General features: G+C 73.2%; 49 protein-coding genes (2 of these 49 cut by a window edge). 23 read left to right on the forward strand and 26 right to left on the reverse strand.

Going from position 1 to position 57,497, the window contains the following annotated elements:
* The 3 genes in view from GA0074704_RS21365 to GA0074704_RS21375 are tightly spaced (at most 1 nt apart) and all read right to left on the reverse strand, a layout consistent with a single transcriptional unit that may run on beyond the window.
* Positions 1-346, reverse strand: the 5' portion of a protein-coding gene (locus GA0074704_RS21365) for an SRPBCC family protein (protein ID WP_088972148.1). The gene continues 89 nt to the left of window position 1, outside the view; 346 of the gene's 435 nt are visible here — the first part of the coding sequence; it begins with the start codon at positions 344-346; the stop codon falls past the left edge of the window.
* Entirely contained in the window at positions 339-650 is a 312-nt protein-coding gene (locus GA0074704_RS21370) for an ArsR/SmtB family transcription factor (RefSeq protein WP_088972149.1), read from the reverse strand. The genes GA0074704_RS21365 and GA0074704_RS21370 overlap by 8 nt, the downstream gene beginning before the upstream one ends.
* Before the next feature lies 1 nt (position 651).
* On the reverse strand, positions 652-1,026 hold the full coding sequence (locus GA0074704_RS21375) for a glyoxalase superfamily protein (protein ID WP_088972150.1): 375 nt from the start codon (positions 1,024-1,026) through the stop codon (positions 652-654).
* Between the two features lie 98 nt (positions 1,027-1,124).
* Between GA0074704_RS21375 and GA0074704_RS21380 the strand changes: the two genes are divergently transcribed.
* Complete coding sequence (locus GA0074704_RS21380; RefSeq protein ID WP_088972151.1) at positions 1,125-2,489, forward strand: acyltransferase family protein; 1,365 nt, start codon at positions 1,125-1,127, stop codon at positions 2,487-2,489.
* On the opposite strand, the gene GA0074704_RS21385 is transcribed toward GA0074704_RS21380, so the two are convergent.
* The 3 genes from GA0074704_RS21385 to GA0074704_RS21395 all read right to left on the reverse strand — a co-directional run bounded on the left by GA0074704_RS21385 (position 2,461) and on the right by GA0074704_RS21395 (position 6,504).
* Positions 2,461-3,951, reverse strand: coding sequence for a CoA-acylating methylmalonate-semialdehyde dehydrogenase (locus tag GA0074704_RS21385; protein ID WP_088972152.1), 1,491 nt, complete (start codon positions 3,949-3,951; stop codon positions 2,461-2,463). The two genes, GA0074704_RS21380 and GA0074704_RS21385, sit on opposite strands and share 29 nt — an antisense overlap.
* Positions 3,948-5,243 carry an aspartate aminotransferase family protein gene (locus GA0074704_RS21390; protein ID WP_088972153.1) on the reverse strand — a complete coding sequence of 432 codons (1,296 nt, stop codon included), beginning with the start codon at positions 5,241-5,243 and terminating at the stop codon, positions 3,948-3,950. Before GA0074704_RS21390 ends, GA0074704_RS21385 begins: the two co-directional genes overlap by 4 nt.
* A gap of 151 nt (positions 5,244-5,394) precedes the next feature.
* A complete protein-coding gene (locus GA0074704_RS21395; protein ID WP_088972154.1) occupies positions 5,395-6,504 on the reverse strand; it encodes a serine hydrolase domain-containing protein in 1,110 nt (369 codons plus the stop codon).
* Between the two features lie 149 nt (positions 6,505-6,653).
* On the opposite strand from GA0074704_RS21395, the gene GA0074704_RS21400 reads away from it, so the two are divergent.
* Positions 6,654-7,661, forward strand: coding sequence for a hypothetical protein (locus GA0074704_RS21400; protein WP_231926625.1), 1,008 nt, complete (start codon positions 6,654-6,656; stop codon positions 7,659-7,661).
* A 30-nt stretch (positions 7,662-7,691) separates the two neighbouring features.
* On the opposite strand, the gene GA0074704_RS21405 is transcribed toward GA0074704_RS21400, so the two are convergent.
* Positions 7,692-8,357: a Tat pathway signal sequence domain protein gene (locus tag GA0074704_RS21405; RefSeq protein ID WP_088972155.1), complete on the reverse strand. Its 666-nt coding sequence runs from the start codon at positions 8,355-8,357 to the stop codon at positions 7,692-7,694.
* A 395-nt stretch (positions 8,358-8,752) separates the two neighbouring features.
* Between GA0074704_RS21405 and GA0074704_RS21410 the strand changes: the two genes are divergently transcribed.
* The 5 genes from GA0074704_RS21410 to GA0074704_RS29700 all read left to right on the forward strand — a co-directional run bounded on the left by GA0074704_RS21410 (position 8,753) and on the right by GA0074704_RS29700 (position 12,291).
* Entirely contained in the window at positions 8,753-9,577 is an 825-nt protein-coding gene (locus tag GA0074704_RS21410) for a TetR/AcrR family transcriptional regulator (RefSeq protein ID WP_088972156.1), read from the forward strand.
* Positions 9,578-9,777: 200 nt separating this feature from the next.
* Positions 9,778-10,407 (forward strand): DUF6230 family protein, encoded by a 630-nt coding sequence (locus GA0074704_RS21415; RefSeq protein WP_088972157.1) that lies wholly within the window; start codon positions 9,778-9,780, stop codon positions 10,405-10,407.
* Between the two features lies 1 nt (position 10,408).
* Complete coding sequence (locus GA0074704_RS21420; protein WP_231926627.1) at positions 10,409-10,903, forward strand: DUF6114 domain-containing protein; 495 nt, start codon at positions 10,409-10,411, stop codon at positions 10,901-10,903.
* 225 nt (positions 10,904-11,128) lie between these two features.
* Positions 11,129-12,037, forward strand: coding sequence for a hypothetical protein (locus GA0074704_RS21425; RefSeq protein ID WP_088972158.1), 909 nt, complete (start codon positions 11,129-11,131; stop codon positions 12,035-12,037).
* Between the two features lie 119 nt (positions 12,038-12,156).
* Complete coding sequence (locus tag GA0074704_RS29700) at positions 12,157-12,291, forward strand: hypothetical protein (protein ID WP_269458905.1); 135 nt, start codon at positions 12,157-12,159, stop codon at positions 12,289-12,291.
* A 46-nt stretch (positions 12,292-12,337) separates the two neighbouring features.
* On the opposite strand, the gene murD is transcribed toward GA0074704_RS29700, so the two are convergent.
* Complete coding sequence (gene murD, locus GA0074704_RS21430; protein WP_088972159.1) at positions 12,338-13,684, reverse strand: UDP-N-acetylmuramoyl-L-alanine--D-glutamate ligase; 1,347 nt, start codon at positions 13,682-13,684, stop codon at positions 12,338-12,340.
* Positions 13,685-13,771: 87 nt separating this feature from the next.
* Here murD and GA0074704_RS21435 point away from each other — a divergent pair, with 87 nt between their 5' ends.
* On the forward strand, positions 13,772-15,121 hold the full coding sequence (locus tag GA0074704_RS21435; RefSeq protein WP_088972160.1) for a hypothetical protein: 1,350 nt from the start codon (positions 13,772-13,774) through the stop codon (positions 15,119-15,121).
* A gap of 114 nt (positions 15,122-15,235) precedes the next feature.
* Here the strand turns inward: GA0074704_RS21435 and GA0074704_RS21440 are convergent, their stop codons facing one another.
* Both GA0074704_RS21440 and GA0074704_RS21445 read right to left on the reverse strand, forming a co-directional pair.
* On the reverse strand, positions 15,236-16,975 hold the full coding sequence (locus GA0074704_RS21440) for a PucR family transcriptional regulator (RefSeq protein WP_446686031.1): 1,740 nt from the start codon (positions 16,973-16,975) through the stop codon (positions 15,236-15,238).
* 131 nt (positions 16,976-17,106) lie between these two features.
* A complete protein-coding gene (locus tag GA0074704_RS21445; protein ID WP_231926629.1) occupies positions 17,107-17,982 on the reverse strand; it encodes a TrmH family RNA methyltransferase in 876 nt (291 codons plus the stop codon).
* A gap of 51 nt (positions 17,983-18,033) precedes the next feature.
* On the opposite strand from GA0074704_RS21445, the gene GA0074704_RS21450 reads away from it, so the two are divergent.
* Both GA0074704_RS21450 and GA0074704_RS21455 read left to right on the forward strand, forming a co-directional pair.
* The gene (locus GA0074704_RS21450; protein ID WP_088972162.1) at positions 18,034-18,636 is read left to right on the forward strand and encodes a dTMP kinase; all 603 of its coding nucleotides are present in this window, start codon (positions 18,034-18,036) and stop codon (positions 18,634-18,636) included.
* 41 nt (positions 18,637-18,677) lie between these two features.
* Positions 18,678-19,094: a GNAT family N-acetyltransferase gene (locus tag GA0074704_RS21455; RefSeq protein WP_088972163.1), complete on the forward strand. Its 417-nt coding sequence runs from the start codon at positions 18,678-18,680 to the stop codon at positions 19,092-19,094.
* A gap of 43 nt (positions 19,095-19,137) precedes the next feature.
* Here GA0074704_RS21455 and GA0074704_RS21460 read toward each other — a convergent pair whose 3' ends face one another.
* The 4 genes from GA0074704_RS21460 to GA0074704_RS21475 all read right to left on the reverse strand — a co-directional run bounded on the left by GA0074704_RS21460 (position 19,138) and on the right by GA0074704_RS21475 (position 24,070).
* Entirely contained in the window at positions 19,138-21,318 is a 2,181-nt protein-coding gene (locus tag GA0074704_RS21460) for a transglycosylase domain-containing protein (protein WP_088972164.1), read from the reverse strand.
* Between the two features lie 208 nt (positions 21,319-21,526).
* Positions 21,527-22,327: a hypothetical protein gene (locus GA0074704_RS21465; protein WP_088972165.1), complete on the reverse strand. Its 801-nt coding sequence runs from the start codon at positions 22,325-22,327 to the stop codon at positions 21,527-21,529.
* Positions 22,328-22,484: 157 nt separating this feature from the next.
* Complete coding sequence (locus GA0074704_RS21470; RefSeq protein WP_088972166.1) at positions 22,485-23,591, reverse strand: SPFH domain-containing protein; 1,107 nt, start codon at positions 23,589-23,591, stop codon at positions 22,485-22,487.
* Between the two features lie 5 nt (positions 23,592-23,596).
* Entirely contained in the window at positions 23,597-24,070 is a 474-nt protein-coding gene (locus tag GA0074704_RS21475; protein ID WP_088972167.1) for an NfeD family protein, read from the reverse strand.
* An 85-nt stretch (positions 24,071-24,155) separates the two neighbouring features.
* On the opposite strand from GA0074704_RS21475, the gene GA0074704_RS21480 reads away from it, so the two are divergent.
* Positions 24,156-25,469, forward strand: a complete 1,314-nt coding sequence (locus GA0074704_RS21480) for a serine hydrolase domain-containing protein (protein ID WP_088972168.1) — start codon at positions 24,156-24,158, stop codon at positions 25,467-25,469.
* 287 nt (positions 25,470-25,756) lie between these two features.
* On the opposite strand, the gene GA0074704_RS21485 is transcribed toward GA0074704_RS21480, so the two are convergent.
* Positions 25,757-26,569 (reverse strand): DUF3097 domain-containing protein, encoded by an 813-nt coding sequence (locus GA0074704_RS21485; RefSeq protein ID WP_088972169.1) that lies wholly within the window; start codon positions 26,567-26,569, stop codon positions 25,757-25,759.
* A gap of 192 nt (positions 26,570-26,761) precedes the next feature.
* Here GA0074704_RS21485 and GA0074704_RS21490 point away from each other — a divergent pair, with 192 nt between their 5' ends.
* Positions 26,762-27,556, forward strand: coding sequence for a hypothetical protein (locus GA0074704_RS21490; RefSeq protein ID WP_088972170.1), 795 nt, complete (start codon positions 26,762-26,764; stop codon positions 27,554-27,556).
* A gap of 18 nt (positions 27,557-27,574) precedes the next feature.
* Here the strand turns inward: GA0074704_RS21490 and GA0074704_RS21495 are convergent, their stop codons facing one another.
* The 4 genes from GA0074704_RS21495 to fabG form a co-directional block, all read right to left on the reverse strand.
* A complete protein-coding gene (locus GA0074704_RS21495; protein WP_088972171.1) occupies positions 27,575-28,354 on the reverse strand; it encodes an HAD-IIA family hydrolase in 780 nt (259 codons plus the stop codon).
* A 36-nt stretch (positions 28,355-28,390) separates the two neighbouring features.
* A complete protein-coding gene (locus tag GA0074704_RS21500) occupies positions 28,391-29,422 on the reverse strand; it encodes a ferrochelatase (RefSeq protein WP_088973865.1) in 1,032 nt (343 codons plus the stop codon).
* 94 nt (positions 29,423-29,516) lie between these two features.
* The gene (gene fabI, locus GA0074704_RS21505; RefSeq protein ID WP_088972172.1) at positions 29,517-30,284 is read right to left on the reverse strand and encodes an enoyl-ACP reductase FabI; all 768 of its coding nucleotides are present in this window, start codon (positions 30,282-30,284) and stop codon (positions 29,517-29,519) included.
* Positions 30,285-30,307: 23 nt separating this feature from the next.
* The gene (gene fabG, locus GA0074704_RS21510; RefSeq protein WP_088972173.1) at positions 30,308-31,012 is read right to left on the reverse strand and encodes a 3-oxoacyl-ACP reductase FabG; all 705 of its coding nucleotides are present in this window, start codon (positions 31,010-31,012) and stop codon (positions 30,308-30,310) included.
* A 495-nt stretch (positions 31,013-31,507) separates the two neighbouring features.
* Between fabG and GA0074704_RS29705 the strand changes: the two genes are divergently transcribed.
* Positions 31,508-31,636 (forward strand): hypothetical protein, encoded by a 129-nt coding sequence (locus GA0074704_RS29705; RefSeq protein ID WP_269458906.1) that lies wholly within the window; start codon positions 31,508-31,510, stop codon positions 31,634-31,636.
* An 88-nt stretch (positions 31,637-31,724) separates the two neighbouring features.
* Here GA0074704_RS29705 and GA0074704_RS21520 read toward each other — a convergent pair whose 3' ends face one another.
* The 3 genes from GA0074704_RS21520 to GA0074704_RS21530 are packed head-to-tail and all read right to left on the reverse strand — an operon-like array spanning position 31,725 to position 34,725.
* Complete coding sequence (locus GA0074704_RS21520; RefSeq protein WP_088972175.1) at positions 31,725-32,675, reverse strand: VWA domain-containing protein; 951 nt, start codon at positions 32,673-32,675, stop codon at positions 31,725-31,727.
* Entirely contained in the window at positions 32,672-33,643 is a 972-nt protein-coding gene (locus GA0074704_RS21525) for a DUF58 domain-containing protein (protein ID WP_377470700.1), read from the reverse strand. The genes GA0074704_RS21520 and GA0074704_RS21525 overlap by 4 nt, the downstream gene beginning before the upstream one ends.
* Positions 33,622-34,725: an AAA family ATPase gene (locus tag GA0074704_RS21530; RefSeq protein ID WP_088972176.1), complete on the reverse strand. Its 1,104-nt coding sequence runs from the start codon at positions 34,723-34,725 to the stop codon at positions 33,622-33,624. The genes GA0074704_RS21525 and GA0074704_RS21530 overlap by 22 nt, the downstream gene beginning before the upstream one ends.
* 237 nt (positions 34,726-34,962) lie before the next feature.
* Here GA0074704_RS21530 and GA0074704_RS21535 point away from each other — a divergent pair, with 237 nt between their 5' ends.
* From GA0074704_RS21535 to GA0074704_RS21545, 3 genes are read left to right on the forward strand one after another with little or no spacing between them, the layout of a single operon-like run.
* On the forward strand, positions 34,963-35,193 hold the full coding sequence (locus GA0074704_RS21535) for a hypothetical protein (protein WP_088972177.1): 231 nt from the start codon (positions 34,963-34,965) through the stop codon (positions 35,191-35,193).
* Between the two features lie 22 nt (positions 35,194-35,215).
* Complete coding sequence (locus GA0074704_RS21540; protein ID WP_088972178.1) at positions 35,216-35,737, forward strand: PH domain-containing protein; 522 nt, start codon at positions 35,216-35,218, stop codon at positions 35,735-35,737.
* 55 nt (positions 35,738-35,792) lie between these two features.
* Entirely contained in the window at positions 35,793-37,232 is a 1,440-nt protein-coding gene (locus GA0074704_RS21545) for a PH domain-containing protein (protein ID WP_088972179.1), read from the forward strand.
* Positions 37,233-37,272: 40 nt separating this feature from the next.
* On the opposite strand, the gene GA0074704_RS21550 is transcribed toward GA0074704_RS21545, so the two are convergent.
* Complete coding sequence (locus tag GA0074704_RS21550; RefSeq protein WP_088972180.1) at positions 37,273-38,289, reverse strand: phosphatase PAP2 family protein; 1,017 nt, start codon at positions 38,287-38,289, stop codon at positions 37,273-37,275.
* A 104-nt stretch (positions 38,290-38,393) separates the two neighbouring features.
* Here GA0074704_RS21550 and GA0074704_RS21555 point away from each other — a divergent pair, with 104 nt between their 5' ends.
* Complete coding sequence (locus tag GA0074704_RS21555) at positions 38,394-38,798, forward strand: thioesterase family protein (protein ID WP_088972181.1); 405 nt, start codon at positions 38,394-38,396, stop codon at positions 38,796-38,798.
* Complete coding sequence (locus GA0074704_RS21560; protein WP_088972182.1) at positions 38,795-39,625, forward strand: MBL fold metallo-hydrolase; 831 nt, start codon at positions 38,795-38,797, stop codon at positions 39,623-39,625. Before GA0074704_RS21555 ends, GA0074704_RS21560 begins: the two co-directional genes overlap by 4 nt.
* 110 nt (positions 39,626-39,735) lie before the next feature.
* Here GA0074704_RS21560 and GA0074704_RS21565 read toward each other — a convergent pair whose 3' ends face one another.
* Positions 39,736-40,665, reverse strand: coding sequence for a carbohydrate kinase family protein (locus GA0074704_RS21565; protein ID WP_088972183.1), 930 nt, complete (start codon positions 40,663-40,665; stop codon positions 39,736-39,738).
* Positions 40,666-41,016: 351 nt separating this feature from the next.
* Between GA0074704_RS21565 and GA0074704_RS21570 the strand changes: the two genes are divergently transcribed.
* A complete protein-coding gene (locus tag GA0074704_RS21570) occupies positions 41,017-42,150 on the forward strand; it encodes a lytic polysaccharide monooxygenase auxiliary activity family 9 protein (RefSeq protein ID WP_088972184.1) in 1,134 nt (377 codons plus the stop codon).
* A 43-nt stretch (positions 42,151-42,193) separates the two neighbouring features.
* On the opposite strand, the gene asnB is transcribed toward GA0074704_RS21570, so the two are convergent.
* Positions 42,194-44,155, reverse strand: coding sequence for an asparagine synthase (glutamine-hydrolyzing) (gene asnB / locus GA0074704_RS21575; RefSeq protein ID WP_088972185.1), 1,962 nt, complete (start codon positions 44,153-44,155; stop codon positions 42,194-42,196).
* 110 nt (positions 44,156-44,265) lie between these two features.
* Here asnB and GA0074704_RS21580 point away from each other — a divergent pair, with 110 nt between their 5' ends.
* The 4 genes from GA0074704_RS21580 (at position 44,266) to GA0074704_RS21595 (ending at position 52,119) form a co-directional block, all read left to right on the forward strand.
* Complete coding sequence (locus GA0074704_RS21580; RefSeq protein ID WP_088972186.1) at positions 44,266-45,747, forward strand: aminopeptidase P family protein; 1,482 nt, start codon at positions 44,266-44,268, stop codon at positions 45,745-45,747.
* Between the two features lie 302 nt (positions 45,748-46,049).
* Positions 46,050-47,825 carry a hypothetical protein gene (locus tag GA0074704_RS21585; protein WP_231926633.1) on the forward strand — a complete coding sequence of 592 codons (1,776 nt, stop codon included), beginning with the start codon at positions 46,050-46,052 and terminating at the stop codon, positions 47,823-47,825.
* A 326-nt stretch (positions 47,826-48,151) separates the two neighbouring features.
* Positions 48,152-50,287 carry a hypothetical protein gene (locus GA0074704_RS21590; RefSeq protein ID WP_157743761.1) on the forward strand — a complete coding sequence of 712 codons (2,136 nt, stop codon included), beginning with the start codon at positions 48,152-48,154 and terminating at the stop codon, positions 50,285-50,287.
* A gap of 245 nt (positions 50,288-50,532) precedes the next feature.
* Entirely contained in the window at positions 50,533-52,119 is a 1,587-nt protein-coding gene (locus GA0074704_RS21595) for a hypothetical protein (protein WP_157743762.1), read from the forward strand.
* 129 nt (positions 52,120-52,248) lie between these two features.
* Here the strand turns inward: GA0074704_RS21595 and pulA are convergent, their stop codons facing one another.
* On the reverse strand, positions 52,249-57,497 hold the 3' portion of the coding sequence (pulA, locus tag GA0074704_RS21600) for a pullulanase-type alpha-1,6-glucosidase (protein ID WP_088972190.1). 250 nt of this gene lie beyond the right edge of the window; the window shows 5,249 of its 5,499 coding nt (coding positions 251-5,499); the start codon falls outside the window, past its right edge; the stop codon is at positions 52,249-52,251.

Raw genomic sequence — 57,497 nt, forward strand, 5'->3', positions numbered from 1 at the left:
GGAGGGGGTCGTCGGGGTCGAAGCCGGAGTGGACCAGGAACAGCCGGGTGCCGTGGCCCTCGGGCACCAGGGTCCACGCGACCTCGGTGTCCAGCGTCCCGCCGCGCCAGGACCAGCGCAGCCGGCGCGGCGGGTCGAGTTCCAGCACCTCGCACCGGATCACGCCGTCGAAGCCCTGGTCGGGGCGGGGCGCGGCCCGGAAGGTGAACCGGTGCCCGGGCACCGGCGCGAAGTCGTTCGGCATCAACCAGCGCGCGAGCAGATCAGAATCGGTCAACGCCCGCCATACCTTCGTCGGTGGGTGCGGGAGGAAACCGTCGACCTCGACGGTGGTGGGCTCAGTCATCCGGCATCTCGTCCAGCACGGCACGCAGGCCGGTCATCCGCTCCCGCCAGAACCGCTCGTACGGGGTGAGCCAGTCGGCGAGCTCGCGCAGCGGCTCCGGACGCAGCGCGTAGAGCCGCTGCCGGCCGACCGGCCGCTCGGTGACCAGCCCGGCGTCCTTGAGCACCCGTAGATGCTCAGACAGACTGGGGCGGCGCATCTCGAAGTGGTCGGCGAGCCGCTGCACCGGCTGCTCGCCCCGGTCCCGCAGCAGTCGCAGCACCTCCCGGCGGGTGGGGCTGGCCAGCGCGGCGAAGACGTCCACCTCAGACCCGGGTGGACTGGAGGACGATGCCGTTGCCGTCCGGGTCGGTGAAGGTGGCGTACCGACCCCAGGGCGCCACCTGGATGCCGCCGTCGGCGAAGGCGACGCCCCGCCCCCGCAACCGGGCCACGTCGCCGTCGAGGTCGTCGGTCTCCAGCACCAGGCCGCGCAGCGATCCGGGCGGCATGGTCGGGAACCAGGTGACCAGCGTCAGCGCGGTGGGGGCGTCCTTCGGAGCGACCTGGATCCAGCGGCCGTCCGGGCCCATCGGGTTGTCGAAGACCAGGTCGAAGCCGAGCACGTCGACGTAGAAGTCGCGGGCCCGGTCGGGGTCGGTGACGGGTACGGAGACGAGCTTCACGTGGGTCACGGTCATGACGCCCAGGATAGGTAGGAGATTTCCTACCGGTCAAGCGGTCGGCGGCATCCACGGACCGGCCCGTCCGGAGCGCCGAGCTGGCCTAGCCTTGGTCCATGCGCCGCCTCCGGCAGCTCGCCGAGCGCACGCCGGCCGGGCGGGAGCGCTACGCCGACCTGCTCCGCGCGCTCGCCATCACCATGGTCGTGATCGGTCACTGGGGCATCACCGTCATCACGTACGACGCCGCCGGCCGGCCCACCGGGCACTCCGCGCTGGGCGACCTGCCCTGGGCCTGGCCGCTGACCTGGGTGGCCCAGGTGATGCCGGTCTTCTTCCTGGTCGGAGGCTTCGCCAACGCCGCCTCGCTGGCCGCCCACCGGCGCCGGCAGCCCGGCCCCGGCGCGGCCACCGGCTGGCTGGTCGACCGCAGCGCCCGGCTGGTCCGGCCGACCACCGCCCTGCTGGTGGTGCTCGCCGGGGGAGCCGCGGTGGCCTCGCTGGGCGGGGCGGACCCCGCGCAGGTACGCGAGGTGGTCTGGTTCGCCACCATCCCGCTCTGGTTTCTCGTGGCGTACCTGGTGGTGGTCCCGCTGACCCCACCGATGTACGCGTTGCACCGCCGCTTCGGGCTGGCCGTGCCGGCGGTGCTGGTCGCTCTGGTGGCGCTGGGCGACCTGGGCCGGCTGCTCGGGCCGGCCGGGCTGGCGGGCGGCAACTACCTGTTCGGCTGGCTGGCCGTGCACCAGGTCGGCTTCGCCTGGTACGACGCCCGCGACCCCGAACTGCCCCGGCGCCGACGACTGCCGCTGACCCGACGGGCCGGCGCGGTCCTGCTCACCGCCGGGCTGGTCGCGTTGGTGCTGCTGACCGTCGTCGGGCCGTACCCGGTGGTGATGCTGAACGTGCCGGGCGAGCGGCTGGACAACGCGGCCCCGCCCAGCGTGGCCCTGCTGGCAGCGTTCACCGCCCAGCTGGGGTTGATCCTGCTGCTGCGCGGGCCGGCGCAGCGGTGGCTGCGGCGCGGCGGCCCGTGGCAGGCGGTGATCGCGGTCAACGCGGTGGTGCTGACCGTCTTCCTGTGGCACCTCACCGCCGCGATCCTGCTGATCGGGCTGCTGGACGCCCTCGGCGTGCTGCCCACCCCGGCCGTCGGCACGGCGGCCTGGTGGGCCTGGCGGGTGCCCTGGCTGCTCGCCCTGGCCGTGGTGCTCTCCGCCCTGGTCGCCGTCTTCGGCCCGATCGAGGCCCGCACCCGCCGCGGCGCCCGCTCGCGGGCCCGGCCCGACGGACCGGTGGCGGTGCGGACCGGGCTCGCCGTGGCCGGGTACGCGGGGGTGGTCGCCGGGCTGCTGCTGAACAGCCTCACCCGCAAGTCGCACCCCGAGCCGTTGGGGCTGCCCGCCCCGGCGCTGGTGGCGTACCTGGCCGGGGCGGGACTGCTGCGGCTGCTCAGGTCTGGGTGGGGAAGCCGAGGTTGACCCCACCGTGGCGGGGATCGAGCCAGCGGCTGGTGACCACCTTTCCGCGGGTGTAGAACCGCACCCCGTCGTCGCCGTGCGCGTGCAGGTCGCCGAAGAGGGACGCCTTCCACCCGCCGAACGAGTAGTACGCCATCGGCACCGGGATCGGCACGTTGACGCCGACCATCCCCACCTCCACCTCGTGCTGGTAGCGCCGGGCGGCGCCGCCGTCGTTGGTGAAGATCGCCGTGCCGTTGCCGTACGGGTTGGCGTTGACCAGCTCCACCGCCTCGTCGTACGAGCCGACCCGCACGACACTGAGCACCGGGCCGAAGATCTCGTCGGTGTAGATCGACATGTCCGGGGTGACGTGGTCGAAGAGGGTCGGGCCGAGCCAGAACCCGTCCGCGTCGCCGTCCGGGGTGACGTCGCGCCCGTCCACCACCGGCACGGCGCCCGCCTCCACCCCCGCGGCCACGTAGGAGCGGACCTTCGCCGCGTGCGCAGACGTGACCAGCGGGCCCATGTCGCAGCCGCGCCGGCCGTCCCCGGTGCGCAACCCGGCCATCCGTTCGGCGATCTTCCCGACCAGGGCGTCGGCGACCGGCTCCACCGCCACCAGCGCGGAGATCGCCATGCACCGCTCCCCCGCCGAGCCGAAGCCGGCGTTGACCGCCGCGTCGGCGGCCAGGTCCAGGTCGGCGTCGGGAAGCACCACCATGTGGTTCTTCGCCCCGCCGAGCGCCTGGACCCGCTTGCCGGCCAGCGAACCGCGCTGGTGCACGTACCGGGCGACCGGGGTGGAGCCGACGAACGACACCGCCCGCACCGCCGGGTGGTCCAGCAGCGCGTCGACCGCCTCCTTGTCGCCGTTGACCACGTTGAGCACCCCGTCGGGCAGGCCCGCCTCGGCGAACCACCCGGCCAGCAGCAGCGCCGCGCTCGGGTCCTTCTCGCTGGGCTTGAGCACCACCGCGTTTCCGCAGGCCACCGCCACCGGCACGAACCACAGCGGCACCATCACCGGGAAGTTGAACGGCGAGATCACCGCGACCACGCCGAGCGGCTGGCGCAGCGTGTACGAGTCGACCTCGGTGGAGACGTTCTCGCTGAACCCGCCACGCAGCGCCGAGGGGATGCCGCAGGCGTACTCGATCACCTCCAGGCCGCGCTGCACCTCCCCGGCGGCGTCGGCGAGCACCTTGCCGTGCTCGGCGGTGATCACCTCGGCGAGCCGCTCCCGGCGGGCCGAGACCAGCTCCCGGAAGGCGAACAGCACCGCCGTGCGCCGGGACAGCGAGGCGTCGCGCCAGCCGCGCGCCGCCCGCTCGGCGGCCTCGACCGCCCGGTTGACGTCCGCGGCGGAGGCCAGCTCCACCGCACCGGTACGCCGCCCGGTCGCCGGGTCGAAGACGTCACCGTGCCGCTCCGACCAGCCGGTGACCCGCTTGCCGTCGACGAAGTGCCCGATCCGGTTCATGAGGCGCTCACCGCGCTGTGGATCGCGTCCACGAGGATCGCCAGGCCCTCCCGGGCCTCCTCCTCGGTCAGGGTCAACGGCGGGCCCATCCGCACCACGTTGCCGTACAGGCCGCCCTTGCCAACCAGCAGGCCGCCGGCCCGGCAGGCCTCGAAGACCCGGCCGGTCAGCGCGGCATCCGGCTCGGTGGTGCCCGGGCGGACGAACTCGACGGCCAGCATCAGGCCCTTGCCGCGTACCTCGGCGACCTGATCCAGATCGGCCACGGCGGCCCGCAGGCCGTCGGCGAGGATCGCGCCGACCCGGGCGGCGTTGGCCTGGAGGTCGTGGTCGCGCAGGTAGTCCAGGACGGCGTTGCCGGCGGCGGCGGAGACCGGGTTGCCGCCGAAGGTGGAGAAGCTGATCGCCGGGACCGACTCCAGCACCTCGGCCCGACCCACCACGCCGGCCAGGGCGAACCCGTTGCCGACGCCCTTGGCGAAGGTGAGCAGGTCCGGGGTGACGCCGTGCGCCTGGTAACCCCAGAAGTGCTCCCCGGTCCGCCCCCAGCCGGTCTGCACCTCGTCGGAGACCAGCAGGATGCCGTGCTCGTCGAGCACCTTCTTCCAGGCCGCGAAGAGCCCGTCCGGCGGGGCGACGAAGCCGCCGACGCCCTGGATCGGCTCGGCGATCAGGCAGGCCACGTCGCCGGAGGTCTGGGTGGCCAGCACCTCGCGCAGGTCCTCCACCGCGGCGTCGATCCGGTCGGCCTCGTCGAGCCGGGCCAGCAGGCCACGGACCCGCTCCCCGGAGTGCAACCAGGCCACCTGCAACGGGTTCAGCGCGCTCGCCGTCCAGTTCCGGTTGCCGGTCACGCCCATCGCAGCGTACGACCGGCCGTGGTAGCTGTTGCGCACGGCGAGGATCTGGTGCGAGCGGCGGTGGTTGGTCGCCACCAGCAGGGCCGCCTCGTTCGCCTCGGTGCCGGAGTTGGTGAAGAAGACCCGGGCGTCCGGGATGCCGGAGAGCCGGGCCACCTTCTCGGCCAGCTCGACCTGCTGACGGATCAGATAGAGGGTGGAGCTGTGCACGATGCCGGTACGCAGCTGCCGCTCGACCGCCTCGCGGATCTCCGGGATGTCGTAGCCGAGCATGTTGGTCAGCACGCCGCCGAAGAAGTCCAGGTAACTGCGCCCCTGCGCGTCGGTCACCCGCCGCCCGGAGCCGGCGACCAGCTCGATCGGATCGTCGTAGTAGAGCGGCATCCAGGACGGGAGCACGGCCCGGTGCCGGGCCAGCAGGTCGTCGGTCATCGTCGTCCCCTCGGGTTCGCGGTGATCGAACGCTTTCACCACCGCCACCGGCCGGACAAGAGTCAACGTGTCGCGGGAGGACACGGCCGCCCTGACAGAACGTCAACGCTTTCCGTCGCCGGACGGCAGCGCCGCCGCGGTTGCCGTCGCCTCAACCCTCGACAGCCCCCATTTTCCGTACCGAACCGTCGACCAGCAGGTCGTGCAGTCCCCAGGCGAGGGAACCGGCGGACCAGGAGGTGTTGGCGAGGATCGCCACGTCGGTGCCGCTGTCCGGATAGTGGTAGAGACGGGCGCTGACGCCGTCCTCCTCACCGGTGTGGCCCCAGCGCACCACGGCGCCGTCGTCGTCGAGGATCGACATGACGCCGAAGCCGTACCGCCAGCGGTAGCCGCGGACCTTCCCGTCGTGTTCGGCGACGCGGGGGGCCAGCATCGCGGCCGAGAAGGCGGGATCCAGCAGCGTGCCGGTGCGCAGCGCCTCGGTGAAGGCGACCAGATCGGCGGCGGTGGAGGTGGCGCCGCCGTCGGCGGCGGGCGCGGGCGTCGTGGAGTAGACGTTGCGCCGCCAGCCGGCGACCGCGCCGGCGTCGTCGCGTACGGGAAGGTAGCCCTCGGCGACCCCCGGCGCGACGTCGTCGAGCGCGACCAGGTCGGTGTGGCGCATCCCGGCGGGCCGGAACACGTGGTCACGCAGGTGCTCGGCGAAGGGTGCGCCGGTGAGCCGTTCCACCAGCAGCCCGAGCAGGAGGTAGCAGGCGCCGTTGTACTCGTGCCGCTCGCCCGCCGGGAAACGGGGCGGCTTGCCGGTGAACAGCGGAAGGTAGTCGGCGTTGTCGCGGAGCAGGTAGATCGGCTGACGGCGGAGCAGCTCGGCCCAGTTCGCCTCCCAGTCGCCGGTCTCGTCGAACCAGTCGGCGATGCCGGCGGTCATGGTGAGCAGGTGCTCCACGGTCACGTCGGGGGGAACCGTCACGTCGGTCAGCCCGAGCAGATCGACGATCCGGTCGGTGAGGCCGATCCGGCCCCGCTGCACCAGTTGCAGGACCGCCACGGCGGTGAACATCTTCGAGACCGAGGCCACCCGGAACCGGGTGTCCATCCTGTTCGGCACCTGCCACGTGCGGTTGGCCAGCCCGACCGCCTCGGCGTGCAGCACCGCGCCGGCGCGGCCGACCAGCACCACCCCCGAGAAACCGTCCGTGTCCACGGCGTCGCGCACCAGCGCCGACACCGCCTCGTCACGTGCTTGTCCGTGCATGCTCGCTCCACCCCATGGGGTGCCGTGGCGTCCGACGCCGACCGCACAATTGATCTTCAAGCCCGGCAACGCTAGCTCACGTCGCCGCAGCCAGACACCGGTTTACCGGCACGGGCCCGGGCCGGCCGACGACGGGTACGATCCGAGCCGTGTCGCAGCGCCCCGCCCCGCAGCCCGGCCACGCCGGCGCGACGGGTCCGCCGCTACCGGGGGCCCCACCGGCCGGCGCCGTCGACACCCTGGACCGGGAGATCGACCGTTGGCTCGCCAGCCCCGAGCTGCGCGGCCTGGTGCGGCGGTTCGGCGGCCGCTGGCCCGCCGGTGACCTCGGCGCGGTGCTGGCCGGGCTGGACGACTTCTCCGCCCGGCACTGGGACTTCCGGGCCGGGGCGGAACGGCCCGACGCGCGGGAACCGGCCCTCGACCCGGTCACCATCCGGCTGGTCCGTGCCGCCGCCGACGCGCTGGGCCTGGTCCGGCCCGCGCCGCCGGCCCACCCCGGCTACCGGCACCTGGTCGTGCTGGGTGGGCTGGCCCACGCCTGCCTGCGCCGGGTGGCGTACGCCGGGCACCTGTTGTCCACCGTGGAGATCACCGGCGAGGTGGCGGTGCTGGGCAGCTGCCGGCCCCTCTCCGTGCCGGAGCGGCAGGTACTCGACGCAGCCGACGTGCCGGGCTGTGCCACCGAGGTGGACGTCCTGGACCTGGCGGTCCGCCGGAGCTTCCGGGTGGCGGAACCGGCCGAGGAGGACGGGTACGACGGCGGGCACCCGCACCACTCCTGGTCGTCGCGCACCTACCGCCGGGCCGGGCTGCCAGCGGTGCGGGTGCTCGCCGCGCCGTCGAGCGAACCGGACCGGCGCCGGGCGCACACCGCCGACACCCAGCGGTTCTGGGCCGAGCACGTACGGCTGCGCGCCGGTGACCGGGTGCTGATGGTGACCGCGCCGATCTACGTGCCGTTCCAGCACTGCGACGCGCTGCGTACCCTCGCCCTGCCGTACGGCTGCGGCGTCGACACGGTGGGGGTCGATCCGCGGCTGGCCGTCTCCGTCCCGGTGCCCGAGCCGACGCTCACCCCCGGGCGCTACCTCCAGGAGATCCGGTCGGCGATCCGCTCGCTGCGCGCCCTGCACGCCGCACTGCCCGGCCGCTGACGGGCCGGGCAGCGCGTCGCGCGGGTCGGGTCAGTTGACGTAGACCGGGCTGCCGGCCCGGGTGGTGTCCTTCACCGGCGAGTACCGGATGCTGAGGTACGAGGTGGTGAAGCAGGTGCTGGGTCCGGAGGACTTGGTGAGCGCCTGGTTGGTGAAGACGATCGAGTTGGTGGAGTTGAGCGCCGAGCCGTTCAGGCTGGTCGCCTTGTAGACGCAGGTGATCGGGCCGAGCAGGGTGTTGAGCACGACGGTGCTCTGGATGGAACCCGTGATGGTCACCGCGCCGGCGCTGGTCACCGAGGTGCTGTACGGCAGGTTGTTGACGGTGATGCTGCTGACGCCGGTCGTACCGATCACGTTGGTGGTGCAGCTGCTGAACGTCTGGCCGGTGAGGCTCTCGGTGGCCGTGCCGGGGGCGGCGGGGTTGGTCAGCACCTTGGCGCTGAAGCTGGACGCCGCGCACCTGATGCCGGTGGTGCCGGTGGTGGTCGAGTAGAACGTGGCGTTGGTGCCGCTGGCCAGGCTCGCCTGGATGACGTCGCCGACGACGACGGCGCTGCCACCGACGGTGCCGTAGGTCAGCACGGAGGAGGCGAGCGAGGCGGCCGGGGCGGCGGTGGCCGGGGCGGCGCCGATCAGGCTGGTCAGCAGCGCCGCGGCGGCGAGGCCCGCGCCGATTCGTCCGTACCTGGGCATGGTGGGGTCCTTCCGGTGGTGGGACGGGTGGTCGGGCCGCGCGGGTACGCCGACCGGCGCGGACCGGGGCCGGCGGTGCGCCGGCGGTGGGGGTGGCCGTCCGGAGGGGACGGTCGGTGTGGGGACGCCGCCGGGCTGTCGACAGGCATGGTCCTGCCGGTGGGGCCCGGTCAGCGCGGCGGTCGCGGTGGCGCACTGCGGCGTGGCCGCGTCACCTGCGCCTTTCCCGTCTTGGGCGGGCGGTGCTGGCCGGCGATAATGACAGCCATCGCGCCCTCCCTCGACGAGTCTCCGGTGCCGCGACCCGGTGAGATCACCAACCGTGACCAATCCTCTACGCAGAGTTATAAACCCCGGAGAGTCGCAAAGTCAATGCATCAAAGGAGGTCGATCAGGTGACCGCTCCGCGCCGACCGCGACCGGCGCCCGCACCCCTGCCGGGCGCCCGCCCCGGCCGCGACCCCGACCGGGCGATCAAGCGCGGACCGCGCCGGGTCTCCGCCGAGGTCGTCGCCGCCACCCAACGGGACCGCCTCTACGACGGGCTGGTGCAGGAGGTGGCGACGAAGGGCTACGACAACGCCCGGGTCACCGACATCTGCCGCGCGGCCGGGGTCACCCGCCCCGCCTTCTACGCGCTGTTCACCGGCAAGGAGGACGCCTTCCTCGCCACCTACCGCCACGGCATCGCCGTGGTGTCGCAGCTGATGGAGAGCGCCTACCGGGAGGCCGGGCCGGACTGGCCGGACGCCGCCCGGGCCGCCCTGCGTACCCTGCTGGAGATCCTGGCCAGCGTGCCGGCGTTCGCCCGGATGGCCCTGGTGGAGGTCGACGCCGCCGGTCCGGTCGCCCGCCGCGAGCGCGACGCCCTGCTCACCAGCTTCCGCCGGTTCTTCGCCGACGCCGGCCCGGCGCCGCACCCCGGCGACCTCGACCGGGACCTGCTGGTGTCCACCGTGGTCGGCGGCCTGCACGCCACCATCCGCGCCCGGGTCGCCCGGGGGCCGATCGAGGAGCTGCCCCTGCTGCTGCCGGTGCTCACCTACGCGGCGGTCGCCCCCTTCCTCGGCCCGGACGCCGCCGCCCGGGCCACCCGTCCGGTGAGCCCCGGGGACGGACCGGCCGCCGCCGCACCCTGCGCCGGGCCGCCGCCCTCGACGCCGCATCCGGACGTCATCGTCGCGGCACCCGGCACGGTCGGCGGAGCCCGCGCCGACTGATCGGAAACCGCAGGAGTTTTTCACCGTTGGCCGCATTTCGCAGATGCCGCCCAACGCCCCCCGGTCACTCACCGTTGACCAGGCTTTTACCCAGCGGTAACTTCGGCCTGCGCCCCAGGCGCGGCACCATGCGCAACCGATTCAGGTCTCTTCCGTCACCGGCCTTCGCGCCGATGAATTGATCTCGAAAAGGAGCCGCCATGTCGGAGCAGATCGCACCCGTCGAGCCGGCCCCGCCGCGCAGCGGGGTCCGCTGGCGCCGCTTCGCCGCCACCTTCGGCATCGTGTCGGTCGGCGCGGCCGGGATGATCGCGCTGACCGCGCAGGGCGCGCTCGGCGCGCAGTTCGCCATCTCGGGCATGCCGTTCACCGTCACCGCCGACCGGCTCGACGGCACCGGCTTCGAACAGTTCGCCACCATCGACCACATGATCGAGAACAGCCCCAACGAGGGCGACACCGGCGGCCAGGTGCTGGTGATGGTCTCCGCCATCAACCAGGCCAAGCTGACCAACCTCTGCCAGAGCATCAGCCTGGGCGGCATCAACCTGCGGATCACCGCCGGCGACGCCGGCAAGCCGGTCAGCGCGAAGACCCTGGTCGTCGACGGCGACTCGGTCGCCGGCAACGCCTCGTTCACCAACATCAACGTCGGCCAGGACGCCAGCACCCTCGACCAGGTCCCCGGCGTACGCGGCAACCCGGGGGTCTTCTCCCAGCAGGCCGACACGGTGACCATCACCAACCTGCGGCAGAACAACTACGCCACCACCGCCGCCGTGTTCACCCTGCCCAACCTGCACATGTCGTTCAGCCCCGACGGATGCTGACATGACCGTCGAGGAGCCCGCCCTCCGCCACCCCGGGGGCCGGTGGCGCCGGTGGCGACGCGCTCGCCCGTTCACCGCCGGGATCCTGATCGCCCTCGGCGGCGCCGAGATGCTGGTGACGCTCCGCGCGCCGCTGGGGGTGCTGCTGCACGTCGGGCCCCAGGGGCTGGCCGCGTACCTGGTGCCGATGATCCTGGTGCTCTGCGGCGTCCTGCTCGTCGCCACCCCGCAGCAGCGGGTCTTCTACGCCGTGCTCTCGCTGCTGCTGGGACTGCTCTCCTGGCTGACCTCCAACCTGGGCGGCTTCGTCGTCGGCATGCTCCTCACCCTGGTCGGCGGGGCGCTCGCCTTCGCCTGGACGTCCGACAAGCGGCCCGCCGCGCAGCGACCGGCGTCCGGCGCGCCCGCGCCGCCGGCTCCCCGGGAACCCGAGGACGTCGGCACCGCGTTGCTGCCCGGCGGGGAGCCGCGGATCCCGGCCGAACGGGAGACCTAGACGCCGCCGCACCCGCGCCGACACCCCACCGGTCGCGTCGACGCCGGCCGGCCCGCTGCCGATGGGCTGGCCGATCGCCGGTACCGTCCTGGTGCTCGTCGTCGGGATCGTGCGCCTCACCGTCCTCGGCTCGGGTCTGACCCTCCAGCCACCACCCCGGGGGGACGCGTCGATGGGCTGGTCAGCCTCGCGCTGTCCCCGCGGGCCCATGAGAGGATTGCGCCCATGGGGAAGCAGCAGGACGTCGGCGGGCCCGATCGTCACAGCGGGTCGGACACCACCGCGCAGGGCACGGCCGGGGGCAGCGAGGACGGCCGGCTCGCCCTCGCGCAGGACCCTGCCACGCCACACCTGACCCTCATCGACCTGGCAACCGACCCGTCAGCCGTGGTCCGCAAGGCGGTCGCGGCCCGGGCCGACGCGCCCGCGCAGGCCCTCCGACCGCTGACCCGGGACCAGGACCGTGACGTCCGGGAGGCCGTGGCGAGGAACCCGGCCACCTCGATCGCCAACCTCGTGCGGCTGGTCAAGGACGCCGACCGATGGGTCCGCTGGGCGGTCGCCGGCAACCCGGCGTGCGACGAGTCGGTTCGCCGGCTGATGTCGGAGGCGCCCGACAAGGAGCTTCGGGGCCTCCTCGCGGAGACGCGCGAGCTGGAGCCCGAGTTGGCCGCCAAGCTGACGGACGACGTCTCACCCGAGGTGCGGGAACGACTCGCCACCCACACCGACGACCCCGACGTGATCACCGCTCTGCTCGCAGATCGCACCGCGCGCGTACGCAAGGGGCTCGCCCGCAACCCGCGGACCACCGCCGAGCAGCGCAGCGCGCTCGCCCAGGACCCGGTGGTCGACGTTCGGGCCGCGCTGGTCCGCGCGGTCGAGCTGGACGAGGCGGCTCTGGAGCGCCTGGTCGACGACCGCGCGGTGCAGGTACGCCTGGCGATGGCGCAGTCCGAGGCCGTTCCGCCGCACATCCGGCGGGCCCTGGAGCGCGATCCCGACGCCGCGGTGGCCGAGGCGGCGCGCGGTTTCCGCCCGGCGTCCGGCAACTCCTCGGTGGTACGCGCTCCCCGCGTCGGTCACCGGCCCTCCGGCACCGGCCCGGGTCGACGGGGCGGCGCGGCACGCTGACGGTCCTCGACGGCCGCGACCAGTTCGCCGACTTCATCACCGACTTCTTCGCCGACCCGGGCTGGAGCCAGAGCTTCACCGAACTCACCCGGCACGTCGAGGGTTGCCGGAGCGGGTTCGTGCTGTTCGACTCCGTCTACCGGGTCCCCGCCCAGGACCGGATGTCGCCGCTGGTCATCGGGGTCACGTTCAGCTACGAGCACGGCCGCTGGCTCGTACTGCACAACCAGGACAGCAACGGCCCGGCGAGCTGACGGGGGGCCGTCCCGCACCGGTCGCGGTGCGGGACGGCGGCCGGCCTCAGGGCGCGGTGTCGGCGACGGCCTTGGCGAAGACCTCGGAGCGGTGCTCGAAGTTGCGGAACCGCCCGTAGCTCGGGGCCGCCGGGGAGAGCAGCACCACCCCGCCGGCCGGGGTCAGCTCCCGGGACCGCCGCACCGCGTCCACCAGGTCCTCGACCACCTCGGTACGCACCGCGGGCAGCCCGGCGAGGGCCTCGACGATCCGCGGGCCGCTGTCCGGGATGCCGAGCACGGTGATCTCCCGGTCGGCCAGGTGCGCGCGCAGCGGGCTGTAGTCCAGCCCCCGGTCGGTGCCGCCGACGATCACCGTCAACGGCCGCCCCTCGTACGCGTCGATGGCGTGCATGGCCGCGTACGGGCTGGTGGCCAGGGTGTCGTCGACGAAGGTCAGGCCGGACGGGTCGACGATCTCGGTGAGCCGGTGGGCCAGCCCCTGGAACTCGGCGACGGCGACGGCGAGGCTGTCCCGGCGGGCGACCACGTCCACGCCGAGCGCGGCCAGCACCGCGATGGCCACGCAGAGGTTGCCCTCGTTGTGCCGCCCGACCAGCGGCAGCACGGCGCGCGGAAAGAGCGGCCGGTCGGCCAGGTGGAACCAGGGGGCGCCGTCGGGGCCGGTCGCCACGTTCGCGGTGTCCGGGGTGCCGGCCCGGACCGCCCGCCGGTCGCCCAGCTCCAGGGCCAGCCGGGGGTCGGCACCGTTGACCACGACCGTCTCCGGCCCGTACGCCAGCAGGTTGAGCTTGTCCCGGTAGTACTCCCGCTCGCCGCCGTGCGCGTCGAGGTGCTCGGGGAAGAGCGCGGTGACCACCGCGACCCGCGGCGAGTCGGTCAGGTCGGCGCACTGGTAGCTGGAGAGCTCCAGCACGTACAGGTCGGCCTCGGGCAGGTCGAGCAGGGGCACGCCGATGTTGCCGCCGAAGACGTTGGGCCGGTCCATCGCGGTGAGCAGGTGGCTGATCAGGCTGGAGGTGGTGCTCTTGCCCTTGCTGCCGGTGACCCCGACCGTCCGGTCGGCGTGCTCGGCCATCCACAGCGCGCTGCCCTGGGTGACGGTCGCGCCGCGCCGGCGCAGCTCCACCATCCACGGGTGGGTGCTCGGCACCCCCGGGGAGCGGACCACCACGTCGGCGGCGGCCAGCCGGTCGAACGCCTCCTCGCCGGTGACCAGCGGCGCGGCCTCGGCGAGCGGCCCCTCCCAGGGCAGGGTGAGGAAGTTCGCGCTGTCGTCCACGGCGACCAGGTCGGCGGGGGCGTGCGCGGCGATCGCGGTCACGGCGGCCCGGCCCTCCCGGCCGGCTCCCCAGACGGCGACTCTTCGTCCGCGCAGGTCAGACAGGCGCACAAGCTCTCCTCGGGGGTCACGGTGACGGCGGGCGGTGTGGTGCGACACAGCCGGACACGGCGGACGAACCAGGGCCTAGTATGGCGTGTGCCCAACGAGCAGCTCCGGCGGATGGACGCCTTCACCTTCCCGTCCTACTCGATCGATCTTGCCACCGGCGAGGCGTTGTTCGACTACGCCCTCACCGGGCCCGACGGCGAGCAGCGGTTCACCGAGGTGATCACCCTGCCGCTGCCCGCCGAGCCGCCCTCGGACGCGACCGTCGCCGCCCTCGGCCGGGTGCTCGAGCTGCTGCACGTGGTGGCCGGGGTCAGCTACTACAAGGCCGCCGCGCCGGCCCGGCTGGTGCTGCCGGCGCCGCTGGGTGCGGCCGCCGTCGAGCTGGTCACCGCCGTCTACACCAAGGGCCTCGCCGAGTACGCGTACCGCAACCAGCTGCCGCACGTGCTCGAACTGCGCCCCGAGGTCCCGGCCGGGTCGGTCGAGGCCGCGGCGCCGCTGGACAACTCCGACCGGCGTCCGCTGTCGGCGGTGGGCGGCGGGAAGGACTCGATCGTCAGCCTGGAGGCGCTGCGCCGGTCCGGCTTCGACCCGGTGCCCTTCTCGGTCAACCCGAACCACGTGATCGTCTCGGTGAACGAGGCGTCCGACCTGCCCGCGCTGGCCGCCCGGCGGCGCATCGACCCGGTGCTGTTCGACCTGAACGCGGCCGGCGCGTTGAACGGCCACATCCCGGTGACCGCGATCAACTCGCTGATCGCGGTGGCCACCGCCGTGCTGCACGGGCTGGGCCCGGTGGTGATGTCCAACGAGCGCTCGGCGTCGGACCCGAACCTGATCTGGGACGGACACGAGATCAACCACCAGTGGTCCAAGGGCGTCGAGGCCGAGGGGCTGCTGCGGGGCGCGCTGGCCGAGCACGCCGGGCTCACCGAGCCGTACTTCTCGCTGCTGCGGTCGCTGTCGGAGCTGCACATCGCCCGGCTCTTCGCCACCATCGACCGGTACGACGGCGTGGTGACCAGCTGCAACGCCGCGTTCAAGCTGCGCGACGCCAGCGAGCGCTGGTGCCGCAACTGCCCGAAGTGCCGGTTCGTCTTCCTGGCCATGGCGCCGTTCATGCCGCGGGAGCGGGTGGTGCACATCTTCGGCGGCGACATGCTGGCCGACGAGGCGCAGATCCCCGGCTACCGGGAGCTGCTCGGGGTGGACGGGCACAAGCCGTTCGAGTGCGTCGGCGAGGTCGAGGAGTCGGTGGTGGCGTTGAGCCTGCTCGCCGAGCAGGACCAGTGGCGCGACGCCCCGGTGGTCCGCGCCCTGGTCGACGCCGTACCCGAGACCGCCTGGGCGACCGCGGCCCGCTCCGACGTCTTCACCCCCGCCGCACCCAACTTCGTCCCAACCCCCTACGCCAAGACCCTCACCACCCTCACCTGACCACCCTCCCCCACCCCGGCCCGGCCCGGCTCAGCCCGTTGATCATGAAGTTGGCGGCAGCGAAACGGGACATTCCGCACCGCTAACCTCATGATCAACGGGCCTGGCCGGCGGTCAGGGGGTGCGGATGGCGTCGAGGGCCAGGAGGGCCACGTGGAGGGAGAGACAGGTCTCGACCGAGTCGAGGTCGGCCTCGAGGATGCGCGCGATCCGGGCCAGGCGTTCATAGAAGGCCGGGCGGGACAGGTGCGCGGCCACGGCCGCGGCGGACTTGTTGCGACCGGAGTCCAGGTACGCCCGCAGGGTGCCCAGCAACTGCTCCCGGGGGTGCTGGGCGTCGTGCGCGAGCAGCGCGCCCAGTTCCCGCTCGACGAAGGTCTGCACCCGCGGCTCGTCACGCAGCAGGTGCAGCAGCCCGGCCAGGCCCACGTGCGGCAGCCGGAAGATCGGCAGGTCCCGGCGGTCCCGGCGGGCGGCGTCGGCGACCTGCCGCGCCTCGATCAACGAACGGCGGGCCTCCCGCAGGGTGCCCACACCGGTGCCGGCGGCCACGATCACCGACCCGGGCCGCCCGGCCGGTGACCGGACCGCCGGGACGTCGACCCGGGTACGGCGCAGCGCCGCCGCGAACGTGGCGAGCGCCTTCTCCTCACCCGTCGCGTCGGGCAGGGCGAGCAGCGCACCGACCGCCTGGTCGTCGACGGCACTGGTCAACGCGGTCAGCTTGGCCTCGCGCAGGGCCTGCCCGACCGCCTCGGCGAGGTCCCGCAGCCGGGCCGGCCCGGCCTCCTGGGTCGCGTCGGGCAGCAGGCCGCTCTCCGCGGGGCCGGCGCCGTTCTCGGCGGCCGGTTCGTCGAGCCGGTGCCGGACCACCACCCCGACCAGGTGCCGGCGTTCCAGCGTCACCCCGAGGGCCCGGGCCCGCAGCGCCACCTCGTCCACCGGCCGGGAGTGGTCCAGCAGCGCGGTGAGCAGGGTCCGGTGGATCTGCCGCTCCAGACCCTCGGCGTCCCGGCGGATCAGCCGGCCCAGGGCCAGGGTGGAGGCGGCCCGCTCCAGCAGGATGGTCAGCCGGGTCGGCGGGGTCCCGGGCGGCCTTGTCTCGGCGGCGCCGCCGGAGGTCAGGTCGCCGCCGCCGGGCCAGCGCAGCAGCAGCCGCCCCCAGTCGTGTCCCCGGGCGCCGACGGTGGTCACCAGCCATCCGGCGTCGGCGTCGTACGCGGTCCGGCCGGCGGGACGGATCCGGCGGGAGTGCTGTTCCCAGCCGTCGAGCAGCAGCTCCGGGCTCTCCCCCGCCGGGTCGTACGCGAGCACCTGCCGGGACAGGTTCTCCAGCACCACCGGGCAGCCGGCCAGCTCGGCGGCCTGCCGGACCACCTCGGCCGGCCCGGCGCCCTCCACCGACAGTTCGGTGAACCGCTGGTGGATCTCCTCGGTGGCGCGCAGCTCGGTAAGCTGGGCGTCCACGATCAGCGCGTGCACCGCCTCGGTGATCCGGACGAACGGGGTGGCCCGGCGCAGCTCCACCAGCGGCAGGCCCCGCCGCTGCGCCGCCGCCGCCATCACCCGGGGCACCGCGCTGGCGTACCGGCGGCCGAGCTCCACCACCAGACCGGAGACGCCCACGTCGGCCAGGTCGCCGATGAACGCGCGCAGCCCGGCGTCGTCGGCGGGCAGGCCGATGCCGGTGGTGAGCACCAGCTCGCCGCCGCCCAGCAGGGTGGCGATGTCGGGCACCTCCGCCACGTGCACCCAGCGCACCCGACGGTCCAGCCCGGCCTCGCCGGCCACCAGTCGGGGGGCGCCGTGCCGGACCGGGTCGAGGGCGAGCACCTCACGGACGGTAGGGAACACGGGCGACACGCTACCGTCCGTGACACCGGTCGGGGAACGACCGTCCCGCCCGGGCGCTCGGCGGCCCCGGGCGCGGCGCCGTGCCGGCGACGGAGGCGACGATCCGGCGGGCAGGAGCGCGCCCACCACGGTCAGAGCGGGTCGTCGCGCCCCAGCTCCCAGCAGGCCACCGCGGTGGCGGCGGCCACGTTGAGCGAGTCGACGCCGCGCCGCATCGGGATCACCACCCGCACGTCGCTGGCGTCCATCGCCGCCCGGGTCAGGCCGGCCCCCTCGGCGCCCATCAGCAGCGCCGACCGGGCCCGCTGGTCGGCGGTGAGCCGCTGGATCGGCACCGCGTCCGGCGCGGGGGTCATCGCCAGCACGGTGAAACCGGCCGCCCGGACCTGCGCGAGCGCGCCCGGCCAGGGCTCCAGCTTCGCGTACGGGATGGCGAAGACCTCCCCCATGCTGACCCGGACGCTGCGCCGGTAGAGCGGGTCGGCGCAGGTCGGCGAGAGCAGCACCGCGTCCACCCCGAGCGCGGCCACCGCCCGGAAGATCGCGCCGAGGTTGGTGTGGTTGTTGACGTCCTCCAGGATCACCACCCGGCGGGCGTCGGCCAGCACCTCGGCGGCGGTGGGCAGCGGCTTGCGGTGGAACGAGCCGAGCACCCCCCGGTGCACGTGGAAGCCGGTGGCTTTCTCCAGCACCTGCTGGGTGGCCGCGTAGACCGGCGTGTCCCCGGTGTCCAGGTCGGCGAGCTGGTCGGCGCGCTTGGCGTCGACCAGGTACGACCGGGCCGGGTAGCCGGCCCGCAGCGCCCGCCGCAGCACCAGCTCCCCCTCGGCGATGAACAGGCCGTGCGGGGGTTCCCAGCGGGTCCGCAGCTCGACGTCGGTCAACGCGCGGTAGTCGGCGATCCGCTCGTCGTCGGGGTCGGTGATCTCGTGGACGGGCACCCGACGATTCTGCCCGGTGCCCGTCCCGAGCCGGTCGGGGCGGTCGCCGGATGCGTCGCCGGCCACCGGCCGCGGCGGTGGCGGGATGCTTGCGGCCACCGGCTAGCGTCGGCACCCATGGCCCGCCCGCTGCTGATCGCCCTCGTCGGCATCGACGGTTCCGGCAAGAGCACCCAGGCCCGGGCGCTGGCCCGGCGGCTCACCGGGCGGGGCGAACCGGCCCGGTACTTCGAGAACGCCGGCGGTCGCCCGCTGTGGAACCGGCTGGCCCGGGCGCTCGGCCGGCCCGACGGGGTGGCACTGTTCGGTCGTACCCTCTATCCGCTGCTGGAGGCGACGACGCGCGCGGCGGCGATGGGACGGACCGTGCTGTGGTGCCGGCTGACCGGCCGGACCGGGGTGCTGGACCGGTGGACCTGGTGCCAGCACGTGATCATGGTCGCCCGGGGTGACCGCTGGCGGCGGCTGGTCCGCGCCGCGTACGCCGGCTTTCCCCGGCCCGACGTGGTCTGCTTCCTGGCGGTGCCGCCGGCGGTGGCGCAGGCGCGGGTCCTGGCCCGGGGCATCGACACCGAGGAGCTGGCCCACCTGGACGCGCTGGACGCCGGCTACCGGTCGTTGCCGGAGTTCGGCTCGTTCGTCGTGGTCGACGGCGACCGGCCGCCGGACGAGGTGGCCGCCGCCCTGGACCGGGTGGTGGCGGCGCAGGCCGCCCGGTAATCGGCTGCGGCCGTCCCCGACGCCCGGCTACCTTGTGGATCATGGAATACCGTCTGGTCGACCGGCTGCCCACCGTCGAGGAGTTCGTCGCGGTCACCCGCGCGGTGGGCTGGGGCGACGCGTACGACCCTGCGGCCATCCCGGCGTCGCTGGCCGCCACCCTGCACGCCGTGGTCGCCGTGGAGGGCGAGCGGGTGATCGGGTTGGGCCGGCTGATCGGCGACGGTGCGATCTACTACTACCTCCAGGACCTCGCCGTGCTGCCCGAACGGCAGCGGCGTGGGGTGGGCGCCGCGATCCTGCGCCGGCTCGACGAGTGGCTCGCCGGCCGCGCCTCGACCCGGACCTTCGTCGGCCTCTTCGCCGCGGGCGACTCGGTCGCCCTCTACCGCCGCTTCGGGTACGCCGTACACGACGACATGACCGGCATGTTCCGCGTCGGCCCGCCCCGGGTGTGACGAAGGGCCCCCGGTGAACCGGGGGCCCTTCGGTGACGACGGCTCAGCCGCGGCGGCCCTGGAGCCAGCGCATGATGTCCGCCGGCAGGCCCTGCTCGTTCTGCGGCTGCTGCGGCTCGGTCGGCCGCGGCGACGGGCGCGGCGGCTCCGGCCGCTGCGGGTCGCCGGCCAGCGCGGCGCTGGGCGCGGTGAAGTCGCGCACCGGCAGCGGATCCACGGCGGTACGGATGGTCCGGGCGACCGCGTCGATCACCTCGGACTGCACCGCCGAGCCCACCAGGTCGTTGGGGTCGTCCGGGTTGGCGGCGATCCCGGCCACCGCCACCTGCGGGGTGAACCCGACGAAGGTCTCGGTGGCGTTCTTCTCCGAGCTGCCGGTCTTGCCGGCGACCGGCCGGCCGACGATCCCGTCGACCCCGCTGGCCGTACCGCCGTTGCACTGCCCGTACGCCGACTGCTGGCCCACCGGGCAGCGCGCCGCGTCGGTGGCCGCCCGGGCCACGTCCTCGCTGAGCACCCGCTTGCAGGACGGTTGTCCCACCGGCACCTTCGCGCCGTCCGGGGTGGTCACCGACACCACCGGCGTCGGCGCGCAGTACATCCCCTCCGAGGCGACCGTGGCGTACGCGTTGGCCAGGTCCAGCGGGGTGGTGGCGGCCACGCCGAGGGTGAACGCGCCCCAGTTCCTCGCGTCGTGCGCGGCGAAGTCGGCGTCGGCCTTCGACCGGAAGGTGATGCCGAGGCGCTGGGCCATCTCCACCACCTTGTCCTCGCCGACCTGCTCGGCCAGCCAGACGAAGTAGGTGTTCACCGAGCGGCCGAAGCCGTCCCACATCATCCGGTAGCCGTCCATCCGCTCCGGGTTGGCGTTGGCCGGGCACCACTTGCCGTCACAGCTGGTCTCGCTGTCGTCGGCGTACCGGGTGGGCAGCTTGCTGGGCGCGTCGAAACCGGTCGAGAGGGTACGCCCCGACTCCAGCGCGGCGAGCATGGTGAACATCTTGAACGTCGACCCGGCCTGGTAGCCCTCGACGCTGCCCCCGCCGGAGATCAGCGGGTTCATGGTCTCGCCCTTGCCCAGCCCGTACTGCCGGTTGACGGCCATGGCGAGGACCCGGCCGGTGCCCGGTTCCACGGCGGCGATGGGCAGCGCCCGCTTGGCGCCGTCGGCGTACACCTTGCGGGCCTGTGCGACGGCGGTGGCCTGCACGGCCGGGTCGAGCGAGGTGACCACCCGGTAGCCGCCGCGGCGCAGCGCCTGCTCGCGCTCCTCCGGGTTGGCGCCGAAGGCGGGCTGGGTCAGCCACCAGCGGCGCAGGTAGTCGCAGAAGAAGCCGGTGTCGGCGGTGGAGGTGGCGGTGCAACCGTTGGGCTGGTCGGTCGGGCGCAGGGTCAGCTTCTCGGCCTTGGCCGCCGCCGCCTGCGCCGCGGTGATCTTGCCGGTGTCGACCATCGAGTCGAGCACGTAACCCCGCCGCTCCAGCGCGGCCTGCTTGTCGCCGTCGATCGGGCTGTACTGGTCCGGGGACTGGACCAGGCCGGCGATCAGGGCCGCCTCACCGAGGGTCAGGTCCGCCGGCGCCTTGGCGAAGTACCGCTGGCTGGCCGCCGCGATCCCGTACGCGCCGGAGCCGAAGTAGGCGATGTTCAGGTAGCGGTTGAGGATCTCGTCCTTGCTGAGCCGGTCCTCCAGCGCGGTGGCGTACCTGATCTCCTGGAGCTTGCGGCCCACGGTCTGCTCGGTGGCCGCGGCCCGCTCCTCGGCGCTGCGGCTGGGGTCGGTCTTGAGCACGTTGCGGACGTACTGCATGGTCAGGGTCGAGCCGCCCTGGGCGGTGCCCCCGCCGGTGACGTTGGCGACCAGGGCCCGGGCCATGCCGCGCAGGTCCGCGCCGCCGTGCGAGTAGAACCGCCGGTCCTCGGCCGCCACGATCGCGTCCCGCATCACCGGCGCGATCTCGGCCAGCGGCACGTCGCTGCGGTTGACGTCGTAGAACGTGGTGAGCAGCGTCCTGCCGTCCTTCGCGTAGAGGTAGGAGCGCTGCGGCTGGGCGGGGGTGCGCAGCGCCGCCGGCAGGTCGTCGAACGCGGTGAACCCGGCCTTGGTGGCGGCGCCGGCGAGCAGGCTGCCGGGCAGCGCGGCGACCGCGACGACGAGGCCGGCCAGCAGGCCGGCGAGCAGCACGGTGAGGAGCCGCGACAGCGGCGACCGGGGTCGGGACATGGCTGCAAGGATTGCCGCGGGGGCGAGAAGCGGGCCACCCCGCCGCACGATTGTCAGCTAACTCACGGTGACCTACCAGCAATCTCCCCATCTCACGGCCCCACCGTCCCCACCGTCCCCTTCCCCACCCCCGTCGATCAAGGAGTTTGCGTCTCCGGACGGCCCCGGGGACGACGCAAACTCCTTGATCGACGCCAGGAGAGGGTGGTCAGGCGGCGGGGAGGGGGCCCTGGGGGGTGTCGGGTGGGGGTGGGGCGACGACGCTGGCGGTGGCGGCGTCCCGGGCGATGGCCTGCGGCACCAGGCGGCCGGAGCGGTAGCCGATGCCGATGCCGGCGATCAGCACGAAGATCGCGCCGAAGGTCTGCAACGAGCCGATCAGGGCGCCGGCCAGACCGAGCAGCGGTGCGGCGATCATCAGCATCACCCCGTCGCCGACGGCGAACATCCCGGAGCGGGCCACCGACCAGCCGGTGGCCAGCCAGCCGGCCGTGTACAGGGTCGCCCCGGCCAGCACCAGCGTGCGGGCGGTGGTGCCGAAGACGGGGGCCTGCTCGGCCAGCCCGGCGAAGGGCAGCATCAGCACGGTGCCGGCGATGCCGAGCAGCAGTCCGGCCGCGGCGACCCGGCGGCTGCGGGTGGCCGCCAGCAGCCCGGTCAGCGCGAGCTGGGCGAGCAGCCCGAGCCAGACCGCCGCCACCCAACCCACCAGGTAGAGCGCGCTGCCGTCGGCCGGGTAGGGCGCCCGGCCGACCCCGCCGTCACTGACCATGGCCACCACGCCGTAGAGGACGGCGTACGCCGGCAGCAGCCAGACCGCCGCGCGGGCGAACCGTCGCACCGACCAGGCCCAGCTGGCGTTGGTGGCCGGCGCGGCCGGCCCCGGGTCGCCGACGAACGGCAGGACCCCGAACCCGCCGCCGGTACGCCGGCTGCCGAGCGGCCCGGTCGGGTCGTGCACCCCGGGCACCGGAGTCCTGGAGAAGAGGCCGTTCGCCGGATCCTTCATGCGTCACCTCGCTGCGCTGGGTGACGGGCGGGGTGGGTACGCGCACCGGCGCCCCGGTCCTGGCCACCACCCGTCGTCTACGACCGATGGTTTCAGGCACCGGGGCGCCGCATGAGTCTTTCTCGCATTTGCCGTCCGGGTCCGGACGGCACCGGGTTCAGCCGCGTTCGCGCTGGTCCGCCGGGTCGCTGAGCAGGCTGTCCGGGGAGACCGGCTCCGGCGCCGGCAGCCCCTGCGGCGCGTTGCCGCCGGTGGCCTGCGCCTCGGCGACGCGTACCTCGTCGTGGATCTGCTGCGCGGCGCTGGCCGCGGCCCGGGCCGCCTCCGCGGCCTCCCGCTCGACCTGGCTGGCGTGGTCGGCCGCCTCCGGCGCGGGCACGTCCCCCACCATGTTGGCCAGCCCACCGAGCGCGCCACCCATGCCCTCCAGGGCCTTGGTCAGCTCGGTCGGCACGATCCAGACCTTGTTGGCGGTGCCGTTGGCGATCTGCGGCAGGGCCTGCAGGTATTGGTAGGCGAGCACCTTCTGGCTCGGGTTGGCCTGGTGGATGGCGTCGAAGACGGTACGGATCGCCTTGGCCTGACCCTCGGCCTGGAGGATGCGGGCCTGCCGGTCACCGTCGGCGCGCAGCACCGCGGCCTGCTTCTCACCCTCGGCGGTGAGGATCTGCGACTGCTTGTGCCCCTCGGCGTTCAGGATCGCCGCCCGGCGGTCCCGCTCGGCGCGCATCTGCTTCTCCATCGAGTCCCGGATGCTCGGCGGCGGCTCGATCGCCTTGATCTCGACCCGGGTGACCTTGATGCCCCACCGGCCGGTGGTCTCGTCCAGCACGCCCGACAGGTGCCGGTTGATCTCCTCGCGGCTGGTCAGCGCGCGCTCCAGGTCGAGCGAACCGATGACGTTGCGCAGCGTGGTGACGGTGAGCTGCTCGATGGCCTGGATGAAGTTGGCGATCTCGTAGGTGGCCCGGACCGAGTCCACCACCTTGTAGTAGAGAACGGTGTCGATCGACACCACCAGGTTGTCCGAGGTGATCACCGGCTGCGGCGGGAAGCTGACCACCTGCTCACGCATGTCGACCTTGGTCCGGACCGCGTCGACGAAGGGGACCAGGAGGTTCAGCCCCGGGTTCAGGGTGCGCTTGTACTTGCCCAGCCGCTCCACCACGTCCTGCCGCTGCTGCGGCACGATGCGTACCGCCTTCACCAACGTCACCACGACGATCAACGCCACGGCGGCCAACAGGACCGCTGCAAATTCCATAGGGCTCACCTTTTCGCTTCCGGCAGTTGGCCGGTGGAGGAAACGTCGTCCTGCCACACCAGGGCGGTGGCGCCCCGGACCTTGATCACCTGAACCCGCTCACCGGGGACGAAACTCTGCGTCGCGTCGTACGACCGGGCGCTCCACAACTCACCGTCGATCTTGACCATGCCGCGCTCGGAGTCGACGGGCTCCAGCACCAGCGCGGTCGATCCCTCGATCGCCTCCACCCCGAACGGCTGCTCACCGGTCTCCAGCGCCGACCGGGAGTGCCGGCGGATCACCGGGCGGGCCACGGCCACGGAGAGGGCGGAGACCAGCGCGAACACCACCGCCTGCGCGGCGACCGGCGCACCCAGGGCGGCGGCGCCGGCGGCGGCGAACGCCCCGGCGGCGAACATGATCAGGAACAGCGTCGTCGTGAAGATCTCGGCGACGGCCAGTACGACTCCCAGAACGATCCACACCACCGCGTCCACGACCCAACTGTGGCACGTGAATGCACGTGTCATCGAACTGTCATGATCGGTAGGCTCATCGCACCGCCACCCGAGGAGGACTTCCGTGCCCCTGCTGCCCGAGACCGTCCGCGAGGTCGACGCCCGGGTCGCCCGGGCCCAGGCGGAGGGACGTGCCCCGTCACTGGTGGTCGGCGTGGTCCGCGACGGCGACCTGACCCACCTGGCCGCGGCGGGCGAACACCCACGCCCGGACGCCGACCTGCAGTACCGGCTCGGATCGATCAGCAAGACCATGACGGCGGTGCTGGTCCTGCAACAGCGCGACGCCGGCCGGCTGGCGCTGGACGACCCCCTGGAGCGACACCTGCCCGGCACCGGAGTCGGCGGACTCACCCTGCGGCAACTCCTCGGGCACGCCAGCGGGCTGCAACGGGAACCGGACGGTCCCTGGTGGGAACGCAACGCCGGCGGGGACCTGGCCACCCTGCTCGCCGGGCTCAACCCCGGCAAGCTCGCCTTCCCGCCACACCGCTCCTACCACTACTCGAACCTGGCTTACGGGCTGCTCGGCGGGGTGCTGGAGGCGGTCACCGGCACGCCGTGGTTCGCGCTGCTGCGCGAACGGGTGCTCGAACCGCTGGGCCTGCGCCGCACCACCTACCAGGCCACCGAGCCGTTCGCCCGCGGCTACGTGGTGCACCCCTGGCACGAGACCGTGCGCGAGGAGCCGCGCACCGACACCGGGGCGATGGCCCCGGCCGGTCAGCTCTGGTCCACCGCCACCGACCTGGCCCGCTGGGCGGCCTTCCTGGCCGACCCCGATCCGGCCGTGCTGGCGCCGGAGACGCTCACCGAGATGTGCGTACCGGTGGCGATCAACGACCTGGAGAGCTGGCGCGGCGGGCACGGCCTGGGCGTCGAGCTCTACCGCGAGGGCGACCGGGTGTACGTCGGCCACGGCGGCTCGATGCCCGGCTACGTCGCCGGCCTCGCCGTGCACCGGCCCAGCCGGACCGCGGCGGTCAGCTTCGCCAACTCGTACGGGATGCGCAACGGCCACCACGTCACCGCCCTGGCCCGCGGCGTGCTCACCCACGTGCTGGACGCCGAGCCCACCCCGCCCGCGCCCTGGCGCCCGACGGCCACCGCGCCGGTCGGCGAGGTCGCCGACCTCACCGGCCGCTGGTGGTGGATGGGCATCGAGTACGAGTTCCGCGCCGACGCCGGCGACCTGCTCGGCGGTCCGGTGGGGCTGGCGACGCTCCGGTTCAGCCCGGAGGGGCCGGACCGGTGGCGGGGCCGCTCCGGCGGACAGGACGGCGAGATCCTGAGCGTGCTGCGCGACGACGCCGGCCGGCCGGTGGGGCTGGACATCGGCACCTTCGTCTTCACCCGCTCCCCCGACCAGGAGCCCTGACCCGCCGTCCGCGACACCCGACACCCGGCCTTCCGCTCCGCTCCGCGCCTGCGTGCAGTGCGCGGAGCGGGCGGTGCACGGCGCGCTGAGCCGGCGGATGTGAGTGGTGGGGCGCCTACAGACTTGAGAGCACCGACGACTCAGAGGCGTGAGTCATCCACGCCCTCAAGTCTGTAGCGTCGGAGTCGGAACACCGGGCCGGGCCGCCAGCGATCCGGCGGGCGGGCGGGGCGGCGATCCGGCGGACGGGCGGCGATCCGGCGGGCGGTCCCGTCGCCGGCACGCCGTCAGGCCGGCTCGGTCACGAAGTCGATCAGGCGTTCCATGGCGTTGATCAGCGGCGTCTCCACGTCGGCGAAACTGTCCACCCGGGACAGGATGTGCCGCCACATGTCGGCCGGCTCGGCCACCCCGAGCGCGGCGCAGACGCCCTCCTTCCACGGCCGGCCCGGCGGCACCACCGGCCAGGCCGCGATGCCCAGCGCCTTCGGCTTCACCGCCTGCCAGACGTCGACGTACGGGTGGCCGGTGACCAGCACGTGCGGCGAGGTCACCTTCGCCACGATCCGGCTCTCCTTGGAGCCCGGCACCAGGTGGTCGACCAGCACGCCGAGCCGTCGACCCGGGCCGGGGGCGAAGGTCCGAACCTCCGCGTCGAGGGCGTCGATGCCGTCCAGCGGCTCCACGACCACGCCCTCGATCCGCAGGTCGTCACCCCAGATCCGCTCCACCAGCGCGGCGTCGTGCACCCCTTCGACCCAGATCCGGCTGGCCTTGGCGACCTGCGCCCGGACGTTCGCCACGGCGACCGAGCCGGAGGCGGTCCGCCGGCGGGCCGCCGGGACGGGCGCGCGGGCCGGCCGGCGCAGCGTCACCGGCTCGCCGTCGAGCAGGAACGCGGCCGGCAACAGGGGAAAGTTGCGCCGGCGGCCGTGCCGGTCCTCCAGCACCACGGCACCGGACTCGAAGCCGACGACGGCGCCGCAGAATCCCGAGTCGGCGTCCTCGACGACCAGGTCCGGTTCGGCGTCCACCTCGGGGATCGCCTTGCGCCGTCGCCAGTTCCCCGCCAGCACGTCCTCGCCATATCGCCCGGCCATTCGATCACGCTAACCCGCCGGCCCGTCCGGCACCTCCCGACGCGCCGCCCGCCGACGTCCGCTCACCGCCCAGCGGACCCATGAGTGGGTTGGAGCGGCGGGAAAGTGGGCGAAAGGGGCAGTTGGGGGCAGGCCTCGCCGGGGGTGCGGCAGTCGAGACAGGGACGGCGGTCAGCACGTACCCTTTTCGGCATGTCCCTCCCCACAGCGGGCGCGGCCACCCTGACGCCGCGCCGGTCGAGCCGGTTCGTCGCCTGGGCGCGCGCGTGGCGCGCCGGGCTGGTGCCCTTCGACGAGGTGCCCGACTCCATCGCCGGCGACGAGGAGCACATGGTCGCCGACGCACCCGGCACCTGGACCGACGTGTCGCTGCGGGAGGCGCTGCCGCTGCTCGCGAAGCTCTCCCCCGACGAGATCCGCCTGGTGCTGCCCGCGCCGGGCGACCCGCGTGGCCTGCCCGGCCCCGGTGACTTCGCCGGGGCCGCGCTGCTCGCCGGGGAGGCCGTGGTGGCCGGCGGGATCGGCGTCATCCCCGAGGTCCGCAGCCACACCTCCGGCTCGGGCATGACCTGGGAGACGGTGCTCTGGCGGTGCTACCCGCTGCCGGCCGACGCGCCGAAGGCGTCGCTGAGCGCCCCGGGCGCCGCCGAGGCCGAGGCCGAACTGGCCGCCGCGCTGGCCGAGAGCACCGCCGCGCTGACCCGGCTCGACGTGGCGCAGTGGCGGCCCGAGCTGGCCGGCGCGCTGGCCGCGCTGCGCCGCCCCGACGGCACCACCGACCTGCCGCCCGGCTTCGACCCGCGCGCCCGCCGGCTCTTCGCCCGCGCCGCCGTGCTGGACCGGGTCCTCGCCCTCGCCGGGCACAGCGCGCCCGGTGGCGCCATCAACAACTACGAGGCGCAGCAGCGCGACGCCGCGCTGCGACCGCTCACCACCGCCTGCCGGCAGGCGCTCGTCGCCGCCTGCAACGCCCCGCTGCGCCCCTGAACGGCGGCCCGTCGGGCCTCAGATCTCGTCGATCAGGTCGGCCACCGAGTTGACGATCCGTGAGGGCCGGTACGGGTAGCGCTCCGCCTCGGAGCGGGAGCTGATCCCGGTCAGCACCAGGATCGTCTCCAACCCGGCCTCCAGCCCGCACAGGATGTCGGTGTCCATCCGGTCGCCGATCATCGCCGTGCTCTCCGAGTGCGCCTCGATGGTGTTCAACGCCGAGCGCATCATCATCGGGTTCGGCTTGCCGACGAAGTACGGCTCCACCCCGGTCGCCTTGGAGATCATCGCCGCCACCGAGCCGGCGGCCGGCAACGCGCCCTCCACCGACGGGCCGGTCACGTCCGGATTGGTGCAGATGAACCGGGCCCCGTCGTTGATCAGCCGGACCGCCTTGGTGATCGCCTCGAAGCTGTAGGTGCGGGTCTCCCCCAGCACCACGTAGTCCGGGGCGAAGTCGGTCAGCACGTAGCCCACCGCGTGCAGCGCCGTGGTGAGCCCGGCCTCGCCGATCACGTACGCGGTGCCGCCCGGCCGCTGGTCGGCCAGGAACTGCCCGGTGGCCAGGGCCGACGACCAGATCGCCTCCTCCGGCACGTCCAGGCCCATCCGCACCAGCCGGGCCTGAAGGTCCCGCGGGGTGTAGATGGAGTTGTTGGTCAGCACCAGGAACGGCTTGCCGGAGGCGCGGAGCTTCTTGACGAACTCCGGGGCGCCCGGCACCGGCTGACCCTCGTGCACCAGCACGCCGTCCATGTCGGTGAGCCAGCTCTGCACCGGCTTGCGGTCATGCATCTGTCGTCCCCAGGGGTGTCGGAGGTCGGTTCCGGCTCACGGCCGGCGGGCGGCCGGCACGCAGCACGGCGTGGGGCAGGTGTCCCACATCGGCAACTCGCCGAGGCGGCGGCGCAGCCGCTCCCCGTCCGGGGTGGTGCGCTCGGCCACCAGCTCGCGGACCATCGCCACGAACCGCGGGTCGGTGCCCGGGGTGCCGGCCCGGACGAAGTCCAGCCCGAGCTGCTTGGCGGTCTCCAGGGCCTCGGTGTCCAGGTCCCACACCACCTCCAGGTGGTCCGAGACGAACCCGATCGGGCTGACCACCACGCTGGTGACGCCCTGCTCGACGAGCGCGGTCAGGTGGTCGTTGATGTCCGGCTCCAGCCACGGCACCTGCGGCGGGCCGGAGCGGCTCTGCCAGACCAGGTCGTACGGCAGGTCGGGCGCGGCGGCGGCGTGCACCAGGCGGGCCGTCTCCGCCATCTGGGCGGTGTACCGGCCGCCGGTCGGGCCGGCGGTGGCCGCCGCCGAGCTGGGGATGGAGTGGGCGGTGAAGACCAGCCGGGTGCTGTCCCGCTTCGCCGGGTCGAGCTGGGCCAGGGCGGCGCGTACCGCGTCGGCGTGCGGCTCGACGAAGCCCGGGTGGTCCCAGAACTGGCGCAGCTTCTCGATCACCGGGGCGTCCGGGCCGACCGCCGCACGGGCCGCCGCGATGTCCTCCTGGTACTGCCGGCAGGACGAGTACCCGCCGTACGCGCTGGTCACGAAGGCCAGCGCCCGCTCGACCCCGTCGTCGCGCATCTGCGCCACGGTGTCGGCGAGCATCGGGTCCCAGTTCCGGTTGCCCCAGTAGACCGGCAGGTCGATGCCGTTCGCCGCGAAGTCGTCGCGGATCGCGGCGAGCAGGTCACGGCACTGCTGGTTGATCGGGGAGACCCCGCCGAAGTGCAGGTAGTGCTCGGCGACCTCGGCGAGCCGCTCCGGGGGCACCCCCCGGCCCCGGGTCACGTTCTGCAGGAAGGGAAGCACGTCCTCGGGCCGCTCCGGGCCACCGAAGGAGACCAGCACCAACGCGTCGTACGCCATGGTCCCCATTCTTCCCCGCCCGCCGTGACGCCCCCTGGTCGGGGCGGTTACGAACGGGCCGGGGTGCCCACCCCGGCCCGTTCGCGCGCGTCGGTCAGGCGCCGATGGCGTGGTAGCCGCCGTCGACGTGGACGATCTCGCCGGTGGTGGCCGGGAACCAGTCCGACAGCAGCGCCAGGCAGGCGCGAGCGGCGGGCTCCTGGTCGGTGAGGCTCCAGCCCAGCGGGGCCCGCTGCGTCCAGGCGTCCTCGAACTGGTCGAAGCCGGGGATGGACTTGGCGGCGATGGTGCGCAGCGGCCCGGCGGCCACCAGGTTGCTGCGGATGCCCTGCTTGCCCAGGTGCAGGGCGAGATAGCGGGAGGCGGACTCCAGTCCGGCCTTGGCCACGCCCATCCAGTCGTACACCGGCCAGGCCTTCGTGGCGTCGAAGGTGAGGCCGACCACGGCGCCGCCGGCGGACATCAGCGGCAGCGCCGCCATCGCCAGGGACTTGTACGAGTACGTGGAGACCTGCAGCGCGGTGGCCACGTCCTCCCACGGCGCGTCGAGGAAACCGCCGCCGAGGCAGCTCTGCGGGGCGAAGCCGATCGAGTGGACCACGCCGTCGAGGCCGTCGACGTGCTCGCGAACCTTGTCGGCGAGGCCGGCGAGGTGCTCGGGACTGGTCACGTCCAGCTCGATCACCGGGGCCGGCTCGGGCAGCCGCTTGGCGATCCGCTCGACCAGGGAGAGCCGGCCGTAGCCGGTGAGCACGACCTGGGCGCCGTTCTCCTGGGCGAGCTTCGCCACCGAGAAGGCGATCGAGGCGTCGGTGATGACGCCGGTGACCAGCAGCCGCTTACCGGCGAGCAGTCCGGACATATCGTCGTTTCCTCCGTACTTTCTCAGTGACCCATGCCCAGGCCGCCGTCGACCGGGACGACCGCGCCGGAGATGTAGCCGGCCGCGTCGCCGGCCAGCCAGGTGACCACGCCGGCGACCTCCTCCGGGGCGGCGAACCGGCCGGCCGGGATGGCCTTGCGGTATTCGGTGCGCCGTTCCTCGGGCAGGGCGGCGGTCATGTCGGTGTCGATGAAGCCGGGGGCCACCACGTTCGCGGTGATGTTCCGGCCGCCCAGCTCGCGGGTGATGGAGCGGGCCACGCCCACCAGGCCGGCCTTGCTGGCGGCGTAGTTGACCTGGCCGGCGCCGCCGTAGAGGCCGACCACCGAGGAGATGAAGATCATGCGGCCCCACTTGGCGCGCAGCATCTTCGTCGAGGCCCGCTTGGCGCAGCGGAACGCGCCGGTGAGGTTGGTGTCCAGCACCCGGGTGAACTGCTCCTCGGACATCCGCATGATCAGCGTGTCGTCGGTGATGCCGGCGTTGGCGACCAGCACCTCCACCGGGCCGAGCTCCGCCTCGACGGCGGTGAACGCCGCGTCGACCGAATCGCCGTCGGTGACATCGCACTTCACCCCGAACAGCCCCTCGGGCGCCTCGCCGGAGCGGGTCGTCACCGCCACCCGGTCGCCCTGCTTGGCGAACGCCTGCGCGATGGCCAGGCCGATCCCGCGGTTGCCGCCGGTCACCAGCACGGTACGGGCCACTGGGTTCCCCCTCTGCTCAGCCGATCTCGGTCGGAGGCGAGCCTAGGCGTTACCGACAGGTAAGCGCTAACGGCGGCGACGTCACCCCTGGTCAGGCCCCTGGCTCGTGGCCCGCTCGGGTGACCGGGGCGGGCGCTGTCGGCAGGGGCGGAATCCGTTGCGGCGAAGGCGTTGTGGGCCCCGCGCCCGGCCGCGCCCGCACCGCGCCGCCGGTGTACGATGATCCCCGTTCGCGGACCGGTTCCCGGCCCGCCGCCGAGCCCCGCCGACTCCAGGAGGTGATCGCTGTGCGAGATAGCGATCCTCCCAGTCGTGGCCGGGCCGCCCGTCAGCCCCGCTGAGCCACGACTCAGTCAGGTGAGCTGACCCAGATCCCGCTCCCCGCACCGCCCGCTCCTCGGCCACCGGCCGGGGCAGGTGGCACGTGCCGTCCCGCGGCGGAGCACCCCGGTCACGACTTCGTGTGCGCGCGTCCTGATCCACCCCTGCGGTCCGGTGGTCCACGCCCGGCCGCCCAGTCGCCACCCGGAGCCATCCATGAGCCGTTACGTCGCCCCGCTGGGCTTCACCCTCGCCGCCGTCTGGGTGGCCGTCCTGTTCGTCCTCACCGGCGCCGGCCACTGACCCCGCCGGGCGCCCTTCGGCGGCCCGGAGGTCGCGCCGCCGCCCGGCGGCCCGGACGCGCCACCGCGCCCGGGCCGGACCGCCGGCGTCACAGCAGGCGGGACGTCCAGAGCAGGCTCATCGCGCCGGCGCAGAGCGCCAGCAGCAGGGCGATGCCGGCGTACCACTGGGTGACCTCGCGAGGTTCGGTGCGGAACCCGATCGAGCTGCCCATGTCCTGGTAGACCTGCTTCAGCTCGCTCACCGAGGCCGCCTCGTAGAAGTACCCCTCGGTGCTCTCGGCCAACTCCGCCAGGGCCATCCGGTCCACCGGCACCCGCTGCAACTGCCCGCCGATGTCGACCTGGCCCGAGTCGGTGCCGAAGGCGATCGTGGAAACCGGCACGTTGGCCGCCTGCGCCGCCGCGGCCGCCTCCTCCACGGAGCGGCCGGACGTGCGGTAGCCGTCGGAGAGCAGCACGATCCGGGCCGGTGGGATGCCGGCGGCGCCGTCGGCGGGCACCGACCGGATCGCCTCCAGGCAGGTGAAGACCGCCTCACCGGTGGCCGTCGACTCGGCCAGCACCAGCCCGTCGATGGCGCTGGTCACCGCGCCGCGGTCCTTGGTCGGCGAGACCAGCACGTTGGCCGACTTGGCGAACGAGACCAGCCCCAGGTTGTAGCTGGCCGGCAGCTCCCCGACGAACTGCTTGGCCGCCTCCTGCGCCGCCTCCAGCCGGTTCGGCGTCACGTCGTCGGCCTGCATGGACAGCGACACGTCGATGGCGAGCATGACCGTGGCCCGCTCCAACGGCTCCCGGGTGTCCATCGCCGGCCGGGCCAGCGCCGTGGCGAGGATCAGCAGGCAGAGCAGGAACGCGGTGGCCGGGGCGTGCCGCCGCCAGCCCAACCCCTTCGGGGCCAGGGTGCGCAGCAGGTCCACGTTGGTGAACCGCATCGCGTACGCCTTGCGCCGCCGCTGCCGCCAGACGTACGCGGCGGCCAGGGCGAGCACCGGCAGCACCGCCAGCAGCCACCACGGTTGCAGAAAACGGATCATCGTGTCGTCCCCCGGGTGCGGGCGTGCCGCTGCGCGGCGACGAACCGCACCATGTCCAGCAGCCAGTCTCGGTCGGTACGCAGGCGCAGGTGGGCGGCACCGGCGCCGCGCAGGGTGGTGGAGATCGCGGCACGCTGGGCGGCGGCCGACTCGGCGTAGCGGCGGCGCAGCCGCGGGTCGGCGGTCTGCACCTCGTGCAGCTCCCCGGTCTCCGGGTCGACCACCGGCAGCACCCCCACGTCGGGCAGCTCCAACTCGCGCGGGTCGACCACCTCGATCGCCAGCACGTCGTGCCGGAACCGGAGCTTACGGATCGGCCGCCCCCACTGCTCCGGCGGTGCCAGGAAGTCCGAGACGACCACGGCCAGGCCACGCCGCCGGGGCGGGCGGTTGAGCAGGTCGACCAAGGCGCCCAGGTCACTGCGCCCGGGACGGACCGGGGTGCCGGCGATGGCCCGCAGCAGTCCCTGCGCCTCCTTGCGCCCGTTGCGGGCGGGCAACCGCAGCACGGTCCCCGCTCCCCCGTGCCCGGCCGGGTCGCCGGTGCCGACCACCGCGCCGATCCGGTTGCCGCCGCGCACGGTCAGGTGGGCCAGGGCGGCCGCCGCGGCGACCACCACGTCCCGCTTGAGCCACTGGCCGGTGCCGAAGTCGAGGCTGGCCGACAGGTCCACCGCCAGCCAGGTCTCCAGTTCCCGGTCGGCCACGGTCCGCCGTACGTGCGGCATGGTGGTGCGGGCGGTGACCGGCCAGTCCATCCGGCGTACGTCGTCGCCGGGGCGGTACTCCCGGGACTCGCCCGCCTCGCTGCCCGGGCCGGGGAGCAGACCGGCGTAGTCGCCCTGGAGCAGCCCGTCCAGCTTGCGGGTGACCATCAGTTGCAGCCGGGACAGCACCGCCTCGGTACGGCCGCCGCCGTCCACGGCCGGGGAGAGCTCCGGTCGGGTCACGGCCGCTGCCCGGGCCAGCCGGCGCCGGGCGGCGCGACCGGCGGCGGGGTGGCCTGCTGCCGGGGCGCGACCGAGGGCAGCGGGATGGTGGACATCACCCGGTGCACCACGTGGTCGGCGGGCACGTCGTCGGCGAGCGCGTCGTAGCTGAGCACCAGCCGGTGCCGCAGGATGTCCGGCGCGATGTCCTGCACGTCCTGCGGCAGCGCGTAGTCGCGGCCGCGCAGCAGTGCCAGCGCGCGGGTGGCCCGGACCAGGCCGAGCGAGGCGCGCGGGCTGGCGCCGTACTGGATGAGGCGGGCGACGTCCGGCATGCCGTGCTCCGCCGGCGTACGGGTGGCCAGCACCAGCCGGACCGCGTAGTCGACCAGGGCGTTGTGCACGAAGACCTGGTCGGCCTTGTGCTGGAGCGCGAGCAGGTCCGAGGTGGTGAAGACGGGCACCGGCTCGGGCGGCGCCACCCCCATCCGGTAGACGATCTCCCGCTCCTCGGCGTCGGTCGGGTAGCCGACCACGATCTTCATCAGGAACCGGTCGCGCTGCGCCTCGGGCAGCGGGTAGACGCCCTCCTGCTCGATCGGGTTCTGGGTGGCCATCACCAGGAACGGGTTCGGCACCCGGTGCGACTCGCCGCCGATGGAGACCTGCCGCTCGCTCATCACCTCCAGCAGCGCGGACTGCACCTTGGCCGGGGCCCGGTTGATCTCGTCGGCGAGCAGGAAGTTGACGAAGACCGGCCCGAGCTCGACGTCGAACTTCTCGCTGGACTGCCGGTAGATCCGGGTGCCCATGATGTCGGCGGGCACCAGGTCCGGGGTGAACTGGACCCGGGCGAAGGAGCCACCGACCACCCGGGCCATGGTCTCCACGGCCAGGGTCTTGGCCACCCCGGGCACCCCCTCCAGCAGGCAGTGCCCCCGGGCCAGCAGCGCCACGAACATCCGCTCGACCATCCGGTCCTGGCCGACGATGACCCGTTTGATCTCGAACAGCGCCCGCTCGAGCAGCGTGGCGTCCTCGGCCGGGGTGGTCACTGGCGCGGGCGTGCCCGGCGCGGTGCCGGTCGGTGTCGGGGCATCGGGCGTGGTCGGCTGGGCCACCGGTCCTCCACAGCATGATCGGTCGTCGCGGCGTGGTGCGTACCAAGACTGTCATGCCCGGCTGGGAGCCGAGGAGCGGAGAACCCCATTTTCGCCACCGCGTCCGGTCCGTCGAATCGCCGAACACGGGTGGACACGGAGGGGTACGGCGTGTGTACCATTCACCCGTCGCCGGGCGGCTCCCCCCGTGGCCGCCCGGCGCTCAAACCTCTCGTCCCGGCCCCTAGACTCGCCCGGATGACGTCTCCCCCACCTGCCGACGAGGCACCGGTCTGCTCGGCGCGCGGCTGCCGCGCCCCGGCGTTGTGGGCATTGCGCTGGAACAATCCCCGCCTGCACGACGCCGACCGGCGCAAGACCTGGCTGGCGTGCGCCGACCATCGGGAGTCGCTCGGCGACTTCCTGGCGGCGCGTGGCTTCCTGCGGGAGGTGGTGCCGGCCCCCGCATCGCCTACCCTCGAAGGGTGAGTCAGCGCAGCGGATCAGACCGGTGACCGGTGACGAGAACGGCGGGCCGGCCCCGGCCGGCCCCCTGGAGCCCTGGCCGGACACGGTCCGGTGGCAGCCCATCTCCCGCGACCTGATCTGGGTGGAGCTGGTCCGGCTGGCGGTGCTGCTCGGCGTGGTGCTGTTCGGGCTGGCGGTGGCCTGGGCCTTGACCGGTGTGCGGGCGTTCGGCTTCGCCCTGGCGCTGGCCGTGCTCGCCGGCGCGTGGCGGGCGGTCACCATCGTCCGCGCGGTCCGGGCCTGGGGGTACGCCGAGCGCCCCGACGACCTGCTGGTGCGGCACGGGCTGCTGGTCCGCCGGCTCTCCATCGTCCCGTACTCCCGAATGCAGTTCGTCGACGTCAGCGCCGGGCCCCTGGAGCGCGCCTTCGACCTGGCCACCGTGCAGCTGCACACCGCCGCGGCGGCGAGCGACGCCCGGGTGCCCGGGCTGCGCCCCGCCGAGGCGTCGCGGCTGCGCGACCGGCTGACCGCGCTGGGCGAGGACCGCGCGGAGGGTCTGTGAGCGCGAGGAGTGAGCCGGGCCTGCGAGCCCCGCAGTCGCGAACCAAGGCGACCCGATGACTGACGGAGGCCCCGAGCACGGTCCCACCGGTTCCCCGCCGGCTCCCCCGTCGGTCCACCACCCGTGGCCGGCGCCACCGCCCAACGGGCAGCCGTGGCCCGCGCCGCCGCCCGGTGGGCCGGCGGGTGAGGAGCCGCGTCGCCGGCTGCACCCGCTCAGCCCCGCCCTGCACGGTGCCAAGTCGCTGGTCGTGGTGATCGCCGGCCTGTCCTGGTCGACGCTGTCCCGGGTCGGTCTCGGCTGGTTCGCGGCGATGGTGGCGCTGCTCGCGCTCGGCGCCACGGTGCTGGCCGTGATCAGCTGGTACAACACCGGCTACCAGGTGGTCGGGCGGGAGCTGCGGGTGCACGAGGGGCTGCTCTGGCGGCGTACCCGGGCGATCCCGTTGGAGCGGTTGCAGGCCGTGGAGGTGGTCCGGCCGCTGTTGGCGCAGCTCACCGGCCTGGCCGAGCTGCGCCTGGAGGTGGTCGGCGGAGGCAAGACCGAGGCGCCGCTGGCGTACCTCGGGGTCGGTGAGGCCGCCGCCCTGCGCCGCCGGCTGCTGGACCTGGCCGGCCGGGCGCCGGCGGCGTGCCCGGTGCCGGCCGGCGCCGCGACCCATGAGGGTGTGTCGGCCGAGCCGCCCGGACGGCTGCTGCACGGGGTACGCAACAACGACCTGCTGGTCAGCCAGCTGCTCACCCCGCAGGCGTTCCTGCTCCCGTTCGGCCTGCTCTTCGTGGTGGCCCAGTTCCTCTCCGAGGGTTCCTGGTCGTTCATCGCGGTGGCCAGCACGCTGACCGCGATGGCCGGCGTGCTGCTCCAGCCGGTCCGCCGGGTGCTCGACGACTGGAACTTCCGGCTGGCCCGCGACGACGACACGCTGCGGATCCGCAACGGGCTGCTGGAGACCCGGGCGCAGACGGTGCCGCTGCGGCGGGTGCAGACCGTCGGGGTGACCTGGCCGCTGCTGTGGCGGCCGAAGGGCTGGCTGCGGCTGCGGCTGGAGGTGGCCGGCTACTCGGGCGCCGAACCGGACGACCGGAACCGGCCGGACCGGCTGCTGCCGGTGGGTGACCGGGCCGCCGGGGAGCTCGTCGTGGCGGAGGTGCTGCCGGGCGTACGGCTGGCGGAGCTGCCCACGACGGCGCCGCCGCGGCGGGCCCGCTGGCTGCGACCGCTGAGCCGGCAGGCGCTCGGCGCCGGCCTGGACGAGCGGGTCTTCGTGGCCCGCTCCGGTCTGCTGACCCGCCGGTTGGCGCTGGTGCCGTACGCCCGGATCCAGAGCGTGCGGGTGGTTCAGGGGCCGGTGCAGCGGCGGTTGCGGCTGGCCACCGTGCACGCGGACACCGCCGGCGGGGCCGGGGCGGCGGCGCCGCACCGCGACGTGGCCGAGGCGTGGGTCCTCGCGGCCGAGCTGGCCGAGCGGGCGCACGCCGCGCGACGCGCACGCTGAGCCGACCGGACAAGCCGGGCGGCCCGCGCGCAGGATCGGGTCAGCGGGCGGCCGGCTCCGGGGCCGGGTCCGGGTCGTCGGCCGGGACCGCCCCGGCCGGCCGGCGCCGGGCCCGCCAGGCGGCCCAGCCGCGCTCGGCCAGGCCGACCACCAGGAACGCCATGCCCACGTACGCCCAGCCGACCAGGACGTCGATGATGTAGTGCTCGCCGCTGTAGACCAGGGTGAAGGTCATCGCCAGCGGGTACGCCAGCAGCAGCGGCCACCAGCGCCGGCGCACCGACGGCATGAAGAAGACCACCACGAACAGCGCCCACGCGGTGTGCAGGGACGGCATCGCGGCGACCGGGTTCGAGGCGATCTGGCCGGCGTTGAGCACGTTGCCGGCGCCGTGCATGCCGAACTCCTTCCACCCGCGGGTGGAGATCCGGGCCACCTCGGGGAGCAGCCCGTTCTGGGCGGCCCACCACGGAGGGGCGGCCGGGTAGAGGAAGTAGGTGACCAGGCCGCTGGCGCAGAGGAACCCCCAGCGGCGCATGTACGCCCCCCAGCGGTGCCGGTTGCGCACCCAGAGCACCGCGGCGGCGGCCAGCGTCACCACGAAGTGCGAGAAGTAGACCCAGCTGGCCAGCACGTCGTACCAGTGCACCTCGGGACGGTAGAGGTGCTCCTGGAGCCAGACGGTCGGCACCTGCCCGCCGGTCGCCCAGCCGAGCAGGAACCGGTCGGCGACGATCAGCTCCAGCGCGTGCGGGGTGACGCCGTTGTCGGCGAAACCCCGGGAGAGGTTGTACGCGACGAAGAGCAGCACCACCGGCAGCCAGTCCCGGCCGAACTGGAGGTGGCTGCGCCAGGGGCGGGACGAGTTCCATGCGATGGTGCCCGCCCAGATCCAGACGAAGGCGTACGCCGGGTCGGTCGGCAGGCCGATGGCCAGCCAGCAGACGACGAAGGCGACGCCCCAGATCGCCATCGCGACCACGCGGCGACGCCCGCCGTCGGCCGGTACGCGGGGACCGGAGGGGGCGGGGGGCTGGGGCTCAGTCACGACGGCCATCGCGATCCAGGTTAACGGCGGGTGCCGGCGGACCGGACGCCCACCCTTGCGGCGGGGTCCGCGCGGTCCGCTCGGCCCGCCCGGTCACCCCCTAGGCTGGGGCCATGCAGGAGCAGCCGGAGCAGCCCTTCGAGACCGGGCTGACGGGCCGGGTCGAGTTGACCGTGACCGATGCCGACACCGCGCGAGCGGTGGGCTCCGGGGACGTGCCGGTGCTGGGTACGCCACGGGTGCTCGCCCTGGCCGAGGCCGCGACGGTCGCCGCCACGGCGGCCCGGATGCCGGCCGGCCGGACCACCGTCGGAACCCGGGTCGAGCTGGAGCACCTGGCCGCCACACCGGTCGGCCGCACGGTGGTGGCGCAGGCCCGGCTGTCGGCCGTACAGGGACGCCGGCTGGCCTTCGAGGTCGCCGTCACCGACGGGGCGGAGACGGTGGCGCGGGGCCGGGTGGAGCGGGTGCTGGTGGACCGCGAGCGCTTCGTGGCCCGGGCCGGGGGGACGGCGTGAGCGGCCTGCGGTTCGTCGAGGTCGCCGACCGGGTGCACGTGCTGCGCGAACCGCTGCTGGAGGTGAACGTCACCCTGGTGGTCGGCGACGGCGCGGCGCTGCTGGTGGACACCCTCTCCACCGCCGGGCAGGCCGCCGAGCTGGCCGCCGCCGCCCGGGCGGTCACCCCGGCCCCGTGGACGATCGTGAACACCCACCACCACTTCGACCACTGCTTCGGCAACGCGACGCTCGCCGCCGACCCACCCCGCCCGGTGTACGCGCACGAGGTGGCCGCGGCGGCGCTGCGCGACCCGGAGCGGCTGCGCCGGCAGGCGTACGAGGAGATGCGCGACGAGCGGCCGGAGCTGGCCGCCGAGCTGGCCGGCACGGAGCTGCTGGCCCCGACGCACACCGTGCACACCGAGACGGTGCTCGACGTCGGCGGCCGGCGGGTCGTGCTGCGCCACCCGGGCCACGGACACACCGACGCCGACCTGGTGGTGCACGTGCCGGACGCGGACGTGCTGGTCGTCGGGGACCTGGTGGAGCAGAGCGGGCCCCCGGCGTTCGAGGACTCGTACCCGCTGCGCTGGCCGGACGCGGTGGCCGACCTGCTCCGGCTGGCCACCGGGGCGACGGTGGTGGTGCCGGGACACGGCGAGCCGGTCGGGGTGGACTTCGTCCGGGAGCAGCACCGCCGGCTGGTGGACCAGGCGTGGCTGATCCGGGCCGCGCACACGGCGGACGCGCCGCCGGAGCGGGTGGCCGCCGAGAGCCCGTTCGGCGCCCGGCCGGGGCTGGTCGCCGCCCGGCGCGGCTACGCCGAGCTCGACGGCACGGCCTGAAGCCGGAGCGCCCGGCCCAGGCGGAGCGGCTCGGCCCAGGCAGAGAGCCCGGCCCAGGCGGAGGGCCCGGCCCAGGCGGAGCGGCCCGGCTCAGGCCGGAGCGGCCCGCCTCAGGTGTAGCGGCGCAGCACCTCGGCGCGGGTGGGCATCGAGACGGCGCCGCCCGGTGACTCGCAGACCAGGCCGGCGACCCGCAGCGCGAACGCCACCCGCTCGTGCCAGCCGGTCGGCTCGGCCGGCTCGCCGTCGACCAGCAGGTCGGCGATGAGCGCGGCCATCACCGAGTCGCCCGCGCCGGTGGCGTCCACCGCGCGGACCTTCGGCGCGGGGACGCGCACCGGATCGGGGCCGGCGGCGACCACCGCGCCGTCCGCGCCCAGGGTGACCACCACGCTTCCCGCGCCCAGCTCCCGCAGGTACGCGGCGACGCCCTCGACGGGCTCCCCCGGCCAGAGCAGCGCGGCGTCGGCGGAGCTGAGCTTCACCAGGTGCGCCCCGGCGGCGAACTCGACCACGATCTCGCGGAGCCCGGCCAGCGCGGCCGGGCCGTCGAGCAGCCGGGGACGCACGTTGGGGTCGAGGACGCGCAGGCCGGTGGCGAGCGACCAGGCCCGACGGGCGGCGGCCAGCACCGGCGGGCTCAGCAGCACGATCGACCCGGCGTAGAGCACGTCGGCGCCCTCGACCAGGGCGACGTCGAGGTCGTCCGCGGTGAGCAGCCCGTACGACGGCGGCTCGCCGTAGAAGCGGAAGTCCGGTTCGGGGCCGGCGTGGGTGGCCACCGCGAGCGCGGTCGGGGCCGCGACGGTGACCGTCCCGGCCAGGCCCACCCCGGCGGCGCTCAGGAAGGCGCGGATCCGGTCGGCCAGGACGTCGTCGCCGAGCGAGCCGACGAACTGTGCCGTGCCGCCGAGCCGGGCCACCCCGACCGCCACGTTGAGCGGGCCGCCGCCGATCTCCTGCCGGAAGACCGGTCGGCCCTCGCTCTCGGCGTCGAGCAGATCGACCAGCGCCTCGCCGAGCACCACCGCGTAACCCACATCGCCTCCCGCGTCCGCCGGTCATGTCCAGGCTGGCACAGTACGCGCCCCGCCGGGCGTTCCCGCCACGGTAACCGCCGGCGAATCCCGCACATCGAGGAATGCCTATTGCCTTCCGTGTCGGGGCGTGTTGGGATCGGCGGTGCCGGGAGGGCGTGGGGGCTGCCGCGCCACCGGCGCCGGGTTCGACGCGAGGGCACCGGTCCGCCACGGGCGGACCGACGACGGCCCGCGTACGCCGGTTCCCCGCCGGACCGGACACGCCGGCCGCACGATCGTCCCCCTGTCGCCGCGGGCCGGCCGGGCACCGCCGCACGCGTCAGCGGGCTCCCCCACCACGAAGGAGAACCCGTGCACCGATCCCGTACGGCCGCGTTGCTCACCGCGGCCGTCACCCTCGTCGCCGGGGCGTTCGCCCTGGCCACCGGCTCCGACCCGGCCGCCGCGCACGGTGCGGCGATGACCCCGGGCGCCCGGACGTACCTGTGCTGGAAGGACGGCCTGAGCGCCACCGGGGAGATCAAGCCGAACAACCCGGCGTGCGCCGTGGCGGTCGCCGAGAGCGGGGCGAACTCGCTCTACAACTGGTTCGGCGTGCTGCGCTCCGACGCCGGCGGCCGGACCGTGGGCTTCATCCCGGACGGCAAGCTGTGCAGCGGCGGCAACCCGGGCTACGCCGGCTACGACGCCGCCCGCACGGACTGGCCGGTCACCCACCTGACCGCCGGGCGGACGATGGAGTTCCGGTACAGCAACTGGGCGCACCACCCGGGCACCTTCTACTTCTACGTCACGAAGGACAGCTGGAGCCCGACCCGGCCGCTGGCCTGGAGCGACCTGGAGGACCAGCCGTTCCTGACCGTCACCAACCCGCCGTCGATCGGCTCGCCGGGCACCAACGACGGGCACTACTACTTCACCGGCGCCCTGCCGGCGAACAAGAGCGGCCGGCACGTCGTCTACTCCCGCTGGGTCCGCTCGGACAGCCAGGAGAACTTCTTCGGCTGCTCGGACGTGACCTTCGACGGCGGCAACGGGGAGGTGACCGGGGTGGGCCCGGGCGGCGCCCCGTCGCCGACGCCCACCGGCCCGACGCCGACCCCGACCTCGCCGAGCCCGACGCCCACGCCGACGCCGACCTCGCCGAGCCCCACGCCCACCCCGACGCCGACGATGCCGGCCGGCGGGTGCATGGCGGTCTACAGGGTGGTGAACTCCTGGCCGGGTGGCTTCCAGGGCGAGGTCACGATCATGAACCACACCACCCGCGCGTACGCGGGCTGGACGGCGAACTGGACCTGGCCCAGCGGACAGAGCCTGAACTCGGTGTGGAACGGCACGCTGAGCACCAGCGGGGCCGCGGTGACGGTCACCAACGCCGCCTGGAACGGCACCGTCGCGCCGGAGGCGACGACCACCTTCGGCTTCACCGCCAACACCCCGGGCGCCAACACCGCCCCGACGGTCAGCTGCACCGGCCGCTGACCTGTCGGCCCGGGGCCCCGCGCGAGGCGAGGGGCCCCGGGTCTCAGCGCACCATGCTGCCGACGACCGGCTTGGTGAGCAGCGCGGAGCGGTTGCGCTGGATGCCCGGGTCGAGGGTCTTGGCGACGAAGATGGCGTGCCAGACGCAGAAGATCAGGACCGTCCACACCTTGCGCGAGTTGTCGGCCTCGCCGCGCTTGTGCGCCTCCAGCAGCCGCATCGCGTACGGCAGGTCGACCAGCTCGCCGGCGCCGGAGGTGGCCAGCATGTGCCGCGCCCACTCGTACATCTCCCCGCGCAGCCAGACCCGGGTCGGGGTGGGGAAGCCGAGCTTGCGCCGGTTCACGATCGGCGGCGGCACCACGTCGCGCAGGGCCTGGCGCATGGCGTACTTGGTGGCGTCGGAGCGGGGCGGGATCTTCAGGTCGACCGGGACGCCGGCCGCGACGTCGAAGACCTCCCGGTCGAGGAAGGGCACCCGCACCTCCAGCGAGTGGGCCATCGAGATCCGGTCGGCCTTGACCAGGATGTCCCCGCGCAGCCAGGTGTAGAGGTCGACGTACTGCATCTTCGTGACGTCGTCCAGCTCGGTGGCCTCGGCGTAGATCGGTGCGGTCACGTCGGTGTAGCGCACCGACGGGTCGTACTGGCGCAGCAGCCGGCGCTTCTCGTCCTCGGTGAACATCCGGGCGTTGCCGTAGTAGCGCTGCTCGATCGGGGTGGTGCCGCGCTCCAGGAAGCTGCGGCCCTTGACCCCCTGCGGGATCACCCGGGCCAGCGCGCGCAGCCCGGCCCGCAGGCCCCGGGGCAGCCCGTCGATGCCGGCCAGCGAGAGCGGCTCCCGGTAGATGGTGTACCCGCCGAAGAACTCGTCGGCCCCCTCGCCGGAGAGGACCACGGTCACGTGCTCGGCGGCCTTCTTCGCCACGAAGTAGAGCGGCACCAGCGCCGGGTCGGCGACCGGGTCGTCCAGGTGCCAGACGATCTTCGGCAGCGCGTCCATCATGTCCTGCGGCCCGATCTTGGTCGGGATGGTGGTCACGCCGAGGTGCCGGGCGGAGTCCTGCGCCACGTCGATCTCGGAGTAGCCGTCCACGTCGTAGCCGACGGTGAAGGTGAGGATGTTCGGGTTGAACTCGCGGGCCAGCGCGACCACCGCGGTGGAGTCGATGCCGCTGGACAGGAACGAGCCGACGGGCACGTCGGAGCGCATGTGCATCCGGACGCTCTCCCGCAGCGTCTCCCGGATCCGGTCGTAGAGCCGCTGCTCGTCGCTCACCGGGGCGGGCCGGAACACCGGCCGGTACCACCGGCGGACGTCGATGCGGTAGCCCGGGCTCCAGGTCAGGCACTCCCCCGAGCCGATCCGGCCGATCCCCTTGTGCAGGGTGCCGGGCTCCGGGACGTACTGGAGGGTGAGGTAGTGGCTCAGGTTCGCCGCGTCCACCCCGGCGTCACCGGTACGCGCCGACGGCGCGAACGGCAGCAGCGCCTTCTTCTCCGAGGCCAGGTAGAGCCCGTCCGGGGTCTCCAGGTGATAGAGCGGCTTGATGCCGAACCAGTCCCGCGCGCCGAAGGCCCGCCGCTCCTGGCGGTCCCAGATCACGAAGGCGAACATCCCGCGCAGCCGGTTGAGCACCTGCTCGCCCCAGTGGTGGTAGCCGGCGACGATCACCTCGCCGTCACCGGCGGTGGCGAACCGGGCGCCGAAGTCCTGGATCAGCTCGTCGCGCAGCTCCACGTAGTTGTAGATCTCGCCGTTGTAGGTGAGCAGGTAGCGGCCGTCGGCGTACGACAGCGGCTCGTGGCTGGACTCCACGTCGATGATCGCCAGCCGCTTGTGGCCGAAGACCACGTCGGTGCGGCGGCCGGTGGTGTCACCGACCACCTCCACCCCGGTCTCGTCGGGGCCGCGGTGATGCAGGCACTCCAGCGCCTCGGCGACGGCGTCCCGCCGGTTTGCCGCGTTTCCGTGCGCACTGAAAAATGCCAGAAGTCCACACATACCAGGAATTTTTACACGCAAATCGGACCCGCGAGGCCGCCTCGGCAGACCCGCCCAAAGCCGTGCGCGGTAGCGTCTGGTCCAGCAACGAGGCGACAGGGAGGCGGATCATGGCCGAGGAGCGGGCCCAGGGGAAGCCGGCGGACGGCACCGAATCGCACGACCCGGACTTCCCGGAGGCGTTCCTGGCCTTCATGCGGCAGGGCTGGCGGGACACCGAACTGCCGGTCGGACCCCGACCCGAGGTGCCCAACCACGCCAAGCGCCGCGCCGCGCTCTCCGCGGCGTTCCCCGGAGAGACCCTGGTCATCCCGACCGGCGGCGAGAAGGTACGCGCCAACGACACCGACCACCCGTTCCGGCCCGGCAGCGACTTCGCGTACCTGACCGGCGACCTGGACCCGGACAGCGTGCTGGTGCTGCGGCCCAACGGCTCGGGCCACGACGCGGTGCTCTACATGCGTCCCCGCTCGTCCCGGGTGACCGACGAGTTCTTCCGCAGCCGCAACGGCGAGCTGTGGGTGGGCCGGCGGCACACGCTGAGCGAGAAGTCGACCGAGCTGGGCCTGCCCACCGCCGACCTGACCGAGCTGGAGGGCGCGCTGGCCGACTGCGCTCCGGGGCGTACCCGGGTGCTGCGCGGTTTCGACGCGCGGGTGGACGCGGCCGTGCGTCCCTACGACGGCGCCCGCGCCGAGGGTCAGCCGGCCCGCGACCGGGAGCTGGCCATCGCCATCTCGGAACTCAAGCTGGTCAAGGACGAGTGGGAGATCGCCCAGCTCCAGGAGGCGTGCGACGCCACCGTGCGGGGCTTCGAGGACGTGGCCCGGGCACTGCCGGCCGACCGCCGGGTCTCCGAGCGGCTGCTGGAGGGGATCTTCGCGCTGCGGGCCCGGCACGACGGCAACGACGTCGGCTACGGCTCGATCGTCGGGGCCGGCGAGCACGCGACGATCCTGCACTGGGTGCACAACCACGGCGCCACCCGCCCGGGTGAGCTGCTGCTGATGGACATGGGCGTGGAGAACCGCAACCTCTACACCGCCGACGTCACCCGGGTGCTGCCCGTCGACGGCCGCTTCACCCCGTTGCAGCGCCAGGTGTACGACGCCGTCCACACCGCCCAGCAGGCGGCCATCGACATCATCCGGCCCGGTGTGGCGTTCAAGGACGTGCACCTGACCGCGATGCGGGTGCTGGCCGAGGCGCTGAAGGACCTGGGCCTGCTGCCGGTGAGCGTGGACGAGGCGATGGACCCGGCCTCGACCGTCTACCGCCGCTGGACGCTGCACGGCACCAGCCACATGCTCGGCATCGACGTGCACGACTGCGCCAACGCCCGTAAGGAGAACTACCGGGACGGCGCGCTCGGCGAGGGCTACGTGCTGACCGTCGAGCCGGGGCTCTACTTCCAGCCCGAGGACGAGCTGGTACCGGAGGAGCTGCGCGGCATCGGCGTCCGCATCGAGGACGACATCCTGGTGACCGCGACCGGTTCGGTGAACCTCTCCGCCGGCCTGCCGCGCCGCTCCGACGAGGTGGAGACCTGGCTGGCCGAGCAGCGCGAGGCAGGCCCCCGCCTGCCCGGCTGAGCCTTCGACGCCCCTCGACGGGCCCCGAGCACCGGCGTTTCTCACGCCGGAGCCCGGGGCCCGTCGTCGTTGCGCGCTGTCCGCCGGTCCATCCGTTCTTGACCGCTTACGCGGGGTTTCCTCGTATTCGCCTTTCTTGCGAGGATCGTTCTCATACGGTAGCGATCAGAGGCTGCAACCGATTTGTGGCTGGTCGCGCCCCTTCGGGCAGCGCGGCCCCGTCTGGTAGCACGAGAGGGCGGAAGGCTCTGATGTCCAACGACGTAACCACTTCCGACGGCGGGACGCACACCGTTCCGCCGGTGCGGAGACGGCGGGCGCTCTGGGTCGCCACCGGCGTGGCCGGGCTGACCGGCGTCGTCGGCCTGGCGGCCCTGGGCGGCCTCGCCGCACGCGAGAACAAGGCCGACGACGCCCAGCAACGGGCGGACCAGCAGGCCGCCACGGCCCGGCAGAACGTGAGCGACGCGGGCCCGGGCGCCGAGGAGGCCGCGAAGGACGACACCCGCCGGGGCTCCGACTGGGACGCGCGGGAGGCCAAGGACCGCTACGACGCCAAGGACGAGCACGGCCGGGTGCGGGAGGTCCCCTGCGACGACGACAAGCTGGTCGAGGCGCTCGACCTGGCCAACCGGGACCACGGCGGCACGATCAAGCTGGCCGAGCACTGCACCTACGAGCTGGACTTCGCCGACAAGAAGTCCGGCGGCGCGCTGCCGACCATCAAGCAGGAGATCACCATCAAGGGCAACGACGCCACCATCAAGCGCGACTCCGAGGACGCCTTCCGGCTCTTCCGGGTCGCCGACGGCGGCGACCTGACCCTGAAGGACCTCACCCTGACCGGCGGCAACGCCGCCGAGTTCAAGTACGGGCAGATCCCGGGTGGACCGGGTGTTCCGGGCGGCGCGGGGGGCGCCTCGGCGGCGCCCTCGTACGCGAAGCCGCAGACCAAGGAGGGCGAGGCCGACGGCGGCGCCCTGCTGGTCGAGCACGGCGGCAGCGCCCACCTCAAGAAGGTCACCCTGACCCGCAACAACGCCGAGGGCAACGGCGGCGCCATCGCCAACTACGGCCGGGTCGACATCGAACACAGCAAGATCGCCGACAACCACGCCCGCGAGAACGGCGGCGGCATCTTCAACCTCGGCCTGCTCCACGTCGAGGACTCGAAGATCGTCAACAACACCGCCGGCGAGAACGGCGGCGGCGTCGCCAACGGCCGCGGCAAGGACCGCAAGGGCGGGTACCCGTTCGTCGAGGGTCGCGACAAGGTTGGCAGCGTCGAGATCGTCGACACCTCCGTCGAGGGCAACCGGGCCGACCGCAACGGCGGTGGCGTATTCAGCTCCGGCGGCTTCGTCAAGATCACCGGCGAGGGACGGGACCACGAGGGCGGCTGGGGCGGCGGCGCGGCCGACGCCGGACAGGACCAGCGTGGCGACCACCGGTACGCCGCCCAGGCGGTCGTCAAGGGCAACAACGCCTGCGACAGCGGCGGCGGAATCTACGCCCACCACACCGACCTGGACCTGCGCCATGTCCTCGTCGTGAAGAACCACGCCGGCCAGGACGGCGGCGGCATCGTCGTCATCGGCGACGAACGCCGGAAGGCCACGGCCCCCGGCGGGGAGGGCGGGCACACGAGCGCGACGGTCGCGGACAGCGCCGTCGTCGAGAACACCGCCGGACGCTTCGGCGGCGGCATCTTCAACGGTGAGCCGGTGGAACTGCGCACCCTTCCCACCACCATGGCGGCCCTGGACGGACCGCGGGACGGGGAGCACAACAGCGTTCGGCTGACCCTGCGCGACACCTGGATCAAGGGCAACACCGCCGTCAACGGCGGCGGCATCTTCACCAACGCGGGCACGGTGACCCTCAGCAGGACGAAGGTCACCGAGAACACCGCCACCGGCGTCAAGGAACACTGGTTCGCCGGCGGCCTCGACGTCAGCTTCCGGCTGGCGGGCGGGATCCTGAACGACGGTGGCGAGGTCCGGCTCGACGACGAGTCGACCGTGACCGACAACGACCCGAGCAACTGCGCGGGCACCGTCGAGAACTGCTTCCACTGAACGAACCACCACATAGCGCGGGTGGTCCCTCTCCGCCGCCGAGCCGGCGGAGAGGGACCGCCGGCCCCGTCCGGCCCGGTGCGGTCCGCGGCCTTTCCGCCGTCCAGCACCCGCTTCGGACCGATCCGGTACGACCCCGCACCACCGTCCGCCCTCCGCCCCGCTGCGGCCCCACATCCCCAATGTGGGGTTTTTTCGCATAACGGCACATGGTGAAGAAGGCTCTCATACGGTGTTGTTCAGCAGCTACAACCGATTTGTAGCGAAGGCCGCCTCGCTGTGGCGAAGCGACCTTGTCAGGTACAAGGAGAGGGCAGAGAGCTCCGATGTCCAACTACCTTCGCAATAACGTTGACGCCACCCGTGAGACCACCTCCCCGTTCCGTCGCTCGCGGCTCTGGCTCGCCACCGGTGTGGTGGGCCTGACGGGAGCGGTGAGCCTCGCCGGCGTCGCGTACGCGACCACCGGGGCCGTCGGCCCCCACCGGGTCACCGACGTGAAGTGGTCTACCGCCCAGCTCAAGGACGACGCCGGGCGCGGCGGGGACCGGGACGCGCGGGAGGCCAAGGAGGCCAAGGACCGCTACGACGCCAAGGACGAGCACGGCCGCGTGCGGGAGGTCCCCTGCGACGACGACAAGCTCGTCGAGGCGCTCGACCTGGCCAACCGGGACCACGGCGGCACGATCAAGCTGGCCGAGCACTGCACCTACGAGCTGGACTTCGCCGACAAGAAGTCCGGCGGCGCGCTGCCGACCATCAAGCAGGAGATCACCATCAAGGGCAACGACGCCACCATCAAGCGCGACTCCGAGGACGCCTTCCGGCTCTTCCGGGTCGCCGACGGCGGCGACCTGACCCTGAAGGACCTCACCCTCAAGGACGGAAACGCCGCCGAGTTCAAGTACGGCCAGGTCCCCGGCGGACCCGGCGGGTACGGCGGTTCCGGCGCCTCGGCGGTGCCCGGGGTGCAGACCCCGGCGACCGCGCAGGGCGCGGCGATGACGCAGCAGGCTCCGCAGGTCGCGCTGGCCGCCGTGGCCGGTGCGGCGGTAGTGGGCGCTCCGGTCGGGACCGGCGCGCTGGCCGACGGGGCGGGGCCCCAGCTGCCGAAGCCGCCGAGCAAGGAGGGCGAGGGTGACGGTGGCGCCCTGCTGGTCGAGCGGGGTGGCAGCGCCCATCTGGAGAAGGTGAAGCTCATCGGCAACAACGCCGAGCACAACGGCGGCGCCATCGCCAACTTCGGCCGGGTCGAGATCGAGGACAGCAAGGTCGAGAACAACCACGCCCGGGAGAACGGCGGCGGCATCTTCAACGTGGGCCTGCTCCGCATCGAGGACACCAAGATCGTCAACAACACCGCCGGCGAGAACGGCGGCGGTGTCGCCAACGGCCGCGGCAAGAAGGACGACAAGGACGCCCTCAGCCTGGCCCCGAGCTGGAAGGACCGGGACAAGGCCGGCTCCGTGGACATCATCGACAGCGCGGTCGACGGCAACAACGCCGGCCACAACGGCGGCGGTGTCTTCAGCTCCGGCGGGTACGTCAAGATCGTGGGCGAGGAGAAGGACCACGACAAGAAGTACGACGAGGGCGCCCAGGGCCGCGACTACGGCAAGAAGTACGACGAAGAGGCCCAGGGCGGCGACTACGGCAAGAAGTACGACGAGGACGCCCAGGGCCGCGACCACGGCAAGAAGTACGAGGACGAGGCCGAGAAGAAGGACGAGCACAAGGCCGAGGACAAGGACAAGGACAAGGGCAAGCCCGAGGAGAAGGGCAAGCCCGAGAACAAGGACGGCGACAAGGGTCAGGGCGGCACCGGCGCCGGCGACTTCGGCGGCGACTACGGCCGTGAGCACCACGAGCACGCGACGGTGAAGGACAACACCGCGTGCGAAAACGGTGGTGGCATCTACGCCCACAACACCGACCTGGTCGTCGAGCACGTCCTGGTCGCGAAGAACCACGCCAGCAAGGACGGCGGCGGCATCTACAACACCGGCGGCGAGAAGCGTGAGGCCATCGAGTCCCTGCCCGGCGACGGGCGCGAGGGCGAGCACGAGGCCAACGCCACCGTGGCCGACAGCGCCATCGTGGACAACACCGCCGGCCGGTTCGGCGGCGGGATCTTCAACGGCGAGGCGGGTCTGAAGAAGGTCGAGGACGGCTACCAGGAATGGGTCGAGGGCAAGGGCGACGCCGCCTTCCTCACCCTGCGGGACACCGTCATCAAGGGCAACACCGCGCTCAACGGTGGCGGCATCTTCAACAACGAGGGCACCGTCCACCTGAACGACACCAAGGTCGTCAAGAACACCGCCACCGACGCCTCCAAGCTCCACCGGATCGCCGGCGGCATCCTCAACCACAAGGGCCACGTCCGGCTCGACGACGAGTCGACCGTGACCGACAACGACCCGACCAACTGCGCCGGGACCGTCGAGGACTGCTTCAACTGACGTCCCGCGCAACAACTGATCCACCTGGCCCGGCCCCCCGTCACCTCGGTGGCGGGGGGCCGGACCGTCCTTCCGGCCCCATCCCGGCAGCTTTCGCCCTATTGGTGCCCTCCACCCTTTACTGGAGCATAAGCGAGAATTATTCGCATACGGTGCTCACAGGGGGCTACAGCACGATTTGTCGCCCAAGACGCCCGGTGGGGCGGTCAGCGCCCGCCCGGGTCCAACGAGAGGCAGAGCATCCGATGTCCAGTTACCTTCGAAACAGCGCCCGACCGGCAGCGTCGGCGCGCCGGCGTGGGAAGCGCCGGTTCCTCACCCGCGTGGTCGGCCTGACCGGCACCGTGGGCCTGGCCACGCTCGGAGTGGCCACCGGCGCGGCCGCGGCGGAACCCGGGCGGCCCTACGACGACAGCCATCAGTTCGTGACGCCGGTGAACTGTAACGGGGACGATCTCGCAACGGCGGTCCAGCGGGCCAACCAGGCCGGCGGCGGCACGCTCAAGCTGGCCGAGAACTGCACGTACACGCTCACCAAGGGCACCACGGTGGGCGGCGTCGGCGGTGACAGCGCGCTGGTGATCACCAGCCGGATCACCCTGCTGGGCGACCACACCACCATCGAACGGCAGTACGGCGCCACGAAGGCGTTCCGGATCTTCTACGTCAGTGGCTCCCCCGACACCGGCGGGGTGGGGGAACTCCGGCTCCAGGACGTGGAGGTACGCAACGGCCTGGTCAGCCAGTCGAGCGTCACCAAGGTCGTGCGGGGCGGCGCGCTCCTGGTGGACCAGGGCGGCACCGCGCTAATCGAACGGAGCGTCTTCACCCGGAACAACGCGGAGGGCACCACCACCTCCGTGGAGTACGACGCGTCGGGCGGCGCGATCGAGAACCGCGGCACCACTACCCTGCGGGACAGCACCCTGCGCCTGAACACCGCGCTGGTCGCCGGCGGCGCCGTCGACAACCGGGGCACGCTAACTCTCGAACGCACCCTGATCGAGGGGAACCGCGCGCTGGGTAACGGCTTCGGCGGCGGCGGCATCCGGACCGCCGACGGTGTGCTGACGGTCAGGGAGAGCAGGTTCCTCGACAACCAGGCCACCGGCGGGTTGAGCGATGCCGGGGTCCTCGCGTCGGGGGGTGCCATCCAGGTCCTCAGCGGGGCCTTCAACTCGGTGACCACGTCCAGTTTCGCGGCCAACGACGCGCCGATCGGCGGTGCCGTCCATGTCGCCAACACCCTCGCCGGCACCTCCCTGTCGGTGACCCGGTCGGAGTTCGCGGCCAACCTCGCCGCCGTGGTCGGCGGGGCCGCCGCCGTGGGCAGCCCGACCGCAAGCACGGCCGCGTCGCTGCGGCTGGTGGACGTCAAGCTGCTCGGCAACTACGTCGCCGGCGTCTACACCAAGAACCTGCAGTTCGATCCCAACAACGCCACCGGCGGCGGCGGGCTCTACGTGGGCCCGGGCACCAGCGCCTTCGTGGAGCGGTCGAGCCTCACCGGAAACACCACGGAGCAGAACGGCGGCGCCATCCACAACCGGGGAACACTCGACGTACGCCAGTCTCTGTTCACCTACGACCTGGCCCGGGGCTTCGGCGGCGCCATCTACAACTCGAGCACGGGCCCGGTGTACGGCCAGGCCGGGATCACCGAATCGACGATCACGCTGAACCAGGCGAAGCCCTTCGCCCTGGGCACCAGCGTTCCCAGCGGCGGGGGCATCTACAACCAGAGCCCGCTCGAGGCGGTGACCGTGACGAATTCGATCGTCCTGAAGAACGACCCGGACGACTGCGTCAACGTCACCGGTTGCAACCCTTGACCGTTACCGGCCCTCCGGCGGCGACCACCGGCGCGCTGTCATCGCCCGAGCGAGAGCGCTGAGCGGTCCGGAAACGGCGAGAGGCGTGTCCCACCCGAACGGGTGGGACACGCCTCTCGCACGCCGGCGTCAGTTCTGGACGAAGACCGCGACGCTGCGGGCCGGCACGGTGAACGTGCCGCTCGTCCGGTCGAACGAGGCCGAGCGCAGCGCCTGGTCGGCGGAGTTCCGCAGCACCGGGTGCAGCGCCACGTCGGCGCCGCGCAGCTTGGCGACCTGCTGCGTCGCCGCCTCCGGGGTGGAGTTGAAGACCACGGTCACCGACTTCCACTTCCCACCGAGCCCGCGGGCGTCGAGGGTCATGGTCAGCACGCCCGGGGTCTCCTTCTCACCGGAGAGCGGGAAGGCCACCCGCTTCTGCACCTGGGCGGCGGTGGCCAGGCCGAACACCGGCGAGGACTCGCGGATCTTCAGCAGCTCCGCGTACCGGGCGTCGGCCAGGTTGATCGCGGCGCAGTCCGGCACCAGCTTCGCGTCGGCCAGCAGCGGCTTGGCGTACGACCACTTGTCCTTGTTGTCCTGCTCCGGCGGGAGGCCGGCGCCGAACCCGTTGCCCTGGGCGCAGTCCCACCGGATCTGGTTGAACCAGTCACCGGAGTTGAACGAGTTACGGTCCAGCGACTTCGAGCGCAGCCGCTCGGAGCCCGCCGCCACGAAGCCGGTCCCCTGGCCGAGCGCGGTGGTGGACAGGGCCAGCACCTGCATCCGGGCCCGGTCCGCCGCCGAGGTGCCCTGCGGCAGCTTGAACGCCAGCGCGTCGAACAGGATCTCGTTGTCGTGCGCGTCGACGTAGGTGACCGCCTCGCCCGGCGCGGCGGTGTAGCCGGCCGGCGCGCCGTTGTAGTCCACCTGCGCCCCGGTGACCTGCTTGCCGGAGGAGTCGGTGAACCGGTAGCCGCGCAGGTTGCCGGTCAGCCCGACCTTGATCAGGTCCTGGTAGTGCAGCAGCCGGGCCTTCTGCTCGGCGGCCGAACCGTTGACCGGGTCACCGTTGGGGTCGCTGAACAGACCGGAGGCGAAGCCCTGCACCCGCGGGTTGCCGTCGAACGGCCCACCGCCGCGGACCGCGTCGCGGAGCCGGTCGTTGAAGGTGCCGATCCCGGTGCCGGCCATGTTGCCCTGGGTGGCCTGCACGAACCGGGCGTCGTTGGCGACCTCGCCGAAGTTCCAGCCCTCGCCGTACAGCAGGATCTTCTTCCCGTCGACGCCGTCGCGGGCGAGCGTCAGCTTGTCCAGCGCGGCGCGGACGGCCAGGATGTTCGCCTTCGGGTGGTGACCCATCAGGTCGAAGCGGAAGCCGTCCACCTTGTACGCCTTGGCCCAGGTGACCAGGGAGTCCACCACCAGCTTGCCCATCATGGCGTGCTCGGGGGCGGTGTTGGCGCAGCAGGTCGAATTGGCGATGCTGCCGTCCTCCAGCAGCCGGTGGTAGTAGCCCGGCACCACCTGGTCGAGCACCGACTTCGGATCGGTGCCGGAAGCCGAGGTGTGGTTGTAGACGACGTCCATCACCACGCGCAGGCCGGCCTGGTTGACCCCGGCCACCATCTGGCGGAACTCGGTGGTCCGCTTCGCGCCTTCCGGGTCGACGGCGTAGCCGCCCTCCGGCACCGTGTAGTGCAGCGGGTCGTACCCCCAGTTGTAGCCGTCCTTGTCGGCCACCGCGGCGATGCACTTCTGCTGCTGGTCGGAGTCCGCCGGCAGCTTGGCCAGGTCGCAGTCGGGCTGGGCCTGCTCGGCCCGCCGCTCGGGGATGGTCGCGAAGTCGAACGCCGGCAGCAGGTGCAGGTAGTTCACCCCCGCGTCACCGAGCGCCTTCAGGTGCTTCATCCCGGCGGTCTTCGGGTCGGTGAAGGCGAGGTAGGTGCCCCGCCGCTCGGCCGGCACCGTGTCGTCGGCGATCGAGAAGTCCCGCACCGACAGCTCGGAGATCTGCGCCTTCGCGGACGGCGGAGCGGCCGGCTTGCGCAGCGCCGCCCAGCCGGCCGGCGCGAGCGCCGGGTCGGTCAGGTCGACGATCTGGCTGTGCGTCGAGTTCGGCGCCAACGCCACCGAGTACGGGTCGGTCACCGAGGCGGTGACCACCTTCTGCGCGGCCGGCTGCCACGCCTGGACCTGGTAGCGGTAGTACTTCCCGGCCCAGTCCCGCATGCCGCGCACCGACCAGACGCCGGTGCGGTCGTCGCGGCGCATCGCCACCGTCCGCGGCTGGGCGGTCGGCGAGTCGAACAGCTCCAGCGCCACGGTCCGGGCGGTCGGCGCCCACACCGACAGGGTGGGCACCTTACCAGCGAAGGTCGGGCCGAGCTTCACGTCGGTGGCCCGCCGGTACACGTCGTCGAGCACGCCGGGGATCTGCACCCCGGTCGCGCCGAGCAGCGTGCCCTCGGCGTCGCGCTCGGTGACCACCAGCTGCCCACGCAGCGCCGCCGGCACCTTGCCCAGGTCGCCGCGGTCCAGCGTGAAGGCCTGGTAGGACCAGAGGTGCGGGTAGGCCGCGCGCTGGGCCTCGGTGAGCCCGTTGCGCTGCGCCCGCAGGGGGATCGAGGTGTACGTCCCGGCCAGCTCGCCGTCGGCGACGGTCAGGCCGCCGTCCGGGGCGACCGCGAGGGCGTACCGCTTGCCGTCGGTCGGACCGGTCGGCCAGGCAATGGTGGACCGGTCGATCCACTGCGCCTTCTGCTTGGTGATGTCGACGTCCTTGGCCACCCCGCTGGAGGTCGCGGGCAGCAGCCGGCCCTTGACGCCGCCCAGCAGCCACACCTCACGGCCGGCGGAGGCGAAGTCCAGCCGCTGGTCGTCGGGCTGATCCTTGTTGTCACCGTTGTGAATGATGTAGCTCAGGCCGGTCGCTCCGGCCGCCAGCGGCACCCGGAAGACCGCGCCGAAGGAGTCGATCTTCTCCGGCTTGAGCGGGCTGGACCAGTCGGTGGGGTTGGCGGCGCCGTCCCACAGGTGCAGGCCCCACCCGGCGTAGTCGTTGTCGGCCTTGCGCCAGTGGATGACCGCGGTGCCCTCCGCGACGGCCGGGTCGGGCTCGCCGGTGGCGGCCTGCCGGGTCGGGTAGAGCGTCGGGTCGCCGGACTTGACCCAGACCTCGCCGGTCTGCGTCACGTCGATGGTGCGGTCGTTCGCGACGTCCTTGTTGCCGTCCTTGTCGACCACCAGGAAGCCGACCGACTTTGCGCCCGGCTTCAGCTTCACCCAGGCGAACCGGCCGAACGAGTCCTCGCCCGCGAACGGCTGCCCCTTGGGCCACTCGGTGGCGTACGCCGGGTCGATGTCGCCCCAGGCGTACAGGCCCCAGTCGTCGTAGCCGCCGGCCGGGCGCTGGTAGTGCACGACCGCCCAGTCACGAGAGGCGCCCTGCGCCGGAGTGCCGACCACGCCGGTGGTGCGGGCGGTGGTGATCCGGCCCTTGCCGTCGCGGACCACGGCCTTGTACTCCACCTTCGTGCCGCCGGCCAGGCCGGTCAGGTCGTGGTGGACGGTGTACGGGGCGGTGTCGGCCCGGCCGAGCAGCGTCCAACGGCCGCCCTCGGGGCGGGCGGCGAAGGTCACCGTGGCCAGCGGGTCACCGGTCACCTGGGCGGTGACGGCGATCTTGGTGGCGACCGGGGCGTCGCCCGGCTCGGTCAGGGTGACCTGCGGGGCCGCGCCGGCCTGCGGGATGGCCCGACCGGCCTTGAGCACGACCGCCGACATGGCGGGCACGGTCAGGGACAGCTTGCCGTCCGCGCCGGCGGTGGCGGCGGCCGCGCCGCCGTACACGCCGGTGAAGGTGGTGCCGGCCGACCAGGTGTCCACGGTGACAGTCTGCGGGCTGTCGGCGTTGTTCACCGCGGCGACGTACTCGATGCGGTCGGAGGGCAGCACGCGGGAGACGGCGAAGACGCCGGGGCCGTCGGCGGCGTACCGGGTGACCTGGACGCCGTCGCGCAGGGCCGGGTTGGCCTTACGCAGCTTGCCCAGCTCGGCGATGGTGCGGTAGAGCGGGTGCGTGGTGTCGTACTGGTCCGAGGCGTGGGTGCGGGTGGTGCCGATCAGGTCGTCGTCGAGGTAGTCCGCCGTCTTGGAGGCGAACATGTCCTGCCGGGCATCCTTGTCGCCACCGGGGCCGGTGAAGCCCTGCTCGTCGCCGGAGTAGACGACGGGCTGGCCACGGGTGAGGAACATCAGTTGGTGGGCGAGCTGGTCACGGCGCAGCTGGCTGGCGTCGTCACCGCCGTTCGCGGCGATGAACGAGCCGATCCGGCCCATGTCGTGGTTGCCGAGGAAGGTGGTCAACCGGCCCGCGTCGGTGTCCCGGGCGGCGTAGAGCGAGTCCTTGGCGTACACGTCGGCGAGCGCCTTGGCCGAGCCGTTCGCGGCGGTGTAGCCGCGCGCGGCCTCCTGGAAGGAGAAGTCCAGGGTGGCGGGCAGGCCGCCGCGCCGCACGTAGGTCGACTCGATCTCCTGGTCGGCGCTGTAGACCTCGCCGAACATGAAGAAGTCCTTCTTGCCGGCCTTCTCGGCCGCCCGCTCGATGCCCCGGCTGAACTGCGGCCAGAAGTCGAGGTTGGCGTGCTTGACGGTGTCGAGCCGGAAGCCGTCGACGCCGGTGCTGCCGATCCAGTCGCCGTAGACCTTGGTCAGCCCACGGACCACCTCGGGACGCTCGGTCCACAGGTCGTCCAGGCCGAAGAAGTCGCCGTACTCGCTGTTCTCGCCCGCGAAGGTCGAGTCACCGCGGTTGTGGTACATCGTCACGTCGTTGAGCCAGCCCGGCACCTTGACCTTCGCGTCGCCGGCGTTGTCGAACACCGGCGTGTACGGGAAGGAGGTCTTGTCGACCTTCGGGAACGCCCGGGTGCCGTCGGCGTAGTTGCGGTCCTCGAAGGCCCGCCCCTGCGCGTCGGTGTACGGCGAGGTCTTCTTGTCGATGTACGCGTACTTGTCCTCGGCGTACTTGATGACGTCGGCGGTGTGGTTGACGATGACGTCGAGGTAGACCTTGATGCCCCGCTGGTGGGCCAGCTTGACCAGCTTCTTCAGCTCGTCGTTGGTGCCGAAGTGCGGGTCGACCTGGGTGAAGTCGGTGATCCAGTAACCGTGGTAGCCGGCGGAGACGTCCGCGCCGGTGCCCTGCACGGGCCGGTTCTTGAAGATCGGGGCGAGCCAGATGGCGGTGGTGCCCAGGCCCTGGACGTAGTCCAGCTTGTCGATCAGGCCCTTGAGGTCGCCGCCGTGGTAGAAGCCCTTGTCCTTCGGGTCGAGGCCGGTGCGCAGCCGGTCACCGGTGAGGCCGCCCCGGTCGTTGCGCGGGTCGCCGTTGGCGA

The organism is Micromonospora siamensis (assembly GCF_900090305.1).
Taxonomy (GTDB): Bacteria; Actinomycetota; Actinomycetes; order Mycobacteriales; family Micromonosporaceae; genus Micromonospora; species Micromonospora siamensis.

Bases quoted from the DNA above. Each gene is read 5' to 3' on its own strand.
- asnB (WP_088972185.1), bottom strand. From the start codon at position 44,155: ATGTGTGGACTTCTGGCATTTTTCAGTGCGCACGGAAACGCGGCAAAC.
- GA0074704_RS21580 (WP_088972186.1), top strand. From the start codon at position 44,266: ATGGCCGAGGAGCGGGCCCAGGGGAAGCCGGCGGACGGCACCGAATCG.
- GA0074704_RS21485 (WP_088972169.1), bottom strand. From the start codon at position 26,569: ATGGCCGGGCGATATGGCGAGGACGTGCTGGCGGGGAACTGGCGACGG.
- GA0074704_RS21470 (WP_088972166.1), bottom strand. From the start codon at position 23,591: ATGGAATTTGCAGCGGTCCTGTTGGCCGCCGTGGCGTTGATCGTCGTG.
- GA0074704_RS21595 (WP_157743762.1), top strand. From the start codon at position 50,533: ATGTCCAGTTACCTTCGAAACAGCGCCCGACCGGCAGCGTCGGCGCGC.
- GA0074704_RS21390 (WP_088972153.1), bottom strand. From the start codon at position 5,243: ATGACCGACGACCTGCTGGCCCGGCACCGGGCCGTGCTCCCGTCCTGG.
- GA0074704_RS21455 (WP_088972163.1), top strand. From the start codon at position 18,678: ATGGAATACCGTCTGGTCGACCGGCTGCCCACCGTCGAGGAGTTCGTC.
- GA0074704_RS21460 (WP_088972164.1), bottom strand. From the start codon at position 21,318: ATGTCCCGACCCCGGTCGCCGCTGTCGCGGCTCCTCACCGTGCTGCTC.
- GA0074704_RS21405 (WP_088972155.1), bottom strand. From the start codon at position 8,357: ATGCCCAGGTACGGACGAATCGGCGCGGGCCTCGCCGCCGCGGCGCTG.
- GA0074704_RS21590 (WP_157743761.1), top strand. From the start codon at position 48,152: ATGTCCAACTACCTTCGCAATAACGTTGACGCCACCCGTGAGACCACC.
- GA0074704_RS21555 (WP_088972181.1), top strand. From the start codon at position 38,394: ATGCAGGAGCAGCCGGAGCAGCCCTTCGAGACCGGGCTGACGGGCCGG.
- GA0074704_RS21550 (WP_088972180.1), bottom strand. From the start codon at position 38,289: ATGGCCGTCGTGACTGAGCCCCAGCCCCCCGCCCCCTCCGGTCCCCGC.
- GA0074704_RS21415 (WP_088972157.1), top strand. From the start codon at position 9,778: ATGTCGGAGCAGATCGCACCCGTCGAGCCGGCCCCGCCGCGCAGCGGG.
- GA0074704_RS21450 (WP_088972162.1), top strand. From the start codon at position 18,034: ATGGCCCGCCCGCTGCTGATCGCCCTCGTCGGCATCGACGGTTCCGGC.
- GA0074704_RS21380 (WP_088972151.1), top strand. From the start codon at position 1,125: ATGCGCCGCCTCCGGCAGCTCGCCGAGCGCACGCCGGCCGGGCGGGAG.
- GA0074704_RS21535 (WP_088972177.1), top strand. From the start codon at position 34,963: ATGACGTCTCCCCCACCTGCCGACGAGGCACCGGTCTGCTCGGCGCGC.
- GA0074704_RS21545 (WP_088972179.1), top strand. From the start codon at position 35,793: ATGACTGACGGAGGCCCCGAGCACGGTCCCACCGGTTCCCCGCCGGCT.
- GA0074704_RS21500 (WP_088973865.1), bottom strand. From the start codon at position 29,422: ATGGCGTACGACGCGTTGGTGCTGGTCTCCTTCGGTGGCCCGGAGCGG.
- GA0074704_RS21425 (WP_088972158.1), top strand. From the start codon at position 11,129: ATGGGGAAGCAGCAGGACGTCGGCGGGCCCGATCGTCACAGCGGGTCG.
- GA0074704_RS21520 (WP_088972175.1), bottom strand. From the start codon at position 32,675: ATGATCCGTTTTCTGCAACCGTGGTGGCTGCTGGCGGTGCTGCCGGTG.
- GA0074704_RS21420 (WP_231926627.1), top strand. From the start codon at position 10,409: ATGACCGTCGAGGAGCCCGCCCTCCGCCACCCCGGGGGCCGGTGGCGC.
- GA0074704_RS21490 (WP_088972170.1), top strand. From the start codon at position 26,762: ATGTCCCTCCCCACAGCGGGCGCGGCCACCCTGACGCCGCGCCGGTCG.
- fabI (WP_088972172.1), bottom strand. From the start codon at position 30,284: ATGTCCGGACTGCTCGCCGGTAAGCGGCTGCTGGTCACCGGCGTCATC.
- GA0074704_RS21395 (WP_088972154.1), bottom strand. From the start codon at position 6,504: ATGCACGGACAAGCACGTGACGAGGCGGTGTCGGCGCTGGTGCGCGAC.
- GA0074704_RS21495 (WP_088972171.1), bottom strand. From the start codon at position 28,354: ATGCATGACCGCAAGCCGGTGCAGAGCTGGCTCACCGACATGGACGGC.
- GA0074704_RS21385 (WP_088972152.1), bottom strand. From the start codon at position 3,951: ATGAACCGGATCGGGCACTTCGTCGACGGCAAGCGGGTCACCGGCTGG.
- GA0074704_RS21465 (WP_088972165.1), bottom strand. From the start codon at position 22,327: ATGAAGGATCCGGCGAACGGCCTCTTCTCCAGGACTCCGGTGCCCGGG.
- GA0074704_RS21375 (WP_088972150.1), bottom strand. From the start codon at position 1,026: ATGACCGTGACCCACGTGAAGCTCGTCTCCGTACCCGTCACCGACCCC.